The organism is Ruegeria sp. BHSC029 (assembly GCF_059613085.1).
Genome location: NZ_JBXWRU010000003.1, coordinates 561,706 through 613,499, shown reverse-complemented (window position 1 = coordinate 613,499; position 51,794 = coordinate 561,706). Strand labels below are relative to the sequence as shown.

The 51,794-nt window shown below is 59.9% G+C and carries 54 protein-coding genes, 1 tRNA gene and 1 pseudogene (1 of these 56 running past the window's edge); 17 read left to right on the top strand and 39 right to left on the bottom strand.

Annotated features, from left to right (window positions below):
* Positions 1–123: pseudogene (locus tag AC2FML_RS10080) on the bottom strand (IS6 family transposase); the annotation flags it as partial.
* A 96-nt stretch (positions 124–219) separates the two neighbouring features.
* On the opposite strand from AC2FML_RS10080, the gene AC2FML_RS10075 reads away from it, so the two are divergent.
* Positions 220–486, top strand: coding sequence for a helix-turn-helix domain-containing protein (locus AC2FML_RS10075; RefSeq protein ID WP_496782976.1), 267 nt, complete (start codon positions 220–222; stop codon positions 484–486).
* Between the two features lie 577 nt (positions 487–1,063).
* Positions 1,064–2,101 carry an AraC family transcriptional regulator gene (locus AC2FML_RS10070; RefSeq protein WP_496782974.1) on the top strand — a complete coding sequence of 346 codons (1,038 nt, stop codon included), beginning with the start codon at positions 1,064–1,066 and terminating at the stop codon, positions 2,099–2,101.
* A 189-nt stretch (positions 2,102–2,290) separates the two neighbouring features.
* Here the strand turns inward: AC2FML_RS10070 and AC2FML_RS10065 are convergent, their stop codons facing one another.
* The 7 genes from AC2FML_RS10065 to AC2FML_RS10035 all read right to left on the bottom strand — a co-directional run bounded on the left by AC2FML_RS10065 (position 2,291) and on the right by AC2FML_RS10035 (position 9,769).
* Positions 2,291–2,566, bottom strand: a complete 276-nt coding sequence (locus tag AC2FML_RS10065; protein ID WP_480635416.1) for a hypothetical protein — start codon at positions 2,564–2,566, stop codon at positions 2,291–2,293.
* 285 nt (positions 2,567–2,851) lie between these two features.
* On the bottom strand, positions 2,852–4,150 hold the full coding sequence (locus AC2FML_RS10060; protein ID WP_496782972.1) for a carbohydrate porin: 1,299 nt from the start codon (positions 4,148–4,150) through the stop codon (positions 2,852–2,854).
* Entirely contained in the window at positions 4,147–4,512 is a 366-nt protein-coding gene (locus AC2FML_RS10055; RefSeq protein ID WP_170342826.1) for a DoxX family protein, read from the bottom strand. Before AC2FML_RS10055 ends, AC2FML_RS10060 begins: the two co-directional genes overlap by 4 nt.
* A 78-nt stretch (positions 4,513–4,590) precedes the next feature.
* Positions 4,591–4,920 carry a hypothetical protein gene (locus AC2FML_RS10050; protein ID WP_170357382.1) on the bottom strand — a complete coding sequence of 110 codons (330 nt, stop codon included), beginning with the start codon at positions 4,918–4,920 and terminating at the stop codon, positions 4,591–4,593.
* A gap of 140 nt (positions 4,921–5,060) precedes the next feature.
* On the bottom strand, positions 5,061–6,740 hold the full coding sequence (locus tag AC2FML_RS10045) for an amidohydrolase family protein (protein ID WP_170392031.1): 1,680 nt from the start codon (positions 6,738–6,740) through the stop codon (positions 5,061–5,063).
* 74 nt (positions 6,741–6,814) lie between these two features.
* Complete coding sequence (locus tag AC2FML_RS10040; protein WP_171208892.1) at positions 6,815–8,200, bottom strand: metal-dependent hydrolase family protein; 1,386 nt, start codon at positions 8,198–8,200, stop codon at positions 6,815–6,817.
* A gap of 51 nt (positions 8,201–8,251) precedes the next feature.
* The gene (locus AC2FML_RS10035) at positions 8,252–9,769 is read right to left on the bottom strand and encodes a metal-dependent hydrolase family protein (RefSeq protein ID WP_170343540.1); all 1,518 of its coding nucleotides are present in this window, start codon (positions 9,767–9,769) and stop codon (positions 8,252–8,254) included.
* 191 nt (positions 9,770–9,960) lie between these two features.
* On the opposite strand from AC2FML_RS10035, the gene AC2FML_RS10030 reads away from it, so the two are divergent.
* Positions 9,961–11,004: a helix-turn-helix domain-containing protein gene (locus AC2FML_RS10030; RefSeq protein WP_170357385.1), complete on the top strand. Its 1,044-nt coding sequence runs from the start codon at positions 9,961–9,963 to the stop codon at positions 11,002–11,004.
* A gap of 340 nt (positions 11,005–11,344) precedes the next feature.
* Here the strand turns inward: AC2FML_RS10030 and terL are convergent, their stop codons facing one another.
* The 3 genes from terL to AC2FML_RS10015 are packed head-to-tail and all read right to left on the bottom strand — an operon-like array spanning position 11,345 to position 14,628.
* Positions 11,345–12,823 carry a phage terminase large subunit gene (gene terL, locus AC2FML_RS10025; RefSeq protein WP_170434768.1) on the bottom strand — a complete coding sequence of 493 codons (1,479 nt, stop codon included), beginning with the start codon at positions 12,821–12,823 and terminating at the stop codon, positions 11,345–11,347.
* Positions 12,810–13,241, bottom strand: a complete 432-nt coding sequence (locus tag AC2FML_RS10020) for a DUF5681 domain-containing protein (protein ID WP_093964947.1) — start codon at positions 13,239–13,241, stop codon at positions 12,810–12,812. Before AC2FML_RS10020 ends, terL begins: the two co-directional genes overlap by 14 nt.
* Entirely contained in the window at positions 13,234–14,628 is a 1,395-nt protein-coding gene (locus AC2FML_RS10015) for a site-specific DNA-methyltransferase (RefSeq protein ID WP_496782969.1), read from the bottom strand. Before AC2FML_RS10015 ends, AC2FML_RS10020 begins: the two co-directional genes overlap by 8 nt.
* A gap of 448 nt (positions 14,629–15,076) precedes the next feature.
* Between AC2FML_RS10015 and AC2FML_RS10010 the strand changes: the two genes are divergently transcribed.
* The 3 genes from AC2FML_RS10010 to AC2FML_RS10000 are packed head-to-tail and all read left to right on the top strand — an operon-like array spanning position 15,077 to position 17,396.
* The gene (locus AC2FML_RS10010; protein ID WP_093964945.1) at positions 15,077–15,307 is read left to right on the top strand and encodes a DUF3489 domain-containing protein; all 231 of its coding nucleotides are present in this window, start codon (positions 15,077–15,079) and stop codon (positions 15,305–15,307) included.
* Positions 15,304–15,720, top strand: a complete 417-nt coding sequence (locus AC2FML_RS10005; RefSeq protein WP_093964944.1) for a DUF2924 domain-containing protein — start codon at positions 15,304–15,306, stop codon at positions 15,718–15,720. Before AC2FML_RS10010 ends, AC2FML_RS10005 begins: the two co-directional genes overlap by 4 nt.
* Positions 15,717–17,396 (top strand): recombinase family protein, encoded by a 1,680-nt coding sequence (locus AC2FML_RS10000; RefSeq protein ID WP_093964943.1) that lies wholly within the window; start codon positions 15,717–15,719, stop codon positions 17,394–17,396. Before AC2FML_RS10005 ends, AC2FML_RS10000 begins: the two co-directional genes overlap by 4 nt.
* Positions 17,397–17,771: 375 nt before the next feature.
* On the opposite strand, the gene AC2FML_RS09995 is transcribed toward AC2FML_RS10000, so the two are convergent.
* Positions 17,772–17,861: transfer RNA gene (locus AC2FML_RS09995), tRNA-Ser, on the bottom strand.
* Positions 17,862–18,066: 205 nt separating this feature from the next.
* Here AC2FML_RS09995 and AC2FML_RS09990 point away from each other — a divergent pair.
* From AC2FML_RS09990 to AC2FML_RS09955, 8 genes are all read left to right on the top strand, one after another.
* Positions 18,067–19,230 (top strand): SPOR domain-containing protein, encoded by a 1,164-nt coding sequence (locus AC2FML_RS09990; RefSeq protein ID WP_496782967.1) that lies wholly within the window; start codon positions 18,067–18,069, stop codon positions 19,228–19,230.
* A 13-nt stretch (positions 19,231–19,243) separates the two neighbouring features.
* A complete protein-coding gene (locus tag AC2FML_RS09985) occupies positions 19,244–20,410 on the top strand; it encodes a D-alanyl-D-alanine carboxypeptidase family protein (protein WP_170368193.1) in 1,167 nt (388 codons plus the stop codon).
* Positions 20,407–21,033, top strand: a complete 627-nt coding sequence (tmk, locus tag AC2FML_RS09980; protein ID WP_170341058.1) for a dTMP kinase — start codon at positions 20,407–20,409, stop codon at positions 21,031–21,033. Before AC2FML_RS09985 ends, tmk begins: the two co-directional genes overlap by 4 nt.
* Positions 21,034–21,040: 7 nt before the next feature.
* Positions 21,041–22,162 carry a DNA polymerase III subunit delta' gene (locus tag AC2FML_RS09975; RefSeq protein ID WP_496782964.1) on the top strand — a complete coding sequence of 374 codons (1,122 nt, stop codon included), beginning with the start codon at positions 21,041–21,043 and terminating at the stop codon, positions 22,160–22,162.
* Positions 22,159–22,974, top strand: a complete 816-nt coding sequence (locus AC2FML_RS09970) for a TatD family hydrolase (protein ID WP_170368190.1) — start codon at positions 22,159–22,161, stop codon at positions 22,972–22,974. Before AC2FML_RS09975 ends, AC2FML_RS09970 begins: the two co-directional genes overlap by 4 nt.
* Positions 22,971–23,768, top strand: a complete 798-nt coding sequence (locus tag AC2FML_RS09965) for an MBL fold metallo-hydrolase (RefSeq protein WP_496782962.1) — start codon at positions 22,971–22,973, stop codon at positions 23,766–23,768. Before AC2FML_RS09970 ends, AC2FML_RS09965 begins: the two co-directional genes overlap by 4 nt.
* Positions 23,769–23,829: 61 nt before the next feature.
* Complete coding sequence (locus AC2FML_RS09960; RefSeq protein WP_170404291.1) at positions 23,830–24,762, top strand: AEC family transporter; 933 nt, start codon at positions 23,830–23,832, stop codon at positions 24,760–24,762.
* A gap of 63 nt (positions 24,763–24,825) precedes the next feature.
* Positions 24,826–25,521, top strand: a complete 696-nt coding sequence (locus tag AC2FML_RS09955; RefSeq protein WP_170440877.1) for a CbiX/SirB N-terminal domain-containing protein — start codon at positions 24,826–24,828, stop codon at positions 25,519–25,521.
* A gap of 29 nt (positions 25,522–25,550) precedes the next feature.
* Here AC2FML_RS09955 and AC2FML_RS09950 read toward each other — a convergent pair whose 3' ends face one another.
* The 5 genes from AC2FML_RS09950 to AC2FML_RS09930 form a co-directional block, all read right to left on the bottom strand.
* Positions 25,551–26,543 carry a GGDEF domain-containing protein gene (locus AC2FML_RS09950; protein WP_170357358.1) on the bottom strand — a complete coding sequence of 331 codons (993 nt, stop codon included), beginning with the start codon at positions 26,541–26,543 and terminating at the stop codon, positions 25,551–25,553.
* The gene (locus tag AC2FML_RS09945; protein WP_170357357.1) at positions 26,543–27,127 is read right to left on the bottom strand and encodes a heme NO-binding domain-containing protein; all 585 of its coding nucleotides are present in this window, start codon (positions 27,125–27,127) and stop codon (positions 26,543–26,545) included. The genes AC2FML_RS09950 and AC2FML_RS09945 overlap by 1 nt, the downstream gene beginning before the upstream one ends.
* 144 nt (positions 27,128–27,271) lie before the next feature.
* On the bottom strand, positions 27,272–28,831 hold the full coding sequence (locus tag AC2FML_RS09940) for a trimethylamine methyltransferase family protein (RefSeq protein WP_496782960.1): 1,560 nt from the start codon (positions 28,829–28,831) through the stop codon (positions 27,272–27,274).
* Positions 28,832–28,950: 119 nt separating this feature from the next.
* Complete coding sequence (locus AC2FML_RS09935) at positions 28,951–29,643, bottom strand: HAD family hydrolase (RefSeq protein WP_496782959.1); 693 nt, start codon at positions 29,641–29,643, stop codon at positions 28,951–28,953.
* Positions 29,644–29,669: 26 nt separating this feature from the next.
* The gene (locus tag AC2FML_RS09930; RefSeq protein ID WP_093964931.1) at positions 29,670–29,954 is read right to left on the bottom strand and encodes a DUF3572 domain-containing protein; all 285 of its coding nucleotides are present in this window, start codon (positions 29,952–29,954) and stop codon (positions 29,670–29,672) included.
* Positions 29,955–30,042: 88 nt separating this feature from the next.
* Between AC2FML_RS09930 and AC2FML_RS09925 the strand changes: the two genes are divergently transcribed.
* Positions 30,043–31,443 (top strand): diguanylate cyclase, encoded by a 1,401-nt coding sequence (locus AC2FML_RS09925; protein WP_496782957.1) that lies wholly within the window; start codon positions 30,043–30,045, stop codon positions 31,441–31,443.
* A 5-nt stretch (positions 31,444–31,448) separates the two neighbouring features.
* On the opposite strand, the gene AC2FML_RS09920 is transcribed toward AC2FML_RS09925, so the two are convergent.
* From AC2FML_RS09920 to AC2FML_RS09905, 4 genes are read right to left on the bottom strand one after another with little or no spacing between them, the layout of a single operon-like run.
* Positions 31,449–31,919, bottom strand: coding sequence for a periplasmic heavy metal sensor (locus tag AC2FML_RS09920; RefSeq protein ID WP_496782955.1), 471 nt, complete (start codon positions 31,917–31,919; stop codon positions 31,449–31,451).
* Entirely contained in the window at positions 31,916–32,269 is a 354-nt protein-coding gene (locus AC2FML_RS09915; RefSeq protein WP_254437052.1) for a hypothetical protein, read from the bottom strand. Before AC2FML_RS09915 ends, AC2FML_RS09920 begins: the two co-directional genes overlap by 4 nt.
* A complete protein-coding gene (locus tag AC2FML_RS09910; RefSeq protein WP_496782953.1) occupies positions 32,262–32,876 on the bottom strand; it encodes an RNA polymerase sigma factor in 615 nt (204 codons plus the stop codon). The genes AC2FML_RS09915 and AC2FML_RS09910 overlap by 8 nt, the downstream gene beginning before the upstream one ends.
* 6 nt (positions 32,877–32,882) lie before the next feature.
* Positions 32,883–33,350, bottom strand: coding sequence for an EF-hand domain-containing protein (locus tag AC2FML_RS09905; RefSeq protein ID WP_170340413.1), 468 nt, complete (start codon positions 33,348–33,350; stop codon positions 32,883–32,885).
* Positions 33,351–33,568: 218 nt separating this feature from the next.
* Here AC2FML_RS09905 and AC2FML_RS09900 point away from each other — a divergent pair, with 218 nt between their 5' ends.
* Both AC2FML_RS09900 and AC2FML_RS09895 read left to right on the top strand, forming a co-directional pair.
* Positions 33,569–33,967: a DUF983 domain-containing protein gene (locus AC2FML_RS09900; RefSeq protein WP_496782951.1), complete on the top strand. Its 399-nt coding sequence runs from the start codon at positions 33,569–33,571 to the stop codon at positions 33,965–33,967.
* A gap of 24 nt (positions 33,968–33,991) precedes the next feature.
* Entirely contained in the window at positions 33,992–34,693 is a 702-nt protein-coding gene (locus tag AC2FML_RS09895; RefSeq protein WP_170581368.1) for an NUDIX hydrolase, read from the top strand.
* A gap of 6 nt (positions 34,694–34,699) precedes the next feature.
* On the opposite strand, the gene AC2FML_RS09890 is transcribed toward AC2FML_RS09895, so the two are convergent.
* The 18 genes from AC2FML_RS09890 to AC2FML_RS09805 form a co-directional block, all read right to left on the bottom strand.
* Complete coding sequence (locus tag AC2FML_RS09890; RefSeq protein ID WP_496734569.1) at positions 34,700–36,367, bottom strand: ribonuclease J; 1,668 nt, start codon at positions 36,365–36,367, stop codon at positions 34,700–34,702.
* On the bottom strand, positions 36,364–37,143 hold the full coding sequence (locus AC2FML_RS09885) for a type III pantothenate kinase (RefSeq protein ID WP_093964922.1): 780 nt from the start codon (positions 37,141–37,143) through the stop codon (positions 36,364–36,366). The genes AC2FML_RS09890 and AC2FML_RS09885 overlap by 4 nt, the downstream gene beginning before the upstream one ends.
* 11 nt (positions 37,144–37,154) lie before the next feature.
* A complete protein-coding gene (locus tag AC2FML_RS09880; RefSeq protein WP_170369290.1) occupies positions 37,155–37,904 on the bottom strand; it encodes a biotin--[acetyl-CoA-carboxylase] ligase in 750 nt (249 codons plus the stop codon).
* Positions 37,905–37,958: 54 nt separating this feature from the next.
* Positions 37,959–39,401 (bottom strand): NADH-quinone oxidoreductase subunit NuoN, encoded by a 1,443-nt coding sequence (gene nuoN / locus AC2FML_RS09875; RefSeq protein WP_496782948.1) that lies wholly within the window; start codon positions 39,399–39,401, stop codon positions 37,959–37,961.
* A 15-nt stretch (positions 39,402–39,416) separates the two neighbouring features.
* Positions 39,417–40,958: an NADH-quinone oxidoreductase subunit M gene (locus tag AC2FML_RS09870; protein ID WP_170340407.1), complete on the bottom strand. Its 1,542-nt coding sequence runs from the start codon at positions 40,956–40,958 to the stop codon at positions 39,417–39,419.
* Positions 40,958–43,084 (bottom strand): NADH-quinone oxidoreductase subunit L, encoded by a 2,127-nt coding sequence (nuoL, locus tag AC2FML_RS09865; RefSeq protein WP_496782947.1) that lies wholly within the window; start codon positions 43,082–43,084, stop codon positions 40,958–40,960. The genes AC2FML_RS09870 and nuoL overlap by 1 nt, the downstream gene beginning before the upstream one ends.
* A 6-nt stretch (positions 43,085–43,090) precedes the next feature.
* Positions 43,091–43,396, bottom strand: a complete 306-nt coding sequence (nuoK, locus tag AC2FML_RS09860) for an NADH-quinone oxidoreductase subunit NuoK (protein WP_005984024.1) — start codon at positions 43,394–43,396, stop codon at positions 43,091–43,093.
* 4 nt (positions 43,397–43,400) lie between these two features.
* Positions 43,401–44,003 (bottom strand): NADH-quinone oxidoreductase subunit J, encoded by a 603-nt coding sequence (locus tag AC2FML_RS09855; RefSeq protein WP_170340404.1) that lies wholly within the window; start codon positions 44,001–44,003, stop codon positions 43,401–43,403.
* Positions 44,000–44,422: a carboxymuconolactone decarboxylase family protein gene (locus tag AC2FML_RS09850; RefSeq protein ID WP_170341019.1), complete on the bottom strand. Its 423-nt coding sequence runs from the start codon at positions 44,420–44,422 to the stop codon at positions 44,000–44,002. The genes AC2FML_RS09855 and AC2FML_RS09850 overlap by 4 nt, the downstream gene beginning before the upstream one ends.
* Positions 44,419–44,913 (bottom strand): NADH-quinone oxidoreductase subunit NuoI, encoded by a 495-nt coding sequence (gene nuoI / locus AC2FML_RS09845; RefSeq protein ID WP_170357347.1) that lies wholly within the window; start codon positions 44,911–44,913, stop codon positions 44,419–44,421. Before nuoI ends, AC2FML_RS09850 begins: the two co-directional genes overlap by 4 nt.
* A 2-nt stretch (positions 44,914–44,915) precedes the next feature.
* Entirely contained in the window at positions 44,916–45,953 is a 1,038-nt protein-coding gene (nuoH, locus tag AC2FML_RS09840; RefSeq protein WP_170340401.1) for an NADH-quinone oxidoreductase subunit NuoH, read from the bottom strand.
* Between the two features lie 240 nt (positions 45,954–46,193).
* Positions 46,194–48,179 carry an NADH-quinone oxidoreductase subunit NuoG gene (gene nuoG / locus AC2FML_RS09835; RefSeq protein ID WP_496782945.1) on the bottom strand — a complete coding sequence of 662 codons (1,986 nt, stop codon included), beginning with the start codon at positions 48,177–48,179 and terminating at the stop codon, positions 46,194–46,196.
* A gap of 3 nt (positions 48,180–48,182) precedes the next feature.
* Entirely contained in the window at positions 48,183–48,587 is a 405-nt protein-coding gene (locus AC2FML_RS09830) for a DUF5333 domain-containing protein (RefSeq protein WP_170357345.1), read from the bottom strand.
* A gap of 98 nt (positions 48,588–48,685) precedes the next feature.
* Positions 48,686–49,063 (bottom strand): hypothetical protein, encoded by a 378-nt coding sequence (locus AC2FML_RS09825; RefSeq protein ID WP_170341011.1) that lies wholly within the window; start codon positions 49,061–49,063, stop codon positions 48,686–48,688.
* Positions 49,063–49,479 (bottom strand): MAPEG family protein, encoded by a 417-nt coding sequence (locus tag AC2FML_RS09820; protein WP_480636340.1) that lies wholly within the window; start codon positions 49,477–49,479, stop codon positions 49,063–49,065. Before AC2FML_RS09820 ends, AC2FML_RS09825 begins: the two co-directional genes overlap by 1 nt.
* Positions 49,480–49,484: 5 nt before the next feature.
* Entirely contained in the window at positions 49,485–50,783 is a 1,299-nt protein-coding gene (gene nuoF / locus AC2FML_RS09815; RefSeq protein WP_496782944.1) for an NADH-quinone oxidoreductase subunit NuoF, read from the bottom strand.
* Positions 50,784–50,795: 12 nt separating this feature from the next.
* Positions 50,796–51,017, bottom strand: a complete 222-nt coding sequence (locus AC2FML_RS09810; RefSeq protein WP_093964908.1) for a DUF5337 domain-containing protein — start codon at positions 51,015–51,017, stop codon at positions 50,796–50,798.
* Positions 51,018–51,049: 32 nt separating this feature from the next.
* Positions 51,050–51,794, bottom strand: the 3' portion of a protein-coding gene (locus tag AC2FML_RS09805; RefSeq protein WP_496782942.1) for an NADH-quinone oxidoreductase subunit E. 404 nt of this gene lie beyond the right edge of the window; the window shows 745 of its 1,149 coding nt (coding positions 405–1,149); its start codon lies off the right edge, out of view; it ends in the stop codon at positions 51,050–51,052.

The window sequence follows — 51,794 nt, the reverse complement described above, 5'->3', positions numbered from 1 at the left end:
TCGCTCGTGCAACAGATCTTCGACATTTCGAAGCGAGAGCGGGAAACGGATGTACAGCATCACCGCAAGGCGGATGACCTCGGGACTGGTTTTGAAGTACTTGAAAGAGGCAGGTTTGGTCATGGGCAAAAGCTACGCAACCGTCCTGCCTGCCTCAAGACAAGTTCTTCTGACAAGACCCTCCAATTCGCGCGAAAGAACAGATATGAAGATGTTAATTTGGCTACTCTGTGTGAAGGTGCCGGAGTAGGAAGAACCACCTTATATCAAGCGTTTGAAGGAGTTTATGGAATTACACCTATGCAGTTCATTTATAAGTTGCGACTGACTGGCGCTAAAGAGTGGCTGTCAGATCCTTCTGACCCACCTCAATCTGTCAAGCAGGCCGCACTGAAATACGGATTTGTAAGCTTTGGACGTTTCGCAAAGAATTATCGTGAATTGTTTGGTGAAAGCCCTTCTCAAACTCTTCTCAGGGCAAGATAACCGTTTGAACAATCGTCAGTATCAGCGCGACATCGAAATAGGAGAACACAACAGAGTTCTCCGCAGAATGGGCACTTGTTCAATACTGCGAAAACAGGCTTCTGTTGCGGCCCGTACCAAAGACTTTGCAAAGTCCGCATTCTGCGCATTGCCGTCATTGGGACATCGCGCAGCATCGGTCAAAATGGGCTCAAGGCAGACGTTCGCTCACCTACGCTCAATGGCTGCATTGCGGGACCTTCCAGACTTTCGATTAACTAACCTCAAGGAACGCAACCGGCCCAGAGCGGATTTTTAAGTAGCGCGCCGAGAATGGCGGCTTCGAAAGCCACAGCGAACAAGCAAGCTGCCCAACCCGGACGATGTGCGCCGCTACTCGGTGTGTCACACCGCACGGATCTCGAGTTACTCGCGACCGACGTCGCGCCTACCTTGGTGGCGAGTGTGTGAAAGGCACTGCGGGTATTGAACGAAACGGGCGTTGCGTTGTTCGAACGTTGGCTTTGGCAACTGGCAAGAAGGTCAGACGGGCCTTAACGTGGCGCAACACGTCAGACACCGAGACTACGGACCAGAAATGAAATCCGAGATTCCAAAACACAGCGCAATCTGGGGACAGATCATTGTCGGTGAGTTGAAGAAAACAGGCCTTTCCGAGCGGGATATCCGAAAGGAGTTCGGGATAACCAGATCTCAACTCGAAGACCCGGATGCTCGCTGGTCCTTCGACAAGACTGCCTGGTTGTTTGAAAAGGCGAGCGCTTTGACCAGGGACGACCTTGTCGGATACCGCCTGGCACAGTCGCCGGACCTGGTCAGGAAGGCCGGGTTGCTCGCCTATGTCGGCGTTTCGGCACCTACCGTTGGCGGTTACCTTCGAAACATCACCCGTTTTCAGCGCGTGATCGGTGACGCGAGCAAGACGGCCATGGAAGAAGGCCCGGAAACCACCCGGCTGACCTGGCACTACGATGTGCCAGCAAGCATTCCGACCGGGCAATATGCCGAGTTTGGAGCCGTTGGCACGGTCTTCGCCCTGCGGGACTACTCCAATCGGCAAATCCGTCCGACGCATGTTCGGTTCGCGCATCAGCGGCTGACCGGCACCGAGGCCCTCGACAGGTTCTTTGGCTGCAATGTCCTGTTTGGTGCCGCGGAGAACAGCATTGCCTTCAAGGCGGCTGATATGGATGTGCCGCTGTTGACGGCCGACGACAACTTGCAGCGGACGCTTTCGGTCATTTGCGAGAACACGCTGGCTCGGATGCCGCAGACACCCAACAGTGTGGCCCGGGTTGTTGAGAGGCAGATCACGGCGCGTCTTGCAGCCGGCACGGCCCAGCAGGACGCAATTGCGGCGGAACTTGGGATGAGCGCCCGAACGCTGGCCCGCCGACTGACCGACGAGGGCACGAGCTTCGCAGCGGTCGTCGCCAATCTGCGAAAGGCTCTGGCCCGGGACTATCTGCTCAACAGCACGCTTCCGCTCACCGAGATCGCCTATCTTCTCGGATATAGCGACGCCAGTACCTTCAGCACGGCATTCCGAAGATGGTACGGACAGCCCCCCAGCGACTTCTGGGAGCAGCCAGCAACAGAAGCGCCCCTGGCATAGGGCGAACGATCTGAGTAGAGGCCGGACTGCTCGGATCATAGGCCCGCACTTTCACGTTTCTCCGTCTTCCTGAACCACCCTGACGCAACAAACCCGGCAGGCATGAGGCCTAACGGGTTTGAAGCAGATGCCGGATCTCTCCAGCGTCGGTTGGAAGGGGTAAACCGTTCCGGTTGTCTCGTTGCGGGATCAGCGCTTGTGCTTGTTGCCACCCTTCTTGCGATCGTCCTTGCGATCTTGACGATCCCGGTCTTCGGCGATCTTGCCACCGAGCGCACCGGCGGCTGCGCCGAGGGCCAGGCGGTCCTTGGCGTCGCCGCCGGTGATTTCGGTCAGCACGGCGCCGGCCACAGCGCCCTTGAGGGCTTTCTCACCGATGTCACCGGCATTGGCGGCCATCGGGGCAGCGAGGGCGAGTGAGGCGGCAAGGGCGGCGAATACGGTGTTCTTGAGGGTGTTTGTCATCGGTTCCAACCTTTCTGACGGTGGCGACCTCCGTGGCCGCCTTCTGTGGAAAGATCTAAGCGAACCGCCATGCCCCCGCTTGAGAGCATCCGACAGCTTCATTGGAATGGCTGACATTGCAGAGCAACAAGCCAAATTCGACGGTTGTTCTGCCGTCAAGACTTTCGCCTGACGCAATGCCAATCATCCAAGGGGTCGCCTCCTTGGCCGCGATGGCTGCATGGGCCGTTCCGGCGCAGGCACGACACTCCCAACCAGACGGCATTCTATCCGCCGCTACTCAGGTCAAAGATTGATCCGCAGCCTCAAGCCGAAAACGGTCGTGTCCTGATCGTTGAAGCCCGGGTTGATCATGTGCTGGACGTCCGCCGTCAGGGCGACATTGTCCGACAGGTCCAACCGATAGAAGGCCTCCATTGTGGTCTGGGTGTCGAGCGTTTCATCTACCGGGTCCGCAACGGTCGCGCCAAACCCAAAGAGGTCGTCATAGAGGCCCGGCCGCCATAGAAGTCCAGCGTTGGCTGCGCGTCGGGCGATCGGCGCCTCACCCTCCGACCAGCCGAGGCGTCCGTAGATCATGAATTCCTCGTTGATCGTGTGGTTGGCAGACAGGATCGCCCCGTAGCTCTCCGGCACGCCTGCCTCGGTGCGTTCATCGACGTGAAATACCCCGAGGTGAACGTTGGTTAGAAAGCGCTTCGAGCGTTCGGGCGTCCATCCGATCTCGGCGTATTTGTAGAACTCGGGGCCACCGGGAAACCACTCGACATCGGTCAGCGAGCCGTTTGCATCCGACAGGACACCGAGGGCATAGATCTGGTCGGTCAGGAAACCGCCCCCCGCAATGCCGAAGCCGGGATCGGGGATCGGCAGGACCGGGCTGAACAGGATCGAGAAATTGGAGAAAGTCGTGCGTGGGTTCACGTAGCCGAGGATGTCCGAGTAGTCTCCCGGATCGATCCGGCCGGCCACGAAACCGGCCTTCCCGCCAGCGAGCGTCTGGGACCAGTAGGCGACGGAGAGGGTCGTGTCGGTGTCACTGAATGTCGTTGCGGTGACGCCCGCATAGCCGATTTCCCCGGCAAGCCCGCTTGGCGCGATGTCCGTGCCGAGCAGATGGCGGTTCTCCAATGTGAAGACCAATTGCCCGGGATTTTCGCCGCCGCGATTGAGCAGCGTCCACTGGCCCAGGCTGCGCGCCTGGCCCAAGGCGGCCTCGTCGATATCGGTCAGGCTCTCGGTCGCGGACTGGTAATAGGCCTGGTAGTCGAAGGAGAGGTTCAGGCCGGTGCGTTCGGCAAAGCGTTGCCGCGATGCCTCCAAGGGGTCCAATGCCGCATCCAGCCCCGGCCAGCGAGAGTCCTGCAACCGCCGCACTCGGTCTTGTTCCAGTTGGGCCTGCGTGGATGCCGGGCCACCGAGCGAGACCGCTGCGGCGGCCTCCAGGGCGGACGTTGGCCGGCTTTCCTGCGCCAAGGCTCCGGTTGATAACCAGAAGCCAGCGACGATGACCGTACCGAGAAGCCTTGCCTGTCCCATATGAGGTCTCTCTTGTTGCTCTTGATTCTTCTTCGGCCCGCTCATGCAAGTATCGCCAGTACGACATCCCGGCCCGTCCAGAGGACGAAGGCCGAAAGCGTAGCCGTGATCATGGCAGGCACACCGTCTTTCCAAGTGTCCCAGATCAGATGACAACCGATTGCGCCAAGCGACGTGCCCAGAAGGGCAGCGGCCCCGAGCGGCCCGAGCAAGCTGCCTTGAAACCAGATCGCCACCGCCCCGAAAAGCTCGACACCACCGACAAGCGCCATGATCTGACGGTTCAGCCCGTATTTGACGAACATCGCCAGTTGCGTTTCGAAGATGAGCTTCTGCCAGCCAAGGATCTTGATCGAACTGGCGAAGAGAAAGAAGGCGGACAGCAGGCCAATGGCAACTATTTGCATAATACGACTCCGCCGACACACACAGGGCTGAAGTTCATTTGATGTTCCCTTCTGGATCGTCCCGAGTGTGCAGTCCGGTTACTTGAGATCGTCCTGCGCCTTGATCTCCGGCACACGGGCGAGGGCTTCGGCCATGTCGGCGCTGCTCATCAACTCGATCATCTGGTAATCCTCCAGCAACCCGTCACCGAGACGGCTGACATAGAAGGCCTGGATGAAGGTGGGGTCGTCCGGCAGGGCGACGGTGATGTAGTTCTTCCCGTTCCCAAGCCCCCAATAGTAGCTCAAAAGCTCGCCGCCGAGCGCCTCGATCCCACCCTTCACCGAGGCCGCGCGGTCCCCGGGATTGGCGATCTGCATCTCCCAGGCGGCGCTGTTGGATGCGCCGATAAACAGGAAGGTGCGCATGTCTTTTGTGTCCTGCGCCGCTGCAACTGTCGCAGAGACGCAAAGGGCTGTCGAAAGAAGGATCCTGTTCATCTTGCCACCCGGAATTGCTTCGATGTTGTGGTCAGTACAGCATGGCTGCCCTGACCGTTCTTGTGGGTTCAATGCCCCGGAGCTCCGGGAATGGAGTGTTCCAGCTCGGCAGGGCGGAGCGGGAACTCGGAATGCTCATCCTCTGGCGTTTCGATGTCGGCGTGCCAGGTGAATTCCTTGTCCCCGAGGTCCAGATCGATCTCGCCCCCTTCGATGACCGGGTAACGGATCGGCTGCCCGGGCCGCAGGTCGATATTAGCGACACCGTCGTCGATAATGACCTGCCCGCTCACCAGAACGTAGGGGATTCCCTTGGTGAAGGAGCCGTTCATGCCCTTCTTCATCGATGATGTTTCGGTGATCGTGTCGGGGTCGAAGATCGTGATATCCGCGATCATGCCTTCCTGCATCCGGCCGCGTTCCTGCATCGCCTTCAGGCCCACCTTGGAAAAGTACTTCGCGGGAATGTAGGAGGCGTTGTTCACCATCTCCATCAGCGCGATGCCCTGTTCACGGGCCTCGCGGAACACGATGCCATAGGTGCCGGCATTGCGCGGGTGCCCCCCGTACTCCGTGAAATCGGCCTCGATCGGCAGCGGTTCGCCATCGACGGTGAAGCCGACGATGTCGTTGGCGATCGCAATATCCTTCATGTGGATCCAGCGCTCCAGGTCTGCTTCGGGGCGGACTGTGATGAAAATCGGCTTGCTCGGATCCTCCTTCTGCTGCCGGAAGAACTCCTCGTCGGACTCGTAGAGTTCGCCGGTGCTGGTATCGAAGATATCGCGGGTCGGAACGATATTGTTCGCCTCGATCTTGTCCGGCAGCAGTTGCGGTGTCGCGATGTTCGGATTGCCGGTGATGGCCGGGTAGTATTCCGCGAAGATGGTCATTCCGCGCATTTGCAGGCGGCGCGCAAGCTCGTAGATTTCTTCCCACCCCTGGTTCTGGATGTGGGAAAGGATCAGGGCCCCGTCGAGCGCAACGGCGTTTGCGATCACCTCGTTTGCGCCCAGGGAATAGTAGAGCGGCAGGCTCTCGGTCGGACCGAAACGGGTATGGGCGCCAAAGAAGCGGTCATACTTCTTCGCCATTTTCTGAAGCGCGAAAATCTCCTTCGGATAGGTGTTGTATCCCATGTATCCCACCGTCGTGTTGACGGTGATCGCCCCGGCGCGAAGACCCTTTTCATACATGGTCATGACTTCGACGAGCTGATCCGCAGTCGGAATATCCAGCGCCCAGCTGGCATGTCCGTCTTCTTCCTCGGCTGCACCGCGTGACTTGAGGATGTAGGTCGGATCGGATGCCAGCTCGACTGAAACCCCATCCATCACGACACGCCGGATCTCCTCGTGCCCCATCCCGGAACCGAAGTTGAGAAAGGAATTGCCCTCGTACTTGTCGTAGAACAGGTCGGCATCCGCCACGCCGCTCTCGGTATCGAGGATCGTCGTCGTGCCATCATGGGCCATCATCTTCTGATCGAAGCCGCCAAAGGAATGCGAATGGGTGTTGATGAATCCCGGCGCGACTACATGCCCGGAAACGTCGATCTCGCGCTTGCCCGTCAAGGCATCTTCGGTGATCGCGGTGATCCTGTCGCCGGTCACGCAGACATTGCGCACGGCATCAAGATTGGTTTCCGGGTCCATGACGCGGCCGTTGAGAAGCGCGACGTCGCACTCCTGAGCAACCGCCATCGAACTGCAGAGGGCCATGAGAGTGGCAAGAGTGAGGTGTTTCACGGTCAGTCCTTCCGGGATGGTTGCGTCGGGCAAAAAAACGCGGGGCGGACGAGGGAGACCGCCCCGCGCTCTCCTCAGTCCAGCGTGTTCTTGTAGATCACGCCGTCCTTCATGATGAGCTTCAGGTTGGGATCAGGATCGGCCAGAAGAAGGATGTCTTCGAGCGGGTTGCCATCGACCAGCAGGAGATCCGCGTAAGCGCCTTCCTCGACCACGCCGAGCGGGCCGTCTTGATACGGATTGTTCAAGCCCGTAAGCCGGTTCATGCGGGCGCCGTTCGATGTGGCCATGCGCAGAATGTCGAAGGGTTTGAACTTGGCCTCGTGCAGGTATTTGAACTCGTCGTTCATCTTCTTGTCCTGCTCAAGCGTCTGGTCCCAGTTGTTGATGAGATCGGTGCCCAGAGTGTAGAGGTCGATCATGCCCGGTGTCGTCTGGATCACCTCGATCATGTTGGCGGCGGCGTCACGGACACTCTTCCATTTGGCGAACGAGGCTGGCGTGTAGAAGGCTTCCGCCTGTTCGGTCGTCACCGAGTAGACCGGGGCTACCGCCGTCGCGAACATGATCTGCTTTTCGACCATGATCTCGGCGGCCTCCTTGGTCAGGAACGGGATGTGCTCAACGGTCTTTGCACCGTTGTCGATACAGTTGCGGATCGCCTGCTCGGTGAACACGTGGCAGGTGACGTAGGTGCCCCATTGCTCGGCGGTCTTGACCGCCATCTGGATCTCGTCCGCCTGGTACTGAAGCGAATGCAGCGGGTCGAACTCGGACGTGACCCCACCGCTGACCATGACCTTGATCTGGGTTGCCCCGCGCCGCAGGTTCTCGCGCACCGCCATGCGGATCTGCTCCGGGCCATCCGCGATGAAGCTCATGTCCGTGTCGACCCAATGCGATGGGCCTTGCCCCGACAGGGTTGGATGCCGGTCGTTCAGCTTGCGGAAATCGGCATGGCCCGATGTCTGCGTGATGAAGGCCTCCGAGGAATAGATCCTCGGGCCGGGGAACATACCGGTATCGATGATCCGCGCGATGGACTTTGCCGGTCCGCCGAGGTCACGAACCGTCGTGAACCCGTTCATCAGGATGCGCTCGGACCGGATCGTTGCAACGCCACCAAGATGGAAGGGCGTGATGTTCTGGCGCAACCCGTCACTGAGCGGGTTGAACACCAGCAAATGCACGTGCTGGTCATGCATCCCCGGCATGAGCGTGCGCCCGCCGCCGTCAATCATGGTTGCGTTGGGCGCTTCGATCCCGTCCGTCGAAATTTCCTTGATCAGGTTGCCTTCGACCAGAACGCTGGCGTTTTCGATCCGCGCCTCGTTCACGCCGTCAAAAACATGGACATTGGTGAACAGGGTCTGCGGCAGCGCTTCGTCCTGCGCAGAGGACATGCCGGCAGCGAGCGACACCACGCCCGCCAGTAATGTGGACTTGAAAAGATGCTTCATAAGTTTGCCCTTCCGCAATGTTGACGGCGGGGCCAGCGCCCCGCCGAAAGTTCAGTTCAACGTGTTCTTGTAGAACTTGCCGTCCTTCATGATGACGCGAATGCTCGGCACGTCCTGCCCGCGTGGCTCGGCATCGAACCATGTATCGACAGCGCCGATGGCAGTGATGTCTTCGAGCGGGTTTCCGTCAACGATGAGGATATCGGCATAGGCACCTTCCTCGATCACGCCGAGCTTGCCTTCGGGATAGGGGTTTCCGCGTCCCGTCAGTGCGGCCAGTTCGCCGCCATTCGAGGTCATCATCTGCAAGGCCCAGAGGTTGCCGAACTCACGCGCCATGAAAGCCTTGGTGAAGTCCATCGACTGCCGGTACGGCACACCGGTCAGCAGCACGTAGTCGGAATCGAACACCATCTTCGGCTTGTACTTCCGCACCAGATCAAACAACTGCTCGCTGTTTTTCCGCAACCAGAGGAACTTCGCCGTCGGCGGGAAGGTCGGGTCCTGGTGCATCGGATGCTCAAGCGCCTCGGGCGCCAACGCGGTCAGGTTGGGCGAGAAGAACGCTTCCTTCTCTACCAGCTTCTGCATCGTCGGTTCCGTTATGGTCAGGCCGTGATCCACCACTTTGACCCCGAGATCGAGCGCGCGCGACAGGTCGCTATCCATGAAGACATGCATGGCGACATAGGAATCCATGTCCCCGGCCACCTCGACGGCAGCGGCGATTTCTTCGTCTGTAAAGGCGGACTGGTAGATCGGGTCCTTGATGGAGGTCACACCACCACTGACCATGATCTTGAGGTAGTTGGCCCCAAGCGCAAAGTTCCGCCGCGCGCCGTGGAGCACTTCGGCAGGGCCGTCGACAAGCCGCGTGATCTCCAGCCGTTCAAGATTGCTTTCGTTCTTGCGTTGCCCGGCGATCCCCCAGTCGCCATGACCACCGGTCTGGCTGAGGCAGGCGCCGGACGAGTATATCCGCGGGCCCGGAAGCGAACCCTCGTCGATTACCGCACGAAGTCCACCATGTGCACCGCACATGTCGCGCACGGTTGTGAAGCCCATCGCCAGCATTTCCTGCGCAAAGGCCGCAGAACGTGCGCCGATCTCCTCCCATGTCGTGTCCTGAAGGCCCGGGATCGTGCCATCCTTGTACATATTCACATGCACATGGCTGTCGATCAGTCCCGGCATCAAGGTGCGTCCGCCGCCGTCGATCACATTGACCTCGACCTCTTTGGTCTCGATACCGCGTTCGGTCTGGATGGTGAAAGAATAGCCGTCGATACCGCCAACAGGATCGGGCAGGCGCTTGCTTCCGCCCGTTCGAACTTCGACTTCCCACGTGCCGGATTCGGGAATGTCCTCTGCAATCTTGTGAATCTTGTTCTTGACGACGAGCACGTCGACATCTTTCAAGCCGTCATTCACCCCGTCGAAGACCATCACGTTCTTGAACAGCGTGACCTCCGAGGGAATGTTGGGGATATCCTGCGCAATGGCAGGCGTCGTGAGCGCAATTGCCATTGACATGGCCGGCAGCAACGCCTTCAGGTTGAGTGTTGTCATTCGGTGTCCTCCCAGGGGTCGGTCTTCCTGCGGACCGATCCTCCCACTATGCACATGTGCCCCGAGATTCTTTTGACCCGCTGATCCCGTGGTGCATTTTTCTGACCCGATCCGGTCAATTTCAGCCAATTTCTGCTTGGCCGTCAGGCGCCCGCGCCCGTAGCGTGTCGGAGAGCGAAAGGGTGATGTGGATGCCGCAAGGAGAACAAAAGGACGGTTTGTCCCTCGTACGTGCTACGGTCCTCGGCCCCGTCGTAGCGATGATGCGGCGGCTCGATGCGGATCCGGCCTTTGCGCTCGGGCTGCATGGATTGAGCGAGGAACAGGTCCTGAACCCGGCCGAGTTCATCCCGCATGACACGGTCTATGCGGCGCTGGCCTCCATCGCCGACATCACCCGGCCGGATATCTGCGCCTTGGCGGGACAACAGACAGACCTGTTGAAGTTCCTGCCGCGTGGGGCGCTCCTCGGCCAGTCGGTGACCCTTGGCGATTTCTTCACCCGGTTCACCCAGATCGTCTCGAAGGAAAGCAACGCGGTGTCCTTCCGGCTCCTGATCGAGGAGGAACACGCCTACTTCACCACCAGTCGCAATTTCGAACCCGAGGTGTCGCCGGGCCATTCGGACGCCTTTCTCGTCGGGATCTGGATCTCCCTGCTGCACCGTGTTCTCGATTTCCGATGGGATCCAACCCAGGTTGTTCTGCGCCTCTGCGATCCGACCCTGCTGCCGGAGCAGTTTCATGGCGTGCGAGGCATCAAGTGCAACAACAGGGGATTCTCCATCCGCTTTCCGGCGGCCTGGCTGTCGCTTCCAATCAACCCCGAACTCCTCGTGAACCACGACAATGATATCGAAGAACCGGTTCAGGTCGATGTGCCCCTGGACTACCTCGAAGGCTTCGAAATTCTCGTGCGATCAAGGCTGTCCGATCCGGCGCTGACGGTGAGCGAGGCCGCCCGGATGTGCAGCATCACCACCAAGGTGCTGAACAAGCGCTTGTCCTCCTACGGAACAACGGCGTCCAAGGTGATCAACCGGCTGCGGATGGAAAAGGCCTCCGAACTGCTCACCACATCTGATCATTCGATCAAGGAGATCGCCCAATTGGTCGGCTTGTCCGAAACATCGGCACTCACCCGAGCCTTCACGCGGAACTTCGGCATATCCCCGAAAGATTGGCGCAATAAGGAGGCACAAGAGGCCCAAATTGCCGGAGCGCCTGCAGATTAGCCTGACCCCGCTGCGACTTCTCGACTACCGCAATCTCTTGGAACCTCGGTCGCCAATGGTAATGCCGAAGAGATGCATGAACCGGCGAGCCCTTCGCGGGGAGCAATCGATGGGAAAGGAGACCTCCATGCTATCCGCAGCGAACTCCCGCTTGCCGCCCATCGCGACAGTTTCTGCGGAACTTGCCAATGGGTAATCTGGGCTCAAAGCCGTCATCCGACGGCATTAGCGATTAGACCGGTTTGTGGTTGCGAGCGGTCATTGGGGCCGCTCTCAGGATTGGTCCGACATCGGCCCTCCCAGTACTATTCAACGAGTTTTCAAGCTCAACTCCGAGATCCTACCGTCGCCTGACCCTCTCTCGATTACGCTCCCGACGTTCGATGTTGATCCGGTGGTCGCGGCCCAATGCCCGGTAGAAGCCCGGTCCCTTGGACCAGTTCAGAAAGTGGGCAAAGCTGTCGACCTGATCGTCGTTGCGTCCGCGTGGAAAGGACTGAAGCTCCCGTTTGAATACCGGCAGCCAGGGTGCATCTGCAGGCAGATAAACCTTGCCCTCTTCGACAGGACCGCAAGCGGACTGGAACCGGGTTTCCTTGTCCTTGTCGGGTTTAATGCGTTCGTAGCGCCGACGGTCATCACGAAACAATTCGTCCAAAAGAGGTTTGCCGGAGGCCGCATCTTCGATCAGGACACGATCGGGATCCCAACGGCCGACAAGTTGCAGTGCCTTGGCTTTCAGGTCTGGGTAGTCTACCTGCCCGCGCCAGACGTCGATAAGATGCCACGCATTTTCGCGGAACCCCCAGGTTGTACAGACAGAGAAATCAGACCGGGGGTCTGCCGACATGCCCGTATCCCAGCTCTGAACCACCAGTTGGAACCAGCGGCGATCTTCGATGGTCTCGTAGGTGCCAAACCACTCCCAGCGCAAGGGCGACCCGTCGGGAGCAATGGGGTTCTGCTGATACTGGCAATTGAACACGGCCGCGCCCATTTCGCGACGCTTGGTATCCAGCGTTTGCTGATCCAAACGGGACGGGCACAGGAGATCACCCGGTTTGCGGCGCATGACCCTTCCACGCCCAAGAGGAACCACCTCATAGCCTTCTGCGATGGCAGGCAGATTCAGATGCCGGTAGGTCCCGCGTTCGAGCAGATAACCCGGCGGATCCATCTCGTGCAACCGTTGCGCAACCATAACCACACGCCCTTCGGCCGGATTGTCGAAGCGCGACAACAAGGTCCCCTCAATGAACTCCTGCGCCTTGACCAGCTCGGCTTCGGAGCCGGCATCTCCGGCTTTCAGCAGGTCATCGATGATGATGTAATCGGCGCCATGACCGGTGACAGAACTTCCAATGGAGACAGCCTTACGGCTGCCTCCCTTTGTGGTGCGGATTTCTTCTGAGGTGTTGCCCTTTTTAGCCAAGACCGTTTCAGGGAACATTTCCCGGTACCAGCGCGCAGACATGATCCGACGACAATCTTCGGAATGTTTGCGCGCCAGATCCAACCCATAGCTGGCAACGATGATCTTGGCGCTGGGGTTATGACCGAGAAGATAAGCGACATATGCAACGGCCACGGTGACCGATTTCAGGCAACGTGGCGGGATGTTGATGATCAGTCGCTTGTTTTCGCCTCGACGGACATTGTCCAACTCATGGCACATGGCCCGCACATGCCAGGCCGGATCAAAGCTGCGGTCAGTTCCCTGGTGCAGCGTGCCAAACACACGCCAAACGAAGGGAAAGAAATTGTCCCGGCAAACCTCGCGAGCGGCTTGCACGACGATTTTTGGATCAGGAGTCGTCATCTTCCGCCTCCTCGTTTTCCAGATCACCGTCACCGTCCAGTTGGCTGGAAAAGAAATCCCGGAGGATGTCGTAGTCGACAGCGTCGGGCTCAACCGTACGGACGCTTTCTTGCGCGTCCAATTCACTTGCGTTGAACAGATCTGTGTCCAGCTTAAGCAGCGCCATCAACAATTTCGTGTCGCCCTTCAACGCGCCTGCCGTGAACCGCTTGGCAATTGCCTCAGCCTTGGAAATCCGGATTTCGTGGCTGCCTTCGCGAACCGTAATCTTGGTTTCCAATTCACGTTTCAAGCTGGCATTCACCCCCTTGGCACCTTTCGGACGTCCTTTCGGATTGCCGGATCGGCCTTTTTTGAATTGGGTCGCTTTGGGCGGTTTGCCGTAGCCGACCTCATACTCTTTCGTATCGTCAGACATGACCCACCTCCTGTTCTGAAGTGGTATCGTTGGCCGCAAAACGCGCATCGAACGTCTGGCCTGTTACCGCGTGCACGGCGCTATCACCGGTCATCTCCTGCCAACGGCGGATGGCCACATCGACATAAGCCGGGTCGAGCTCAATAAGCCGCGCTTGGCGCCCGGTTTTCTCAGCTGCCAGCAGAGTCGCGCCGGACCCGCCAAAGGCGTCCAGCACGACATCGCCGCGGTGGCTCACATCCATGATGGCATCTGCAACCAGAGCTGTCGGCTTCACCGTGGGATGATCCGCGAGATCCGCCTCGCGCCCTGCCCCAAAGCTGTTCACACCGGCGTAATCCCAGACGTTGGTCCGGTTGCGCCCGTGTTTGCCCAGCTCGACGTTGTTGATGTGCGGCGCACCAGGCTTCTTGAAAATGCAAATCAGCTCATGCTTTGAGCGATAAAGGCTGCCCATGCCTCCGTTCGTCTTGTTCCAGACGCAGAGATTGATGAGGTCCAATCCAGCTGCTTTGCCCGCCGTAATCAGTTCTTCGATATGACGCCAGTCCATGCAGATCATCGCGATGCCTCCGTTCGGCAGGCAGTCAAACAACTGCGTGATCGCGCCTGAAAGAAAGCCGCGGAACTCGCTATCCGTCATTTCTCCCGACGCCATGGCAAACTCGCGGTGTTCGGCGCTATTGCCGGACCGCACATGCCCATTGACAGGCACGTTGTAAGGCGGATCGGTGAAGACTATCTGCGGGGTCTCGCCTTCCAGCAAGGTGTCGTAGCTCTGGGCTTGAAGGGCGTCCCCGCAGAAAATGCGATGATCTCCGAGAACCCAGAGGTCGCCCGGCTCCGTGACTACGGGTGCCGCAGGGTCCGGCGTCTCAACAGTTTCCGCTACAGATACCGTCACCTCACCGACGCTGTCGATAATGATGTCGATCTCCGGTGTTTCGAACCCTGTGATGTCCAGATCAAAGTTCAACTCGCCATCAAGGCTGAGGTCCATCAGCTCGGCAAATTCGATCTGCAACGCCGCTTCATTCCAGTCCGACAATTCCGCCAGCTTATTGTCCGCAATGCGCAGAGCGCGCACTTCCGCTTCTGAAAAATGATCCGCGACAACAGTCGGTACGGAATTCAACCCCAGGGCCTTAGCGGCCTCATAGCGGCCATGACCCGCGATGATTGTGCCCGAACCATCCAACAGGATCGGAGTGACAAAGCCAAACTGGGCCACCGATGCTTTCAGTTTGTCGACATTCTTGGCCGCGTGCACGCGGTTGTTGTTGGCGTAGGGCTTGATCTGGCTGATCTGGGATTGGATAACTTTTTCGGCCATCCAGATAGGCGTATTGGACGCCCGAACGTCGCTGTGTGTGTTTTTGGCAGGCATAACCGCCTCCTTTTGCGTGACGCCGCGCGGACGTCGAGATGGAGGGATCGCGCTGGAAAATCGGAGAGAGCACAAATCGCAACTCCCCGGACCAATCGATCCGAGACGTTGCTCCTTTGAATGCTCTCTGCGGAAACCTGTGTTTCCAATGAGTGCTGCCTGCGGGAGCAGTTTCCCGCCCTGATAGTCCGGGCGATTAGGTCGAATGTAGGTGCCATCAATACGAGACGCAACCCCCCAAACTAAAAGTAACCAATTAAGATTGTTGACGAATAATCGGGGGTACGCCAGCAACGCCCTTCAAAACACACGCCTCAAGTAATCGCTTCAGAAAGAGCTGGACTGTTGCCGTCAACCACGCATCACTGAACCCACGCCCGAGCCATTCGGGCGCTCCTCGGTACCGGGGTTCGGCATCTAGCCAGCCCCAAATCAGAGGAGACAATACATGTCCAAGCGGAAGCAAACCAAAATTGACAAAGTGCAACACTTGTTGCGCCGCCCGAGCGGCGCCAGCCTTGAGGCGCTCTGCAAAGCAACGGGATGGCAGCCTCATTCGGTCCGAGCAGCTCTAAGCGGTCTGCGGAAAAAAGGCGTCACAATTGAACGGCGGACATCCGACAAACCAAATGGACCATCCACATATCATCTGGCGGCGGGAACTGGAGAAGCGTCATGACCAAGACGAGCGATGTCGCCGATCTCGCCGCCATGGGTCGATCGGATCTGGTCACGCTTTGGCAGCAACTGTTTGATCAACCCGCCCCCGCCATGCTCAGCCAACCCTTTCTGCGCCGCTTTATCGCCTTTGAGATGCAGTCCCGCCGTCATGGCAGGCTACCCCGCCAGGTCAAAGCCACGCTGGAAAAGGGCTCTGGGAAGAAACCCCGGCCTACATGCCCTGCCCTAAAACCCGGCGGGCGCCTGCTACGCGAGTGGAATAGTGTGACCCATGTAGTCGACGTTACAGAAGACGGCTTCACTTGGAACGGTCGGTCCTATCGCTCACTCTCGGCCATCGCCCGAGAGATTACCGGCGCGCATTGGTCAGGGCCGCGTTTCTTTGGGCTCACCGGCAAGGCGGCCAAATGAGCCCGCGCCGTAAAATCCGATGCGCCATCTACACGCGCAAGTCCTCAGAAGATGGTCTGGATCAGGACTTCAATTCGCTGGATGCGCAATATGAGGCCTGCGCGGCCTATGTCGCAAGCCAGCGACATGAAGGCTGGACCCTGTTGTCCGGGCGCTACGATGACGGTGGCCTGTCGGGCGGCACCCTAGAGCGACCCGCCCTTCAGCGCCTTCTTGAAGAGATCGATGCCGGGCGTATTGACATGGTGGTGGTCTACAAGATTGACCGGCTGACCCGGTCGCTTGCCGACTTCTCTAAGCTGGTCGACCGGCTGGAACAGGCAAACTGTTCTTTTGTGTCCGTCACGCAGGCCTTCAATACCTCATCTTCCATGGGCCGGTTAACGCTGAATGTGCTGTTGTCCTTTGCTCAGTTTGAACGGGAAGTCACCGCCGAACGTATTCGCGACAAGATTGCAGCGTCGAAGAAGAAGGGGCTTTGGATGGGTGGCAACCTGCCTCTGGGCTATGATCGCCACCCCGATCCGAAGGCAAGAACGCTGGTGGTGAATGAAGAGGAGGCCAGAACGGTCCGGCATCTCTTTGGGCTTTATGACGAGCTTGGTTGCCTGCGCAAAGTAGAAGAACGGGCAACGGCAGAAGACCTGCGGTCAAAACGGGTTGTTCGGACAGATGGCAGTGTGAAGGGGGATTGTCCGCTGTCACGGGGTCAAATCTATTACCTGCTGCGCAATCCGGTCTATCTCGGAAAAATCCGCCACAAGGATAAGATCTGGGACGGACAACATCCGGCGATCATCGATCAGGACATCTGGGACCGGGTGCAGGAAAAAATGCGACAGGCCTCCAACCGCTCGCGGGCACGCGGCGACTCCGATGCGCGCCAACACTCCACTGACCCCGGGGCCTGGCTCACCGGTCTGCTGTATGACGAAACTGGTGATCGGTTGACGCCGACCCACACCACGCGCAAAGGCCGACGGTTGCGCTACTATATCTCCAATCGACTGATCTCAGGCGGCAAGGATATCTCTGGCTGGCGACTGCCCGGCCCAGCGCTGGAAAACGCGGTCATTGATGTCATCGTCAGACATTTGCAAGACGCCGCCGCGGCGCACCAAGTACTGGCGCAGCCGGAGGCCGGGTCAGCCGAGGCAGTTCAGACTTCAGTTGCGGATTTAGTAACCCGGCTTCTAGGCCATGGCTGTCAGATCGGCGCTGCTCTTCTGGCCAAAGGCAAACTTGCACGAGGACAGATCGACCTCGAATTTAACCCCAAAACTCTGGCAAGCGCACTTGGCATCGCGGCCGATCATCTGCACCCGGATCTCACCCACGTCACCGCATCTTTCGATCTGTGCCGCCGCGGCGTCGAGGCCAAGGTCATCGCCGGAGACATGGCACCCCAACCTGATCCCCACCTCCGGTCCATGCTGATCCGCGCCCATGGCTGGGCCCGTGATCTGAAGGCCGGAGTTCAACTGATGGAGATTGCCCGCCGCGAAAGCGTCCCTGACGCCTTCATCCGCACCCGTGCTCAGCTCGCCTTTCTCTCACCAAAGATTCAAACGGCGATTCTCGACGGGAGCCAGCCGCCCGAACTCACACTCAAGCGTCTGGTCAGCGTGACCCACCCACTTGAATGGTCCGAACAGGAACGCCTGTTCGGCTTCTGACATCTCCAGCTCCTGCGTCCCTGATACAGACTTCGCCCTCCCTGATCCGGCGGAACAATTCCCTGTTCGCACGAGTAAATTCCCTGTTCCACCTTTTAGGGAATTTGCAACATAAACCTCTGAGAAACATACAGTTCTGATAGAAGAAATGACGGAAGTCAGTCCCGGTTTGCGAATATTCCCTGTAAATTGCAGGTTATCAGGGAAATCCAGCCCAAAGCGACCCCGCTAAAATGCGACACTGAGACTCGCGCCTGAATTGTCCTCTGAATGTACGGTTTGCTTCGTCTCTGATTGAAAGCGCATGCGCCAACGCGCGGGAATTGCGTAACAATTCCGGATCAGAAAATACAACTGAAGTGAGACAGGTATGAGTGGCGGGGAGACAGGGATTCGAACCCTGGGGACGCTCTCACGCCCAACGGTTTTCAAGACCGCCGCATTCGACCACTCTGCCACCTCCCCGGCGCAGGCAGCGGTCTAGGACGAACATCGGTTGGTGGCAAGTCCAAAAGAGGGATTTCTTGCCGAAGCCGGACCCACGGTCTTTCCTTGAAACAACCCGCAGGTTATGATTTGCGCGATGACTGCAGGAGGCCGGCAAAAGAACCGGTCGAACCGCGGTTGGGGCCGGCCACGCAAAGGCCCTACAGGCAAGGGATAACACAATATGAAGCGAGCGACAGAGACACGCTTTGGACCGCGGCCGTTGGCGGTGCTGGTTGTTGCAATGACTGCGCTGACGGGATGTGACGAAGCTTTGAACGCAGGCAAGTCTTCCTCGGAGGCCGCCAGTGACGATGGGCAGACCCAAAGCAACACCACGGAACTGTTCCCCGAAGTCGCCAGCGGCTCTCAGCGCGATGTTGAAGCGCCGGACGTCTTTGAAGTGACCGAGGCCGGGCTCTGGGATGGGCGTCCCTCGTTGGGTGGCATCTGGGTCGCGCACCCCAGCGCGTCTCAGCCCGAGCGGGTCGCCATCAAGAACACAAGCAACAACAAGACCGTGACGGGCGCCTTGTTCCGCCGGGAACGAAACCTGCCCGGGCCGGCCCTTCAGGTGTCCTCGGCAGCGGCTGAAAAACTGGGAATGCTTGCCGGCGCTCCTGCCCGTCTGCAGGTGGTTGCACTCCGCCGCGAAACGATCGAGCCGGAGCCTGCGCCGGAACCCGAAGCAGCCCCGACCGAAGAAACTGCAAGCGCCGCCGAAGCAACCGCAGCCGAAGAAGCCACAGCGGCCGGACCCGACGAAAGTGCCGAAGAAAAGCCGGCCAAGCGGAAATGGTGGCAGAAAAAGACACCTGAAAACACCGGTGCCGTGGTCGCCGGTGCTGCCGCGGCCGGAGCGGCCGCAAGCGCCGCCGCCGAAGAAACTGCGCCCGCGATTGAGGAAGCGGCAGATGCGTCCGCGACCGCTGCATTGACGGATCCGGTCGTCGCACCGCCACCCGCCCAGAAAAAACGCAAGTGGTGGCAGAAGAAAGATCCCAATGAAATTACCGAGACGCCGCTGGACCCGATCGCAGGTGCTGCCGCCGCCATAGACGCATCCGAGCCGACGCCGGCTGCGGCGGCCAGTGCCACAGCCGCATCGTCGAACCTGACCAAACCCTATGTTCAGATCGGAACGTTCGGAGTTGAAGCGAACGCGAAAGCCGCCGCCGAAAAGGTCCGCACGAACGGATTGGCGGCCGAAGTTCTGGAGCTGGAGTCGGCAGGCAAGTCGGTCTGGCGTGTACTGGTCGGCCCTGCCACAACGCGCGCCGAACGCAAAGCGATCCTCGGAGATATGAAAGACCTGGGCTTTACCGATGCCTTTATCGTGAAGAACTGAACAGGAGGGTCCAATGCTGACCTCACTCAAATCGGCTGTTCTGGCCGCGGGCCTTGCCCTGCTGGCCCTGCCGGTTCACGCCTTCGACACGTCCGCGCGCGCGGCCTATGTGATCGATCAGACGACAGGCACTGTGTTGTTGTCGAAAAATGCCGATGAACCGCTTCCACCAGCATCGATGTCCAAGCTGATGACGCTCTACGTTGCCTTCGAAGCTCTGCGCGACGGTCGATTGACGCTGGATGAAACGCTTCCAGTTTCGGAACATGCCATGAGCTATGGCGGCTCGACCATGTTCCTGAACACGCAGGACCGGGTCCGGGTCGAGGACCTGCTGCGGGGCATCATCGTCCTGTCTGGCAATGACGCCTGTGTCGTGATCGCCGAAGCGCTAAGCCCGGACGGTACCGAGGCCGGCTTTGCGCGTTACATGACCCAACGCGCCAGGCAGATGGGCATGAACCACTCGAACTTCACCAACTCGAACGGCTGGCCTGCTGCAGGTCACATGATGTCGGTTCATGATCTGGCCGTGCTGGCCGACAGGCTGATCACCGATTTTCCCGAATACTATCCGCTGTTTGCCGAGGAAACATTCGAATTTGACGGCCGCGCCCCGTCGAACGTGAACAACCGCAACCCGTTGCTGAAACTGGATATCGGTGCCGATGGCCTGAAGACCGGCCACACGCAAGAGGCGGGCTATGGCCTTGTCGGATCGGCCAAGCAAGGCGATCGCCGGGTGGTCTTCGTTCTTTCCGGGCTCGACAGCATCTCTCGCCGGGCAGAGGAGGCTGAGGCCGTGGTTAACTGGTCGTTTCGAAATTTTATCGAGAGGACAGTTGCCAACGCCGAGACGCCGATAGCACAGGCCAAAGTGTGGATGGGCGCGCAAAAGACGGTTGGGCTTGTGCCCGACGGTGACCTCACCCTTCTGTTCCCCGTTCTGGGCGATCAGAACGTGCAGGCCGAAGTCGTGTATCAAGGCCCGATCAACGCTCCGATCGCCAAGGGCCAACAACTGGCCGAACTTGTGATCCAGCCCGAAGGTCTGCCGGAAATCCGGCGCCCCCTGGTCGCGGCCGAGGATGTGGCGATGGGCGGGTTCCTGGTGCGGCTGATGACCGTGGGTGGCATCGTCCTGAAAGACATGATCAACACTCCACTGGAGTCGATGTGAGTCCGCGCGGTCTGTTCCTGACATTCGAGGGGATCGACGGTTCGGGCAAGTCCACCCAGGCCCGCAGGCTGGCAGAAAGCCTCGAGGCGGCCGGACATGACGTTGTTCTGACGCGTGAGCCGGGCGGTTCGCCCGGGGCCGAGGAAATTCGCCGGTTGGTCCTCGAAGGCGACCCCGACAGGTGGTCGGCGGAAACCGAAATTCTTCTGTTCACGGCCGCACGACGCGATCATTTGGAGCGCACGATCGAGCCGGCCTTGAATGCGGGTAAGATCGTGATTTGCGACAGGTTCGCCGACAGCACCCGAATGTATCAGGGCCTGTCGCGCGGAGATCTGCGCGCGTTGGTGGACCAACTCCACGGCCTGATGATCGGCCGCGAGCCTGATCTGACCTTGCTGATCGATATGGATCCGGAAATCGGCCTCTCCCGCGCCAAGGGCCGGCAAGGCACCGAAGAACGGTTCGAGGATTTTGGCCCGGCCCTTCAAAAACGCATGCGCTCGGGTTTCCTTGCGCTGGCGGACGAGTTCAAGGACCGGTTCCGTGTGATCGATGGCAATCGCGACGTGGACAGCGTGGCCGTGGATGTGAGAGAAACCGTCCTGAAGGTTCTGCGGTAATTCACGAATGAGCGACGACACTCCCACACCGGACCAGGCGCCCGGCGCGCTTCACCCGCGCGAGACACGCAGGCTGTTTGGACAGGATGCGGCCGAGCAAGCCTTCCTGACCGCCTTTGCGTCTGACCGGCTGCATCACGCGTGGCTTCTGACCGGCCCTCGTGGCGTGGGCAAAGCGACCCTGGCATGGCGCATCGCGCGGTTTCTGCTGGCCACGCCGCCGCAACAGGATGACGGGCTGTTCGGCGCGCCCGAGGCTCCGACGACACTCGACATCGCGCCGGACCACCCGGTTGCAGCGCGGATGCTGGCGGGGGCCGAACCCGGTCTGGCCGCGATCACCAGATCCCTGAATGATCAGGGCCGCCTGCGTAACGAAATCGTTGTCGATGACATCCGAAAATTGGGGCGCTTCTTCGGCCTCAGTTCAGCGGACGGCGGGCGCCGCGTGGTTATCGTGGATGCGGCGGACGAAATGAATGTCAGCGCCGCAAACGCGTTGTTGAAAATGCTCGAAGAGCCCCCTGCCCGCACGACACTGCTGCTGGTTTCGCATCAGCCGTCACGGCTGTTGCCGACGATCCGCTCGCGGTGCCGTACCCTGCGCCTGTCACCGCTGTCGCCGGAGGACATGAAATCGGCGCTGGCACAGACCGGGGCCGAATTGCCTCCGCAATCCGATCACCTCGCGGCATTGGCCGCCGGTTCCGTAGGCGACGCGGTACGGCTGATCAATCTGGGCGGGATGGAGATCTATGCCGAGCTGATCCAGATACTTGGCACCCTGCCCCGCCTCGACCGCCAGCGCGCGCTGGCTTTGGCCGAAGCGGCCGCGCAGCGCGGAGCAGCCGAGCGCTATGACCTGCTTTTGAATCTGATTGACATCGCCCTTTCTCGCCTTGCTCTGACAGGTGCGACCGGCGCGCCTCCGCAGCCCGAAGCTGCGCCAAACGAAGCCGAAGTTCTGTTGCGCCTGTCATCCTCGCGCCCACAAGCCTTGGGCTGGGCCGAGGCCGCATCCATCATCACGGCCCGTGCGCGGCACGGGAAGGCGGTGAACCTTGACCCTGTCGCCGTCGTCCTAGATACGGTGTTCAAGATTCAGGAAACCGCCGGTCCGAGCAGATGAGCGACACGCCCCAACCTCCCGCAATCACTGACAGCCATTGCCATCTGGATTTCCCGGATTTCGAGGGCCAGTTGGACGCAATCATCGCTCGTGCGGTCGAAGCGGGCGTGACACGCATGGTGACGATCTGCACACGTCTGCGCAATGAGCCGACCGTGCGCGCGATCGCCGAAACACATGCCCCGGTTTTCTACGCTGCGGGCACCCATCCCATGAGCGCGTCCGAAGAGCCACTGGCGAGCGTCGACGAACTCGTCGCATTGTCCCGACATCCGAAATTTGTCGGCATCGGCGAAACCGGGCTGGACTATCACTACACCGCCGACAGCGCCGAAATACAAAAACGCTCGTTGAGGGTTCACATTCAGGCCGCCCAAAGTACAGGCCTGCCGCTGATCATTCACGCCCGTGCAGCCGACGAGGACATGGCGGCGATCCTGCAGGACGAGTTTCGGAACGCACCTTACTCCTGTGTGATGCATTGCTTCTCGTCTTCGGCCGAACTGGCACGGGCAGCGTTGGATTTGGGGTTCTACCTCTCCATGTCCGGCATCGCGGCCTTTCCAAAAAGCCAAGAGCTGAGGGATATCTTTGCGGCAGCGCCTGTCGATCGAATTCTGATAGAGACCGACGCACCATACCTGGCCCCGCCGCCGCACCGGGGCAAGCGGAACGAGCCCGGCTATACCGCTTTCACCGCCCGGGTCGGCGCCGAACTGTTTGGCATGGACTACCCGGATTTCGCCGCGCAGACCCAAGCGAATTTTGATCGACTGTTTGCGAAGGCGGCCGCCTACCCGGTTGCCGCATGAGCATGCTGCGGTTCACGATCCTGGGCTGTGGCTCCTCTGGCGGTGTCCCCCGGTTGGGTGGGCATTGGGGAGATTGTGACCCGCAAAATTCGCGCAATATTCGCCGCCGATGCTCGATGCTGGTTGAACGGGACGGGCCGGACGGTACGACCTCAGTTCTGATCGACACGACCCCGGACATGCGCAGCCAACTGCTGGACACCGGAACCGGACGCCTCGACGCCGTTGTCTACACACACTCGCATGCCGATCATGTCCACGGCATCGACGACCTGCGCATGATCGTTTTCAACATGCGCGCGCGGGTGCCCGTTTGGGCGGATGGCGACACGCAAAACGCATTACTGGGGCGGTTCGGCTACGCGTTCATTCAACCCGAAGGCTCACCCTATCCACCGATCCTCGATCTGAAGACTATTGACGGCCCGTTCGAGATCGACGGTCCGGGAGGATCAATCCCGTTTCGCCCGTTCAAGGTGAACCACGGATCGATCGATGCGCTTGGTTTTCGTATGAACAACCTGGCCTATCTGCCTGATGTTGCGGAAATCTACGATGATGCCTGGCCCGAGCTTCAGGGATTGGACTGCCTCGTGATCGACGCGCTGCGCCGGAACCCACATCCGACCCATGCCCACCTGGAAAAGACCCTTGGCTGGATCGAACAGCTAAAGCCGGCTCGGGCGGTTCTGACCAATATGCACATCGATCTGGACTATGCAGCCGTCGATGCCGAGACCCCTGACCATGTCGAGCCTGCCTATGACGGCATGGTGATCCGGCAGCCATTGTAGGACATCGGATTGCACGCGCTTCCCCCAGCTCTGACCGAACAGCCTGGATTGAGGTCGTGAGATGTTGCAAAGCCTGATCGACGTCATCCTTCCGGTCTTTCTTGTGATTGGGGCTGGTTATGTCTCGACGCTGACGGGCTATTTCAAAGAAGTTCATATTGACGGGTTGATGAAGTTCACGCAGGGGTTCGCAATCCCCTGCCTGCTGTTTCTGGCCATCGCCCATCTGGACCTGAGCGCCAGCTTTGACCCGCGCCTTCTGGGCAGTTTCTATACTGCCGCAGCTCTGTGTTTCCTTGCGGGGGTATTTGGCGCTCGCCTGATATTCAAGCGCGAATGGGAAGACTGCGTTGCGATCGGGTTCTGCTGCCTGTTTTCGAACTCGGTCCTGCTGGGCCTGCCGATCACCGAACGCGCCTATGGGCCCGACAACCTGACCGGAAACTATGCGATCATCGCGTTCCACTCGCCGTTCTGCTACTGCGTTGGCATTACCGTGATGGAGGTCATCCGCAACCGAGGCAATGGCGGTATGCGCATGGCCCGATCGGTGCTTTCGGCAATGTTCAAGAACGCGCTGATCCTGGGCATCGCTCTGGGCTTCATCGTCAATCTCACGGGCATCGGAATTCCGGCTGTGGCAGACGAGGCCCTGAGCCTGGTGACACGCGCAGCACTGCCCGGCGCCCTATTCGCTCTGGGCGGAGTTCTGGTCAAGTACAAGCCCGAAGGTGACCTGCGGACAATCGGCTATGTTTGCTGCGTTTCACTTGTTCTGCATCCAAGCCTGGTTTGGTTGTTCGGTACAGCGACGGCCCTGCCCCAAGATCTTTTCCGCTCGGGCGTTCTGAACGCTGCGATGGCGCCCGGTTTCAACGCCTACATCTTCGCCAACATGTATGGCCGGGCCAAACGAGTTGCCGCCTCTTCGGTGTTGATTGGCACAGGCGTGTCCATTCTTACGGTATGGATGTGGTTGACGTTGCTCGGATAAAGACGAATTGACTTTGCGGGAGGGCGCCACACCTATCCCGAAACAGAACAAGGAAGCCCCAGCATGCCGACTGCCGTCATCGTAGCGCATGGCCAACCGTCCGACCCAGACCCGGCCGAGGCATCTCTGGCCAGACTGGCCGCTCGGATCGATCAACTGACGGATAGAGTCACAGTCAGATCGGCGACCCTCGCCGCGCCAGGGGCGCTGGAAAAGGTCCTTGATGAGATTCCGGACGGCAGCGCGATTTTTCCATTGTTCATGGCGAAAGGGTGGTTCGTGACTTCTGCGCTTCCCAAACGCCTTGAAGGGCGCGCAGTTCGGCAACTCGACCCGCTGGGCGTTGACCCGCAGCTACCCAACCTGGTGGCGCGCGCCCTGCAACCCTTGATCGACGAGCAAGGTTGGAGCACCACGTCCACGGATCTGCTTATTGCCGCACACGGCTCAGGCCGCAGCCGCAACCCGGCAGCCGTCACCCACGAATTCGCTGACCGTTTGGCCGGGTTGATATCACTGAAATCAATCCGCTGTGGATTTGTCGAAGAACCCCCATCGATCAGTGACGCCGCCCAAATGACCGGGGATCATGCGATCTGCCTGCCGTTCTTTGCCTGCACCGGGGGCCACGTGTTGGATGATATTCCCGCCGAGCTGGGCAAGGCCGCATTTCGTGGCCCGGTGCTGCCTGTGGTCGGCGAGTTGGATGAAATCCAGTCGCACATCGCGCGGACATTGGACGGGGCTTTCGCTGAGTAGTCAAGCAACCAGCCTACCGACGCACCGGGCTACTCCGGTGCCCGCGCCTCTTCGGAATAGAAGCGATGGCACGACCGACCGTTTCGCTTGGCCTCGTAAAGGGCCAAATCCGCCGCGTGCAGAATCTCAGCCGGTTTCGGGGACAGAAACTGTGACGTAAGTGCGGTCCCGATGCTCGCCGAAATCGCGCAGGTCTCGCCCTCGAAAACCATCGGTTTCTGAAGGCGGCCAATCAGGCGATTGGCGATCCGTTCAAGCTGAGCCCTGCTCGACAGGCTTTTGAATATCAGAACAAATTCATCGCCGCCGATCCGGGCGACCGTGTCGTCGCTGCGGGTTTCTTCCAGCATGATCCGGGCGGCCTGGGACAGCACATAGTCGCCCGCGGCATGCCCCAATTCGTCGTTCACGGCTTTGAAGAAATCCAGGTCCAGATGCATCAACGCAAAAGTGGATTTCGTTGAAACCAAATGCTCGAGAATGTGGTCCATCGCGCGCCGGTTCTTGAGGCCGGTCAGAGTATCCGTATAGGCCTGTTCCTCGGCCGCAAGCATTGCCCCCTGAAGCCGCAGGTTCAACGACCTCGAAGCCTCCATCGCCGCAGACTTGGCTTCGACCAGGTAGAGCAATTCAATTGCGAGGTCGGTTCCCGAGAAATCCGCACTTGTCAGTGCATAATCCCGTACAGCGTCCAGGATCGAGATCCCGAAGGACAGGTTGATAACCGCGCCTGCATCGTCAGGCAGCGGCGCCACCAAACCCTTCAAGGCTGTGCGCGGTTCATCGTGAAGCTTGAGATGAAGCTTGGTACCTGCCGTCGCCATCAACGCCGGCATAGTCGTCACGGTTCTGGGCCTTACCAGTTCAAATATTTCCAGAAATTCGCTGCCAACCAACGGCTGGTCGGGGCGCAGTTTTTGCAGTGTCGGCCCGACCTGAAGGATACGCCCATCCTGATCCACCAAGGTGAACATCGGGCACAACGTCTCCAACATCCTGCCCAGTTGATCCAGATCCATCATCAGTTCCGCGCCCCCAGATCAAAGTGACGACCCTCGGCAAAGGCGCTTTCGACCAGAACCATCGAGATGACGTCCACCCCGCCCCTCTGCCCGGCATGCGTCAGAATCACGAGCGCGCCATAGTCGTCCGCCATTGCTCGCAAGATCCCGATCATGACATTGGCATACCCATCCAGCCCGGGATGGCAGCGCAGTTCGAATTCTGTGGGCGAACGCTCCAGCAGTTCCAGGGCAGGCAATTCAAGGTCAGAGACCGCAAGTTTGACCCGGTCGGCCAGATCATCCAAAGACTGCAGAAACTCGACATAGGTAACGCCGCCAAAGCGCAGAAGGCGCCGCAATCCTTCCATGTTCGGGTGTGAGACCAGATAGGTTCCGAGATCTTCCAGAAACTCGTCCCGCGAACGGTTCAATTGATCGCAGACCACGTCCAGCAGGCGATATGACTTTTCCCGGTCGTAGACGAGCATCGCTTCGAACTCGGCGAACCCAAGTTCAGCGGCCTCGGTCGCCCGAAGCCAGCGCTCACGCCCATAGGTCGCGCATACAAACGATTGAACTGCCCTGTTGATCAATCCGTGCATGAATGCCCTCAAAAAGGTTTCATGCCGATCCCACCTCAAAGATCTTAACAAAGGCCAAATGCGGCAGTTCAAGATGCGGAAAATTCACGGAAATCTCAGGATGAGATATCCTGCCGTTCCAGCTGCCTGCCCGATGATGCGCTATCAGAAATCGGTCGGCGCGCCCCCTTCGGCTTTGCGACGTGCGACGAAGTCAGCCAGTTCCTCTCGGATCGCCTCATCCATGGGCGGAGCCTCAAAGCTGTTGATGATCTCCTTGAACATCAGATGCGCCCGTTCGGCTGTCCAGATCCCGCCTGCGACTTCCCAACCCTCGTAGTTTTTCCAATCGCTCAGGAAGGGTTGATAGAACGCGGTGGTATAGCGATCCTGGGTGTGTTGGATGCCAAAGAAGTGCCCATCGTTCCCGACCGCTCGGATGGCTTCCAGTGCGATTTCGTCTGGGCCTGTGGCGCAGATCTCAGGCTGCATATACCTTTGGATTTGCTGCAATATCTCGCAGTCCATGATGAACTTCTCCGGGCTCGCGATCAGGCCGCCCTCCAGCCATCCGGCCGCGTGATAGACCATGTTGGTCCCCGACTGCACCGCCGCCCAGAGTGAATTCGACGTCTCCCAGACAGCTTGGCCGTCCGGCACATTGGCCGCGCAGACACCGGACGAGCGCAAGGGCAGCCCATAGAACCGCGCCATCTGGCCGGTCATCTGGGTCGACCGGATGTATTCAGGCGTGCCAAACGCGGGCGCACCGGACTTCATGTCGACATTCGAGGTGAACGTCCCGATGACACATGGGATGCCGGGCCGGACGTACTGGAACAAGGCAATCGCACACAGCGCCTCGGCCAGCGACTGCGCAACGGCACCGGCCATGGTTACCGGGGCCATCGCCCCCGCCAAAGTGAATGGCGTGACGACAATGGCCTGCCCCCGCCGGGCCAGCCGCAGGCACCCGTCGATCATCGGGTGGTCATGTTTCAGAGGCGAGGTCGAGTTAATGTTGGTGTACATGCGCGGTGACGCCTCGAATTCCTCGTGGCTGAGACCGCCTGCGATGCGCACCATTTCCATGACATCTTCGACGCGCTCTTTGCCCAACGAATAGGCATGCATCGCCTTGTCCGTCAGCGTCAGCTTGTCATAAAGGACATCCAGGTGCCGGACGCTGGCGTGCAGGTCAACCGGCTCGACCGGGTAGCCTCCGGCAAAGTGGATGCAGTTGAAATACTGCGTCAACTTCAACAGGTTCTGGCACATTTCGCGGTTGCCGGGAACCTTCTTGCCGATCTCCATGTCCCAGTAGTTCGGCGGTGACGAGACATTTCCGAACAACATCGTCTTGCCGCCGATCTCGATCGTGTGGTTCGGGTTGCGCGGCGTGATGGTAAAGGTCGACGGCGCCTTGGCGACCATTTCCATAACGAAGTCACGACCCATGCGCACGTTGTCGCCGTTGACGATGCATCCAGCTTCACGCAGGATCTCCAAGGCTTCCTGATTGTAGAACTCGATGCCGATTTCCTCGAGAATACGCATGGCGCCGTCATGGATGGCTTCGGCGCCCTCGGGGCCCAACGGTTCGGTTGGCCGGTCGATGTTGATCGGCGGGTTCCATGGCATCTGGTCGATGACTGCCGCACCGCGGCGCGCTGCAGCGCCTGCGCGTCCACCACCCCTGCGCTTGCGAGTATTCGTGTCGGCCATCTGTTCCTCCGGCGATTGTTACTCTCAAACAAGACCCGAAGTCCGGTCTCTGGCCGCTCTGTCTGCGACAGCCAAGGTCGGTTTCAACTCATGAACCGCCGATTTTCAGGCAAGGCGCTTTAACGAAGGTTCAGCCAGCCGGGGATGTGGCTGATATCGGGAAGAACGACATCAGCCATCGGTGCAAGATCCTCAACCTTTGCCAATCCAGTCAGAACACCGATCGTGGTCATGCCGGCGGCGCGACCGGCCTCCAGATCGTGCAGACTGTCGCCGACCATGGCGATCCGGTCCGGTGGGACGCCAACATGTTGGGCAAAAGCCAACAACTGGCCGGGCCCAGGCTTGAACCCGTGGCCACTGTCATACCCCGCAATGAAATCGAAATAGGTCTCGATTCCGACCGAGGCCAGGTGCCGTTTCGCCGGCATCTCGCCGTCATTGGTCGCAACACCCAGCTTCTTGCCGGCGTCTTTCAGGAATTGCAGAAAAGGTGCAAGCGCAACGGCCTCGACCTGAGGCGCATGGGCAGAAGCCGCATTCAAGGTCTGAACCAGATCCTCGCGGGACCAGCCGTCAAGTTCTGGGAGCAAGGCGTCTGCGACCTCGTCGACGGTGCCAGCGATCACGATACTGTCCTCGGAATAGGTCTCTGTCGCGAAGTCAAAGCCAATGCTCTTTCCAAGCACGGACGCACGCGCATTGTCGCCCTCGCTCAGACGCAGCAGCACCGCCTTGCCGAACGCCCCCCACGTGGCGGCGAAATCAAACAGGGTTCCGTCCTTGTCAAAAACCAGCGCATCAATCGACATGCATTCTTGCTCCTGCGCGGACCCGTTCAGGTCCAATGAACATCCGCGCCGCCTGACAGGACGCTTCGGGCCTGGGCCGGTTGATCGTAGGGGACAGCGTTTGCGTCACAAAAGGCCAACACCCACGAATCGTCAAGCATCAGAAATTCCAGCACCGAAGCAAGAAACTCGGGCTCTGTGGCGCGGTCCCTCAGGTCATCCGTCGAGGCGCCGGTCGAACCAAGGAAAACAGGCAACAATTCATCGTTCCCAACAAGCCACCCAAGCGCTTTCAAGGCCAGAGTTTCGGCGAATTCGGCAGAGATCGGCATGATCAGGCCCCGGTTCGAAGATTTGGAAAGGGTTTGTTAACCAGACTCATAAACACTTTGGCAAGGCATGCAATCTACGGTGAAAACAATGTCCGTGCAGGGAACCATCCTTGTCCTCGACGGGGTCTCGACCAATCGCATCATGCTGAAGGTGCAGCTGACGGCGGCGTGGTATCATGTCGTGCAGGGCGAGAAGCTGGCTGGTCTTGGGGCGTTGCTGCGGCGGACCCGGCCGGATCTGGTGCTGACGGCCCAGACACTACCCGACGGAGACGCGGGCGACGTCAAAAGACTGATGCTGTCCGTTCCGGCCCTGCAGGATGTCCCTGTGGTCTCGATTGCGCCTCAGAACGATCGGACCGCCCGGCTGCGGAACCTGTCCGAGGGGCTGGATGACGTTCTGGCCTATCCGTTCAAAGATACGCTGTTGCTGGCGCGTGTGCGAAGCCTGCTGCGCGCCCGTGCGGAAACTCAGGATCTGAAGAACAGTGGCAACCCTCAATCCGTGGGATTTGCCGAAGCCCCCGCAGCAATGATCACGCCCGCGCGGCATGGTCAGATCGCCGTCTTGGCCCACACCGGACGTACTCGCACGCTGTGGCACAAGGCCCTGAACGGACGAACGCAGCATTCGGTGTGCAGCCATACCCTGCCCAACCTTAGCGGCGTCTTGTCTGGCACCATACCTGACGCGATAGTTGTCGAACTGAACAGCGATCCATCCGGCCTGAACATGTTGGCCGACCTCAAATCCCGCACCGGCACCCGGCGGACCGCTCTGATCGGAATCATTCCCGATGACAACGCCACTCTTGCCGCCGAGGCCTTGGATCGCGGCGCCGATGCAATTTGCCTCGGAGGGTTCTGCCCTGACGAAGTATCGCTTCGGGTCGAGGCGTTGATTGCACGCAAGGCGCATGACGAGCAAATGCGCGACTCGTTGCGCCGTGGGCTTGAGGAATCGTGGATCGACACGCTGACCGGCCTGAACAACCGTCGTTTCGCACAGACCGCGATGGACCAATTGCTGCACAGTTCGGTGCACAAACAGCGGGGTTTTGCGATCATGCTGGCCGACCTGGACCATTTCAAATCCATCAATGACCGTTACGGCCACAGTGCCGGTGACAGGGTTTTGGTCGAGGCCGGAAAACGGATGAAGCGCGCTTTCGGACCTGACGGCTTCCTCGCCCGCATCGGAGGAGAGGAATTCCTGTTCGGACTGCCAAACGCGACCCGCGAAAAGGCGCTCAGGAAGGCGGCCGATATCTGCAGCGGCGTCAGCAGCGTACCGGTCGTCCTGCCGGACATTCCTGCCCGCCTTCCGGTGACGGTCAGCATCGGGCTGAAGGTGTGCGAGCCACCCTTCTCCCCACCTCCGGACGGCTCACTGTCGGCCGAAAGCCTGATCAAATGCGCGGACAAGGCGCTTTATGCGGCCAAACAGGCCGGCCGGAACCAAGTGTGGATGAAACAGAACGCGGCCTAAGCAGGTCAGTCCTTGCGTCTCTTGGGATCCGGGCGCCGCTTCAACACGTCTTCCAAGCGGTCGGCATAAGCTTTTCGTTCTTCGTCGGACATGGCCGAAACCCGAGCCAGCCATTGCTCTTGCAGAGCCGCCTGGATTTCGTCATTCGCCCGGGCTTGTTCTTCCAGCAAGTTGTGGACTTCATCTCGGTCGAACGGAACGGCCCGCAGCGCTTTGCCAAGCGCCTTGAAATCACGAGACCTTTTCTCGGCCCCGCGCCGATGCTTGTCGGCCAGATCGCCTCTCAACGCCTTGCGTTCCGGATCAGGAAGAGCGCGGTACAGGGCAGGTCCAAATCCGGGAGGAACATCGTCCCGCACACCGTGAAACCGCAGCGCAGTCCCGATGATCACCCCGGCGACCAGCAGGTTCAGGCCAAGGGATACCACCAATAGCACAGGCACCCAGCGCCTTGGGGGTTTAACGTCTTCATTCATTCCGCTTCCTCCAGAAACGCGGCCTCGAGACCGAGATTGGCGACCATGTAGGATGCATCCTGGGTCATTATGTAATTCGCCGGGTCCGGCAGAAAGGACGGCGCTGCAAAGCCGACCCATGCGCCAACCACGCTGGCCGCCGCAAGCCCACTGAGCGCCTGCCACCCCCCGAGACCGGCAATAAGACTGCCCAGAAATCCTTGTGACTTGGGTTTTGCTGTTTTTGTCGCCGCAAGCCGGATGGCCTCGGCATCCGTCAGGATACGAACGGCCAAATCGTCGGGCAGATCAACATGCGCCTGCCGTGCCTCGGCAAACAAAAGATCCAGTTCTGTATCTTGGTCAGACATGGTCATACCCCAACTCTTCCTGACGGCCTGACAATATGGCCGTCAACGACCGCTTTCCGCGGGCAACAAGACTTTCTACCGCTTCTACGGAAATCTTCATGATTCCCGCGATTTCCGGATTGGACAACTCCTCGATGTGCCTGAGAATGACAGCTTCGCGCTGCCGTTCGGGCAATTGTGCCAAGGCCGCTTGCAACGCATCCACGCGGGCGTTTTGCTGCATTCGGTCCACGACACTGGGCTGGTCGTCCTCAGGCTCTGGGACATCGTCCAATGTGCCTGCCGTTTTCTTCCGCCGCAGATCGACACACAGGTTCAAGACCACGCGGTACAACCAGGTCGAGATCTTGGCCTGCCCCGGAACCCAGTCCGCCGCCACTTTCCACAGCCGAAGCATCGCTTCCTGGGTTACGTCTTCGGCCTCTGCCCTGTTGTTCAACATACGCAGAGCAACCGAATAGCACCGCGGCCCCAACCGATCGGTCAGCAGGCGTGCTGCCTGGGCGTCGCCTTCGGCAAACCGCTTCAGCAACACGTCGTCGCTGCAGGCATCCGCGGCGACCGTGTCGCCGCGGACAGTATGCGCAGAGGACGGCACGTCCTTCATCCTGCGTCAGTTGTTGTCTGGGTCCGGGCGGCCACCCTTCTTGTGGTGCCGACCCATTCCATCCCGTGCATTGGCGAACTCCTGCTCGGACAGAGATCCGTTTCCATCCGCATCAAGGCGGTCAAACATCTTGTCAGCCCGGCGCGGTTTCGGCAACTCGTCCGCAGTCAGAAAGCCGTCTTTGTCAGCATCATGACGCTCGAACATGTCGGAAACGCGGTCGTTTGCCTTTTTCTGAGCCTCGGCCTGCATTTCTTCGACGCTGATCTTTCCGTCACCGTCGGTATCGGCCGAGGTGAACTTCTGCAGGCGATGGGCCTCCATCTCGGCCTTGGTCACCTGGCCGTCACCGTTGGCATCCAGCTCCTGAAAGCTGACCGGTTCACGGTCGCGAGGTCCTTTGGCCAGCGCAGCCGTCCCGGTGACGGCAACTGCAGACAGAATGATGGCCGAGATAAATTTTGCGCTCTTCATTGCTCGTTTCCTTTGTTGTCGCGGCCCTGTGCCGCTGCTTACATTCATTCAAACGCAGCCCGGCAAAGTTTCCGTCGCTGTCCGCGAATTTTTTTCCGGCATTGAAACCTGCATTTCCGGTCAATATTTTCGAGAGGGTCGGTGCAAAGCGACGCACCCCCCTTTTCTGCGGGATGAAACAAGCGCAATATCCCCGAAATCCGAGCGCGAGTATCAAGATGACAGATCAAACCATCGACACCCTCTCTCAGGAGGAACGCCCCACATGGCCCGCCATCGTGAAAGGGTTCCGGTGCAAATGCCCCAATTGCGGCAAAGGCAAGCTGTTGCACAGCTACCTGAAGGTGAATGATACCTGCGCAGACTGCGGTCAGGAATTGTTTCACCACAGGGCAGATGACGGGCCGGCTTACTTGACCATTCTGCTGGTCGGACACCTTTTGGCTCCGGCGCTGCATGTCACTTACGTCGGCCTGCGCCCGTCTCCGTGGGCCATGGCAATCGGCTTTTCGATAGCTTGCGTTGCACTGTCGCTGTTCCTTCTTCCCAGGCTCAAAGGAGCGGTCGTCGGCTTTCAATGGGCCCGGAAGATGCACGGGTTCGACGACAACAAGTGACCCGTCAATGCAACTGAGCTTCTCATGACCGTGGACAAATCCGCAATTCGCGACGCCGCGACGATCATCGTTTTGCGCGACCGTTTTCGAACCCCGTCGATTCTGATGGGCCAACGTGGTGCCGCGGCGGCCTTCATGCCGAACAAGTTCGTATTTCCGGGGGGTGCCGTGGATGCTGAGGACGCGCAAGTTCCGCTGGCCACTCCGGTTCCCGAGATTTGCCAACAAAGGCTGAGCGATCAGGCTCCTGCCGGACTGCATGTGCCACTGGCGGCAGCGGCAATTCGCGAGTTGTGGGAGGAGACCGGCTTTATCCTCGGTGTCCGCGACACCTGGCCGGGTCCGGTTCCACAAGCCTGGACCGGCTTCGCGGAAAGAGGCTACATTCCGTCGGCCGAAGCGCTGCAGTTCGTGTTCCGCGCGGTTACCCCGCCCGGACGCCCACGCCGGTTCGACGCCCGATTTTTTCTTTTGGACGCAGATGCCATCGCCGGTGATCTGGACGATTTCAGCCAGGCCTCGGATGAACTGTCACATCTACAGTGGATTCCGCTGGAACAGGCGCGGGAGTTCGACTTGCCCTTCATCACCGAGGTTGTTCTGTCGGAAGTCGAGGCGCGCGTATCAGATACAACGCCCCCCGACTCCGTGCCGTTCTTTCTGAACAACGAAGAAGCCAGTCTGTTCCAGCGTCTCAAGGGCCACCCGATGCCCGAAACAGACTGAGCCGCCTTATTTCATTCGGCTTATTACAACTGTGACTTCGGGCTTTTTGCCGATTTCGATCTGTGCACTTTGTCGAACGATGCGACGCATGGCTTCTTCCAGCTTGTCATCGTCCCGCAGCGTTTTGACCTCAGCCCGCATCAGGAACTGGTTCAGGTCCTCTTCCAGCACCTCGATCAATCCGGCCCGCGACACGCCGGTTTCCGGCAGCCCCATGGTATCGCACCAAGGTTCGCCCAGTGGCTCATCGTCTTCGTCCAGGATGACAGTTACGGTCACGTGCCCGTTCAGAGCCATGCGGATACGGTCCCGCACCACACCGTCCAGCGCGCCAATCTTGACGGAACCGTCCAGGTAGGTCCGGCCGGTCTCGACATAATCCACGACCTCGGGCGCGTTCCCCGACAGATCCAGCATCGTGCCATTGACCGCCAGGACACCGGCACGACCTGCGGCCTCGGCCAGCTTGGCGTGTTCCCGCAGATGCCTGTGTTCACCGTGCATTGGAACGACGATCTGAGGATCGACCAAGGCATGCATCTGCTCAAGATCAGGGCGGTTGGCGTGGCCGGAAACGTGGTACAAGCCAGCGCTGTCATCGACCACGTCGACGCCTTTTTCGCTCAGTTGGTTCATGATGCGGATCACACCGCGTTCATTCCCCGGAATGGTCTTCGAGGAGAAAAGGAACAGGTCGCCATCCTTCAGCTCGATCCCCCGGTATTTGCCGCGCGCCAACTGCGCGCTGGCCGCGCGGCGCTCACCCTGGCTGCCGGTGACGATCAGCATCAGGTTCTGGCGGGGCAGATCCAAGGCTTCCTCAGCGCTGATCACGCGCGGAAAATCAGACAGGATACCGGTTTCAGTCGCAGCCTCGATCATGCGGCGCATGGCCCGGCCCAACAGAACCACCGAACGACCCGCCCGATGCCCGGCCTCGGCCAGCGTTTTGACCCGCGCGACATTCGACGCAAAGGTCGTTGCAACCACCATACCAGTCGCGTCCTCGACCAATTGGGTGATGGCCGGCCCAACCTCCGACTCCGAGCGACCGGGATGCGAGGAAAACACGTTGGTGCTGTCACAAACCAACGCCTTGACCCCAGGCTTGGCCACTTCGGCCCAAAGATCGGGATCAAACGGTTCGCCCACAACCGGATTGGTGTCCAGTTTGAAATCACCGGTATGCACGACACGGCCAGCCTGCGTGTCGATCACCAGCGCCGCACTCTCGGGGATCGAATGCGAAACGGGCAGGAATCCGACCGTAAACGGACCTGCCTTGATTTGCTCGGGCCAGGCGGACACGGTGCGCACGGCTTCGGGCGGATGTCCGGCATCTTCCATTTTGCGGCGGGCGATATTTGCGGTGAAAGCACGCGCGTAGACCGGCGCGCCAAGGGCCTCATGACAATGGGCCACGGCGCCGACGTGATCCTCGTGCGCATGGGTGACGAAGATCGCCTCAAGCCGATCCGCACGTTCCTTCAACCACGAAATGTCGGCGTAGATCAGATCGACGCCCGGCGTTGTATCCATGTCGGGAAAGGTCACGCCCAGATCGACCAGGATCAGACGTTCCTGACCGGGTTTGCCATAGCCGTAGACATAGGCGTTCATACCGATTTCGCCCGCGCCGCCGAGCGGCAAGTAGATCAGTCTTTCGCTGCTCATGCCGAGCCAGTATCCTTGTTGTAGCGATGGATCACGGTAAGCCCGTGCATCGTCAGATCGTCTTCAATTGCATCAAAGCCCACATCGGCCTGATCGAACAACGGTGCAAGACCGCCCGTCCCTATGACCTTCATGGGCATTCCGTATTCCGCCTTGATCCTGTCGATCAAACCTTCGATGAGGCCGGAATACCCCCAATACACACCTGACTGGATACATCCAACCGTGTTTGTGCCGATGACTTTCTCGGGACGCGTCACGTCGATATGCGGCAGAGCTGCAGCGCCCTGGTGCAAGGCCTCGAGACTGAGGTTCACGCCGGGGGCGATCACTCCTCCGACATAGGCGCCATCAGCGGCGACCACATCGAAATTCGTGGCGGTCCCGAAATCCACCACCACGACATTCCCGCCGTGCCGATCAAAGGCACCGGCCGCATTCGCCAGACGGTCCGGACCGGGAATCGTCCCTTCATCAACGCGCGGCGCTACCGGCAACTCGCAATCGGGCTTGCCCACCACCAACGGCCGGCATCCAAAGAACCGGTCGGCAAAGACGCGCAGGTTGAACACCACCCGCGGCACCGTCGAGGCAATGATGACGTCGGTGATGTCAGCCTCGATCCCGTAATGTTTCACCAGGGTCGAGTACCAGGTGAAATAGGCATCGGCCGTGCGGGCATGGTGGGTTGAGGTGCGCAGCGTGCACAGGAATTTCTCGCCATCCCAGATCGAGAAAACGGTGTTCGTGTTGCCGCAGTCAATGGCCAGAAGCATATGCGCCCCTTTCAGAAATAAACGTCTGCCGCCGGAATGCTGACGCGGCCCTTGGCGGTGTTTAGGACAAGGTTGCCGCCCGCGTCCACCGTTTCAAAGGTCCCGACGGTTTCCGAAGCACCTGTGCGCGCGGTAATCACCTCGCCCAGCTTCGCGGCCCGGTCCAGCCAAGCTTTGCGGATCGGTTCAAACCCGTAGGTAACAAACTGCAGTTCGAGCTTTGCGTAGGCATCGGCGAGCTCAGTCAGAAAATCCTCGGCGGACACCTGAGCCCCGGTTTCCGACAACAACGAAACGGGCCGCAGAGCTCCCTGCTCAACTGTCTCAGGATCAGGCGCGTCTGCGAGGTTCACCCCGATGCCGATCGCAAGGTGGGATACGTCGCGCCCCTGCCCCGTGCTTTCCAACAGGATGCCGGCCAGTTTCCCGCCGTTCAACAACACGTCATTCGGCCATTTCAATGCGAACCCCTGTGCGCGACCGGTGACCGAAACACAGGCATCAAAAAGCGCCAGCGCGGCAACAAAGCTGCGAAGGGCTGCCTGCTCTGGATTGCCCTCGGGCCGCAGCAACAAGGTTGCTGCCAGGTTGCCCTGGGGGTTGGACCACGCCCGGCCGCGCCTGCCACGCGCGGCGGTTTGATGATGCGCCATGATCCAGACCGGACCTGTTGCAGTGGGTGCGATCCGCGCGGCCTCATTCAGGGTGCTGTCAACTTCCTGCAGGATATGCAGACCGTATCCTTGGGGCCAGGTGCTCATGCCAAAAAGGCCCGGCCTGATGGCCGAGCCCCTTTCCAGATTTTGTTGAAACGGTCAGTTGACAAGCGTCGTCGCCGCGGCTGACGCTGCGCCCTCGATCCCGAACTGGTAGACCACACCGATCAACATCAATGCGGCCGACCCCATCAGAGCAACCCACAATACCGGGGTCGAGCGGGTTTCGATCGGATCTTCGTTTTCGTCGCCGAAATACATGTAGAAGACGATCCGCAGGTAGTAGAAGGCACCGATCACCGAGGCGATTGCCGATGCAATAACCAACCCAATCAGGTCAGCTTGCACACCGGCCTGCCAGACGCCGAACTTGGCGAAGAACCCCAGCATTGGCGGTACGCCGGCAAGGCTGAACATCAGGATCAGCACGGCCAGCGCCTTGCCCGGGTCCCGCTTGGAATACTGGCGCAGGGCGTCGATGTCTGTCACCGGCTTGCCGTCGCGCTCCATCATCAGGATGAAGGCGAAGGTGCCGATATTCATGGTCACATAGATCGCCAGATACATCAGCATCGCTTTGACACCCAATTCGGTGCCTGCGGCCAGACCGATCAGCGCGTACCCCATATGTGCAATTGACGAATAGGCCATCAGCCGTTTGATGTCGCGCTGCCCGATGGCAGCCACGGCCCCCAGCAACATCGACAGGACCGAAAGCAGCACGATCACCTGCTGCCAGTCCGCGATGGCACCGCCGAACGCATCATGCAGAACGCGCGCGAACAAGGCCATCGCTGCAACTTTGGGTGCGGTTGCAAAGAAAGCCGTCACCGGAGTGGGCGAGCCCTCGTAAACGTCCGGTGTCCACATGTGGAACGGAACCGCCGAAATCTTGAATGCCAGACCCGAGATCAGCAGAACAAGGCCAAACAGAAGCCCAACCGAGACATCGCCGTGATGCACCGTGTTGATGATGCCCGAGAACAGCGTCGTACCGGTGAACCCATAGACCAGAGATGCGCCGAACAGCAGCAATCCCGAACTGAGCGCACCCAAAACGAAATACTTCAGCCCCGCCTCGGTCGATTTGGCGCTGTCACGGCGCAGGGCCGCCACGACATACAGAGACAGCGACTGCAGCTCGAGACCCATATAGAGCGACATCAGATCGCCGGCGCTGACCATCATCATCATGCCGACCGCTGCCAAAGCCACCAGCAACGGATACTCGAAACGCAGCAGGTTCCGGCGCGCCATGTACTCCTGGCTCATAACCAGAACCGCGGCGGCCGATAGCAGAATCGCGACCTTTGCAAATCGGGCGAACCCGTCGTCGATGAACATGCCGTTGAAGGCCACGTTGGTCCCCGAGCCGTTCGACGCGATCCAGAACGACAGCGCCGCCATCAGTCCGGCCGTCGTCCAGACCAGAACCGGAGCCAGCGCATCCTTGCTGGTGTAGACAGCTCCGATCAGCGCCGCCATCGCATAGATCGCCAGAATGATTTCCGGCAGAATTACAGTGAGATCAGCCTGGATCATGTCTCCAAAGCTCCCTTAGTGCGAAGCGACCTGGGTCGCGGCCTCGGCCGCGGCCAGAGCCGTGTCATAGTTCGAAATCAGCGCGGCGGTCGAATTGCCGATCACGTCGGTGACCAGCGACGGATAGACGCCCAGCAGGATGGTCATGACGATCAGCGGCGCAAAGATCAGACGCTCGCGTGTGCTCATGTCGGTGATCGACTTGAGGCTTTCCTTGATCAGGTCGCCAAAGACCACGCGGCGATACAACCAAAGCGCATAAGCCGCCGAGAAGATCACACCGCTGGCCGCCACTGCGGTCACCCAGGTGTTGACCTGGAAGGTGCCCATAAGCGTCAGGAATTCGCCGATGAACCCGCTGGTGCCCGGCAGGCCCACATTGGCCATGGTGAACAGCATGAACACCAACGCATAGGCCGGCATCCGGATCACCAGGCCGCCATAGGCCTCGATGTCGCGGGTGTGCATCCGGTCGTAGATCACGCCAACACAAAGGAACAGCGCGGCCGAGATGAACCCGTGGCTGAGCATCTGGAAAATCGCCCCGTCGATGCCCTGCTGGTTGGCGGCAAAGATGCCCATGGTCACAAAACCCATATGCGCGACCGAAGAATAGGCGATCAGCTTTTTCATGTCCTCCTGCACCAGCGCCACCAACGAGGTATAGACCACGGCGATTGCCGACAGCCACAGCACCAGATCGGTCATCACGGCCGACCCGACAGGGAACATGGGCAAGCTGAAACGCAGGAAACCATAGCCACCCATCTTCAGCAGAATTGCCGCCAGCACGACCGAGCCCGCCGTCGGTGCCTGAACGTGCGCGTCTGGCAACCAGGTGTGCACGGGCCACATCGGCATCTTCACCGCGAAGGACGCAAAGAACGCGAGGAACATCAGCGTCTGCATACCGCCGACAATGTGGACACCCAGCACGCTGAAGCTCTCGGACGAGAACTGGTGCGTCATGAGTGCGGCAATGTCCGTGGTGCCTGCATCCGCATACATCGCCACCATCGCCACCAGCATCAGAACCGAGCCGAGGAAGGTGTAGAGGAAGAACTTGAAGCTGGCATAGATCCGGTCCTTGCCGCCCCAGATGCCGATGATCAGGAACATCGGGATCAGCCCGGCTTCGAAGAACAGGTAGAACAGCACCAGGTCCAGCGCCATGAACACGCCGAGCATCAGCGTTTCCAGAAGCAGGAAGGCGATCATGTATTCCTTGACCCGGTCGGTCACGTTCCAGCTGGCCAGAATGGTCAGCGGCATGATGAAGGTGGTCAGCAGCACGAACAGAACGCTGATGCCATCCACGCCCATCTTGTACTTCAGGCCCAGCAGCCACTGACCCTCTTCCACCATCTGAAAGCCAGTGTTCGATGGGTCGAACTCGGTGTAAATCCCGATCGAAACAAGGAAGGTCACGGTGGTCGCAACCAGCGCGATCCACTTGGCATTGCGCTGTGCGGCCACATCGTTCCCGTGCAGGAACAGCGCCATCAGACCGGCGGAAATGGCCGGAATGAACGTTACAATGGATAGGATATTGTCCATCAGTTTGCGCCTCCGCCGATCGACATCCAGGTGACCAGGGCGGCGATCCCCAGAACCATCCAGAAGGCGTAAGTGAAGATGTAGCCCGTCTGCGCCTTGCCTGCGAGGCGGGTGAAGAAGGGAACGACGCCCATTGCTACTCCGTTCAGGAAACCGTCGATCGTCTTGCCGTCACCGCCCTTCCACAGGAACCGGCCCAAGGCCACGGTCGGTTTTACAAGGATCGCGTCGTAGATTTCGTCAAAGTACCACTTGTTCTTGAGGAACAGGTACAGCGGGCGCTGGTTCTCGGCCAAGCGACCCGGCAGCGCCGGGTTCACGATGTAGAACAGGTAGGCCAGCCCAAAGCCCAGAAGCATCGCGACGAACGGCGAGAATTTGACCCATTTCGGCGCCGCATGCGCATCGTCCAGAACATGATTGTCCGGCGCGATGTACAGCGCGCCCTCGCCCGGCTTGCCGACAAAGGCATAGTGGTGATCTCCGCCCTTCGCCTTGTCATCATGCGCAGCCTCGTCGCCATGGGATTCGGTGGCATGCGTGTCGTCGCCATGTTCATCGGCCTTGGCATGGTCACCGGCGTCGGCATGCGCCTCGGCAACCGGAATGCCGTAGAACTTGCCCACCTGATCGGCGTGACCGAAGAAGTTGTTGTACCAGATCATACCCGCGAACACGGCGCCCAGCGACAGAACACCCAGCGGCACCAGCATGACCATCGGGCTTTCATGCGCGTGCTTATGCGTGTGCTTGTCGCCCCGCTCCTCGCCATAGAAGGTCAGGAAGATCAGGCGCCAGCTGTAGAACGAGGTCATCGCGGCCGCGATCACCAGCGCCCAGAACCCGAAGGCCGATCCGCCGGCATAGGCGCTTTCGATGATGGCATCCTTGGACAAGAAGCCAGCAAAGCCGATCGTGGTCAGCGGGATGCCGACACCGGTGATGGCCAGGGTACCGATCATCATCGCCCAGAAGGTATAGGGGATCTTCTTGCGCAGGTTGCCATAGTTCATCATGTCCTGTTCGTGGTGCATGGCGTGGATCACCGAACCCGCCCCCAGGAACAAGAGCGCCTTGAAGAAGGCATGCGTGAACAGGTGGAACATCGCCGCCGAATACATGCCCACGCCCGCGGCCACGAACATGTAGCCCAGCTGTGAGCAGGTCGAATAGGCGATCACGCGTTTGATGTCCGTCTGCACCAAGCCCACGGTCGCGGCAAAGAAAGCGGTGGCAGCCCCGAGCACGGTGACGAACCCGGTTGCTCCTGGCGCGAACTCCATCAGCGGCGACATGCGGCAAACGAGGAACACACCGGCCGTCACCATGGTGGCCGCGTGGATCAGCGCCGACACGGGCGTCGGGCCCTCCATCGCGTCCGGCAACCAGGTGTGCAGGATCAACTGCGCCGACTTGCCCATCGCACCGATGAACAGTAGCACGCAGATGACCTCGATCGCGGTCCATTCGCCCCACAGGAAGGTCAGTTGCGTTTCTGCCAGCTGGGGTGCAGCGGCAAAGATATCCGAGAAGTTGATGCTGTCGGTCAGAAAGAACAGCGCAAATATCCCAAGCGCGAAGCCGAAGTCGCCCACACGGTTGACGATGAACGCTTTCATCGCCGCCGCATTGGCCGAGGGTTTGCGATAGTAAAAACCGATCAGCAGGTACGACGCGACGCCCACGCCTTCCCAGCCGAAGAACATCTGTACGAGGTTGTCGGCCGTCACCAGCATCAGCATGGCGAAGGTGAAGAAGGACAGATATGCAAAGAAGCGCGGCTTGTAGCTTTCGCCCTCGCGCCACTGCGGGTCGTGATCCATATAGCCGAACGAATAAAGGTGCACGAGCGCCGAAACGGTGGTGACGACGATCAACATGATGGCGGTCAGCCGGTCCAGACGAACGGCCCACGAGGTCGACAGCGAGCCGCTCTCGATCCAGCGCATGATCTCGATCTGCTGGGTCTGCCCGTCAAAGCTGAAGAAAACGATCCACGACAGCAGACAGGCCAGAAACAGCAGGCCCGTTGCCGTCCACAGCGCGGCCTTTTCGCCGATGAACTTCCAGCCAAAGCCGCAGATCAGCGCGCCCACCAGCGGGGCAAAGAGGATTGTGGTTTCCATGATCCCTTACCCCTTCATCATGTTGACGTCTTCAACCGCGATAGTGCCGCGGTTGCGGAAGAAGCAGACCAGAATGGCCAGCCCGATCGCAGCCTCGGCCGCGGCCACGGTCAGCACGAACAGCGTAAACACCTGCCCGACCAGATCGCCGAGAAAGCTGGAAAACGCCACGAGGTTGATGTTCACCGCCAACAGCATCAGTTCGATGCTCATCAGCAGGATGATGACGTTCTTGCGGTTCAGGAAGAGACCGAAGATGCCGATGACGAACAGAGTCGCCGCGACGGTAAGATAGTGTTCAAGTCCGATCATCGTCTCAAAGTCCCTGCCCCGGTTTCACGTCCTTCAACTCCATCGCCTTGGCCGGGTCGCGCATCATCTGGCCGACGATGTCCTGACGCTTGATGTCCTTGCGGTGGCGCAGCGTCAGCACGATGGCGCCGATCATGGCCACCAGCAGGATGAGGCCCGCCAGTTGGAACAGAAGGAAGTATTGATCGTAAAGGATGACACCCAGTGCCTCGGTGTTGTGGCGATCGGCCGGGATGGGCTGGGCCAAGTTGGCCGCCGCGCCTTGTGCGCTGTCCCAAGCGCCAAAGGCCATGACGAACTGCATCAGGATGACCAGACCGATCAGCAGGGCCAAAGGCATGTAGCGCGCCATCTCGGCCTTGAGCTCGGCAAAGTCCACGTCCAGCATCATCACCACGAACAGGAACAGCACCGCCACCGCGCCGACATAGACGATGATCAGCAGCATGGCGACGAATTCCGCCCCCAGCAGCACGAACAGTCCCGCCGACGAAAGGAAGGCCAGGATCAGCCACAGCACCGAATGCACCGGCTGCCGGCTGATCACGGTGAACAGCCCGCCGGTGATGGCGCTGATGGCAAAGAGGTAAAAGGCAAATACGCTCATTGGTCATCTTCCTCGTTTTCGCCCATGGCCTCCTGCGCCAGTTCCAGCGCCCGGGTCATGGCCGGGATGCCGGCAAAGACCGACATCTGACCGATCGTTTCCACGATCTCTTGTTTCTTGGCCCCTGCCTCGATGGCATGGCGTACCGTCTGGCGCAGGGCCGTGTCGGCCTGTGCGCCCTGACAGGTCAGCCCGGCCAGCGTCAGCAACAGGCGGGTCTTGGCATCCAGTCCGCCCGGATTGACGGTGTTGCCGAACATCATCTCCATGACCTCTTTGGGCATGGTCGGCCACAACGCCTCGAAGCCGCGCATCGCGTCGACGGGCGAATAGCTCTCCAGCGCCGGGTTGAACGCCTTGGCCATGTCATGCGCCTGTCTGAGCATCTGCTCGAATGGGTTTTTCGTCGGATCGCTCATCGGTAGGGCGCGTCCAGTTCCAGATTGCGGGCGATCTCGGCTTCCCAGCGTTCACCGTTGTCCAGCAGCTTCTGCTTGTCATAGAACAGCTCTTCGCGGGTTTCCGTGGCGAATTCGAAATTAGGTCCTTCGACGATGGCATCGACCGGGCAGGCCTCTTGGCAGAAGCCGCAGTAGATGCACTTGGTCATGTCGATGTCATATCGCGTGGTACGGCGGCTGCCGTCCTGGCGCGGTTCGGCGTCGATTGTGATGGCCTGCGCGGGGCACACAGCTTCGCACAATTTGCAGGCGATGCAGCGCTCCTCGCCGTTGGGGTAACGGCGCAGGGCGTGTTCACCGCGGAACCGTGGCGACAGCGGGCCCTTTTCGTGCGGGTAGTTCACGGTGGCCTTGGGCGCGAAGAAATACTTCAGCCCCAGCTTCATTCCGACCCAGAAATCCTGCAGAAGGAAGTATTTGGCCGCGCGGGTATAGTCGATATGTGCCATTGTCAGCCTCCTACGCTCCAACGGGCGAATGCACCCCAGAACCAGTCGAATTTCGCCGCAAAGGCCACGAAGACAACCCACACCAGGCTGAACGGCAGGAACACTTTCCAGCCCAGCCGCATCAGCTGGTCATAGCGGTAGCGGGGCGTGATCGCCTTGACCATCGCGAAGAGGAAGAAGAAGAACGCCATCTTGGCGACCATCCACAGCACGCCATCGGGCAGGCCGGGGATCGGCGACAGCCAGCCGCCGAAGAACAGCAGCGTGGTCAGCGCGCACATCAGGAAGATGGCGATGTATTCGCCCGCCATGAACAGCAGGAAGGGCGTTGCCGAGTATTCGACCTGATAGCCTGCGACCAGTTCCGATTCAGCTTCGGGCAGGTCGAACGGCGGGCGGTTGGTCTCGGCAAGGGCCGAGATGAAGAACAGGAAGACCATCGGGAAATGCGGCAGCCAGTACCAGCTGAAGAACCCGAACGAGCCATCCTGCGCCCGCACGATGTCACCAAAATTCATCGACCCGGTCGAAATGATCACCCCGATGATGATCAGGCCGATCGAAACCTCATACGAAATCATCTGCGCGGCCGAGCGCAACGAGCCCAGGAACGGGTATTTCGAGTTCGACGCCCATCCGCCCATGATCACGCCGTACACCTCGAGCGAGGACACCGCGAACACATAGAGGATAGCCACGTTGATGTCGGACAGGACCCAGCCGTCATTGAACGGAATGACCGCCCAGGCGATCATGGCCAGCACGAAGGACGTCAGCGGCGCCAGGATGAACACAGTCCGGTCCGCGCCGGCAGGGATCACCACCTCTTTGACGACGTATTTCAGCGCGTCCGCCACCGACTGCAGCAGGCCGTAAACGCCAACCACGTTGGGGCCGCGACGCATCTGGACCGCGGCCCAGATCTTGCGGTCGCCATAGACCAGAAACAGCAGCGAGATCATCACGAAGGCCACGACGGCCAGCACCTGCGCCAATATGATCAGGGCTATTCCGCCTGGGGTGTCAAAGAATTCAGCCATTGGTCCTCACACCGTGGGTATTCCGTTTTCCGCTGCCATCGCGCGACCCGACCGGCCGGTCGGAGACTCGCGTCGCCTGCGATTGGTTTGGCGAGTTGGTGTAAACAGCATCCGCTGCCTGCACGCCACCTTTTTCCTTCATTTCATTCGGCAAAACACACGACCACGCCCCTCGCATCTCCTCTCGGAAAAACGAGCTCGGGCTTCCGCCCGCTTTGCGGTTTATGGTCGTTGCAAGCCTCATTCCGCGGCAATCTTTTGGTCACCGCGCGCCTTGGCCAGCGCCGAAAGCTCGGCCATCAACTGCGAGGCTCGTGCAATCGGGTTGGTCAGATAGAAATCCTTGATCACGGTCCGGAAATCGGCCTGTCCCAAAGGTCCGGCCTCGATTGCCTGTTCTTCGTTCTCGGGCACTTGGTCGATCCCGGCCAGATGCGGCACTGCTTCGATCAGCTTTTGCCGCAGCTGGGCCAACGTGTCATAAGGAAGTTTCTCGCCCAACTCCGCCGAAAGCGCCCGCAGGATCGCCCAGTTTTCCTTGGCTTCGCCCGGCGCAAATCCGGCCCTCATCGCCAATTGAGGGCGACCCTCAGTGTTGACGAAAAGACCGTTTTCCTCGGTATAAGCCGCGCCTGGCAGGATGACGTCGGCGCGGTGTGCACCGCGGTCACCGTGGCTGCCCTGGTAAATGACGAATGGACCCGCATCGATATCGACCTCGTCCGCGCCCAGGTTGAAGATCACCTCGGCGCCGTCGATTGCAGCCTCAAGGCCACCCTCCGTCGCGGCACCCACATCCATCGCACCAACGCGGGCCGCTGCAGTGTGCAGAACAAGCATCCGACCCGACAGCGCGCGCGCGGCGGCCAAAACGGACTGACCGTCTGCCTCGGACACGGCGCCCTGTCCGACGATCACAACGGCTTCGTTGCTTGCCTTGGCCTTGGCCAGCGCATCGCGGTCGGTGCCAAGATGTTCGTAGTCATAAGTCAGATCAACGGCCGGGCCGATCAATTTGACATCGGCGCCCGCCAGCCACGCCTTGCGGATGCGCGCATTCAGCACCGGAGCCTCGTCGCGCGGGTTGGTGCCGATCAGAATGATCTCTTTCGCCGTGTCGATCTCCTCGATCGTCACATTGCCGACATAGCCCGAACGGTTACCGATAGGCAGGCGGGCATTGTCGGTTCGGCATTCGACCTTGCCACCCAGCCCCTCAATCATCTGCTTCAACGCAAAGGCGGCTTCGACAGGAACCAGATCGCCGATCAGACCGGCAACCTTCTTGCCCTTCATCGCCGCTGCGGCGGTGGCCAAAGCCTCGGGCCAGCTGGCGGCACGCAGGCGACCGTTTTCGCGGATATAGGGCGTGTCCAGACGTTGACGGCGCAAACCGTCCCAGACAAAACGCGTCTTGTCCGAGATCCACTCTTCGTTCACGCCATCATGGTTGCGCGGCAGAATGCGCATCACTTCGCGGCCCTTGGTATCGACACGAATGTTCGATCCCAGCGCATCCATCACGTCGATGGTTTCGGTCTTTGTCAGTTCCCACGGGCGTGCGGTAAAGGCATAAGGCTTGGAAGTCAGCGCCCCCACCGGGCACAGGTCAATGATGTTGCCCTGCAGGTTCGAATCCAGCGTCTGGTTCAGGTACGAGGTAATTTCCGCATCCTCGCCCCGGCCCGTCTGGCCCATCTGGTCGATACCCGCGATCTCGGTCGTGAAACGCACACAGCGGGTACAGCTGATGCAGCGGGTCATGGCCGTACCAACCAGCGGACCCAGATCCAGATCATCGACGGCCCGCTTGGCTTCTTTGAACCGGCTGGCCGACATACCGTAGGCCATTGCCTGGTCCTGCAGATCGCATTCACCGCCCTGGTCACAGATCGGGCAATCCAAGGGGTGGTTGATCAGCAGAAACTCCATGACGCCTTCCCGGGCCTTCTTGACCATGGGAGAGTTGGTCTTGACCACCGGCGGTTGACCTTCCGGCCCTGGGCGCAGATCGCGCACCTGCATCGCGCACGAGGCGGCGGGCTTGGGCGGCCCGCCCACGACCTCGACCAGGCACATGCGGCAGTTACCGGCAATCGACAGGCGCTCATGATAGCAGAACCGCGGCACCTCGACCCCGGCCTGTTCGCAGGCCTGGATCAGGGTCATCGCGCCATCGACTTCGATTTCTTTGTCGTCGATTACGATCTTGCGGAGGTCAGACATGGTCTAGTTCGCCCTCAAATACACGCCAATGGCGCTGTTTCGTTCGATTTCCTTGCGCCCCAGGGCACAGAATGTTTCAGCTTTTCCGTAGCTCACGCCGTTCTGCGCGAGGTATTTCTCGCCTTTGGCCCGCATCCGCGCCTTTTCGGAATCCGACTCGACATAGGCCCGGATCTCGCCGTCCGAATAACCCAGGCTGTTGGCCTTGGACCGTAGGCTCCACATCACGCCGATTGCCTTCATACGCCGCCCACTGATCGACGGGCAGTATTCCGAGATCTCATTTGCGATGGCGATGTAGTAGAGCTCGTTGTCGATTTCCTTGACTTCGCGCAAGGGCGGTTTGGCGTCCGCTGAGACGGGCAACGCCATCGCACAGGCAAATGCGGCAAGTTTCACAAGTTTCATGACATATCCTTTCGTCTTGGGTTCCCCAAGACGTTCCGCGGCACGGCTGTTATGCAATAACGACCGTCCGATCAGCGCAGGATATGCAATAGCGAAGCTCATGGTCGTTGACAGGCTCCGGCAAATGTCAGGCTGTCATTTTCGACGCGCAGGTTCTGCGGTTCGGTGTCAGGACCAACCTTCCACGCAATGCGGGAGGAACCGAAATTCTGAATGCAGAACCGGGTGCCCTCGTAACGACCAGCCTCGCGCGCGCCGTCCAGCGAAGCCGACACGCCTTTGATCGTCACGGTGAAATCCGCAGGCGACCGTTTCTTGTCGACCGGCTTTGCTTTGGCCCGAAACGACTTGCCGTCAAACAGGATCCGGTCGCTTGTTGGCGCTGTCCCGCAGGCCGAAAGCAGCGTCAGCAGAACAAGCACACCGACAGCCGGGCGACGCAGGTTCGCGGTGATATCAACAAGTGTGACGGCCATCAGAACGCAGCCACCAATGCAAGGATCCCAATCACGAACATGCAGGCCCACGCCACCACATACAGGACAGAACGAATACCGCTATGCGGTTTGCCGACGCCTTGAATGTGTACGACAAGCATCAGCAGTCGCGCGACCAAGGCAATCGCGGCCAGCCAGTTCACCCAGAACGGGCTGGCGCCCAATAGAATGGCTGCCACAGTAACGGCCAGAAACGCGGGCAAAGTCTCGGTGCCGTTCAGGTAGGAACGGTTCAGGCGATAGGCCTTGTCGGCGTAGTCCTGGTCGGGGGTCGCGCCAGGAGCCAGCCCCTTGCCCTGTTTCGCCAGTGCCGAAAACGGCGACAGGAACAAAACGACCAGTGTGAAAATCACCAAAGACGCAATCGCGTGGGAATACTCTGCATAGGCTTCCATCGTTGTCACTCCGCCGCCATCGCACCCATACGGCCCGATTTCTGAGCCTTGATGCGGTCTTCGATTTCTTCGCGGAAGTTGCGGATCAGGCCCTGGATCGGCCATGCGGCCGCGTCACCCAGCGCACAGATCGTATGGCCTTCGACCTGCTTGGTCACCTCGAACAGCATGTCGATCTCTTCCAGTTCGGCCTCGCCGCGTACCAGGCGATCCATCACCCGCATCATCCAGCCCGTACCTTCGCGGCAGGGCGTACACTGGCCGCAGCTTTCGTGTTTGTAGAATTTCGACAGGCGCCAGATCGCCTTGATGATGTCGGTGGACTTGTCCATCACGATCACCGCCGCCGTTCCAAGCCCCGAGCCCAGATCGTTGCGCAGATAATCGAAATCCATGATCGCGTCGCGCATGTTCTCGCCGCGCACGCAGGGCACGGACGAGCCACCGGGGATCACGGCCAACAGGTTGTCCCACCCGCCGCGGATTCCACCGCAATGGGTCTCGATCAATTCTTCAAAGCTGATCGACATCGCCTCTTCGACCACGCAGGGATTGTTGACGTGACCCGAGACGGCAAACAGCTTGGTACCCGCATTGTTCTGGCGACCAAAACCGGCGAACCAGTCGGCACCGCGGCGCAGGATCGTGGGCACAACGGCGATGGACTCCACGTTGTTCACCGTGGTCGGGCAGCCATACAGACCCGCCCCGGCCGGGAACGGCGGCTTCATGCGCGGCATGCCTTTCTTGCCTTCCAGGCTTTCGATCAGCGCGGTTTCCTCGCCACAGATATAGGCGCCTGCCCCGTGATGCAGGAACAGGTCGAAATCCCATCCCGATCCGGCGGCGTTCTTGCCCAGCAAGCCCGCGTCATAGGCCTCGTCGATTGCAGCCTGCAGTGCCTCGCGCTCACGAATGTACTCGCCGCGCAGGTAGATGTAGCAGGTGTGCGCATTCATCGCGAAAGACGCAATCAGGCAGCCTTCGATCAGCGTGTGCGGATCGTGGCGCATGATCTCGCGGTCCTTGCAGGTGCCCGGTTCGGATTCGTCTGCGTTTACGACCAGATAGGACGGGCGGCCATCGCTTTCCTTCGGCATGAACGACCATTTCAGGCCGGTCGGGAAGCCCGCACCGCCGCGCCCGCGCAACCCTGAGTCTTTCATCGTCTGGATGATCCAGTCGCGACCCTTCTCCATCAGGCCAGCAGTGCCGTCCCAATGCCCCCGGGCCTGGGCGCCCTTCAAGGTGCGCTCGTGCATCCCGTAGATGTTGGTAAAGATCCGGTCCTGATCCTTCAGCATCGCGTGTTACCTTCAGCTGTCCTGACGCATGCGCCAGAGTTGAAATATGTTGACGCCCGCATAGATGAACGCCGCGATCGCGGCGAAATCAAACAGCAGCGCAAAGCGTCCCGGCAGCTCCAGCGCCGGGCCGATGAACAGGGTCATGGCAAGCCACAACAGCATGGTCACCGCGATGACCACGCCGATATGTCGGCCCTTGCGGGCGATGGCCTGTTCCTTGTCCTTGTCCATCACACTCCGATGCCCGTATCGGGCACCGTCTCTCAGTCTTCGTAGGTGCCGTCTTGCTTGGCACGTTTGGCAAATTCGGTTTCCTCGCCAGCAGCCAGCTTGGCCGCCTGCTCGATCCAACCGTCGCGTTCGATCCGGCCCTTGAACTTCAGCCGGGCATCAACCCAGGCCACATGTTCTGGCGTCCAAGCTGCGATCTGATCGAAGTGGTAGAACCCGAGCTCGTTCAGCGTCTGCTCGAGCTTCGGCCCCACACCTTTCAGCAGCTTGAGGTCGTCGGGCTTGCCCTCACGCGCACCGCTCAGCGTTTCGGGCTGAGCCTCAGTCGCTTCTGGCTTGGCCGCAGCACCCTCGGGCGAAGATGGCTCGGCCTTGGCGGATTTCTTGGGCGCGGCCTGACGGGCGGCTGGTTTGCCCTGCTCTGGCACCTTCGGCGGCTTGGGTGCGGCTTTCGCTCCGGCGGCCTTGCCATCCTTGCCCAACCATGGCGTCAGGATCGGAACCTCGGTTCCGTCGATGCGCTTGACGGTATCGCCCAATTCCGTGGCCAGTTGTACACTGGCATTGTGCTTTGCCTTGCTACCTTGATAATCCTTCAGGCTGGTCACCCCGCCCAGAGGCTCGGCCGCAAAGCGACCATTCTGGGGACCGGGCACCGGAACCTTGCCAGCGGCCAGTTCATCAATGATCCGACCAAAACTCTCGGCGGTCAGGTCCTCGTAATAGTCTTTACCGATCTGTGCCATCGGCGCGTTGGTGCAGGAACCCAGGCATTCA

What these genes read in the sequence shown, in the direction of transcription:
- AC2FML_RS10070 (WP_496782974.1), top strand. Translation starts at nt 1,064, where the DNA reads ATGAAATCCGAGATTCCAAAACACAGCGCAATCTGGGGACAGATCATT.
- AC2FML_RS10065 (WP_480635416.1), bottom strand. Translation starts at nt 2,566, where the DNA reads ATGACAAACACCCTCAAGAACACCGTATTCGCCGCCCTTGCCGCCTCA.
- AC2FML_RS10060 (WP_496782972.1), bottom strand. Translation starts at nt 4,150, where the DNA reads ATGAGCGGGCCGAAGAAGAATCAAGAGCAACAAGAGAGACCTCATATG.
- AC2FML_RS10055 (WP_170342826.1), bottom strand. Translation starts at nt 4,512, where the DNA reads ATGCAAATAGTTGCCATTGGCCTGCTGTCCGCCTTCTTTCTCTTCGCC.
- AC2FML_RS10050 (WP_170357382.1), bottom strand. Translation starts at nt 4,920, where the DNA reads ATGCGCACCTTCCTGTTTATCGGCGCATCCAACAGCGCCGCCTGGGAG.
- AC2FML_RS10040 (WP_171208892.1), bottom strand. Translation starts at nt 8,200, where the DNA reads ATGAAGCATCTTTTCAAGTCCACATTACTGGCGGGCGTGGTGTCGCTC.
- AC2FML_RS10035 (WP_170343540.1), bottom strand. Translation starts at nt 9,769, where the DNA reads ATGACAACACTCAACCTGAAGGCGTTGCTGCCGGCCATGTCAATGGCA.
- AC2FML_RS10030 (WP_170357385.1), top strand. Translation starts at nt 9,961, where the DNA reads ATGCCGCAAGGAGAACAAAAGGACGGTTTGTCCCTCGTACGTGCTACG.
- terL (WP_170434768.1), bottom strand. Translation starts at nt 12,823, where the DNA reads ATGACGACTCCTGATCCAAAAATCGTCGTGCAAGCCGCTCGCGAGGTT.
- AC2FML_RS10020 (WP_093964947.1), bottom strand. Translation starts at nt 13,241, where the DNA reads ATGTCTGACGATACGAAAGAGTATGAGGTCGGCTACGGCAAACCGCCC.
- AC2FML_RS10015 (WP_496782969.1), bottom strand. Translation starts at nt 14,628, where the DNA reads ATGCCTGCCAAAAACACACACAGCGACGTTCGGGCGTCCAATACGCCT.
- AC2FML_RS10010 (WP_093964945.1), top strand. Translation starts at nt 15,077, where the DNA reads ATGTCCAAGCGGAAGCAAACCAAAATTGACAAAGTGCAACACTTGTTG.
- AC2FML_RS10005 (WP_093964944.1), top strand. Translation starts at nt 15,304, where the DNA reads ATGACCAAGACGAGCGATGTCGCCGATCTCGCCGCCATGGGTCGATCG.
- AC2FML_RS10000 (WP_093964943.1), top strand. Translation starts at nt 15,717, where the DNA reads ATGAGCCCGCGCCGTAAAATCCGATGCGCCATCTACACGCGCAAGTCC.
- AC2FML_RS09990 (WP_496782967.1), top strand. Translation starts at nt 18,067, where the DNA reads ATGAAGCGAGCGACAGAGACACGCTTTGGACCGCGGCCGTTGGCGGTG.
- AC2FML_RS09985 (WP_170368193.1), top strand. Translation starts at nt 19,244, where the DNA reads ATGCTGACCTCACTCAAATCGGCTGTTCTGGCCGCGGGCCTTGCCCTG.
- AC2FML_RS09975 (WP_496782964.1), top strand. Translation starts at nt 21,041, where the DNA reads ATGAGCGACGACACTCCCACACCGGACCAGGCGCCCGGCGCGCTTCAC.
- AC2FML_RS09970 (WP_170368190.1), top strand. Translation starts at nt 22,159, where the DNA reads ATGAGCGACACGCCCCAACCTCCCGCAATCACTGACAGCCATTGCCAT.
- AC2FML_RS09965 (WP_496782962.1), top strand. Translation starts at nt 22,971, where the DNA reads ATGAGCATGCTGCGGTTCACGATCCTGGGCTGTGGCTCCTCTGGCGGT.
- AC2FML_RS09960 (WP_170404291.1), top strand. Translation starts at nt 23,830, where the DNA reads ATGTTGCAAAGCCTGATCGACGTCATCCTTCCGGTCTTTCTTGTGATT.
- AC2FML_RS09955 (WP_170440877.1), top strand. Translation starts at nt 24,826, where the DNA reads ATGCCGACTGCCGTCATCGTAGCGCATGGCCAACCGTCCGACCCAGAC.
- AC2FML_RS09950 (WP_170357358.1), bottom strand. Translation starts at nt 26,543, where the DNA reads ATGATGGATCTGGATCAACTGGGCAGGATGTTGGAGACGTTGTGCCCG.
- AC2FML_RS09945 (WP_170357357.1), bottom strand. Translation starts at nt 27,127, where the DNA reads ATGCACGGATTGATCAACAGGGCAGTTCAATCGTTTGTATGCGCGACC.
- AC2FML_RS09940 (WP_496782960.1), bottom strand. Translation starts at nt 28,831, where the DNA reads ATGGCCGACACGAATACTCGCAAGCGCAGGGGTGGTGGACGCGCAGGC.
- AC2FML_RS09935 (WP_496782959.1), bottom strand. Translation starts at nt 29,643, where the DNA reads ATGTCGATTGATGCGCTGGTTTTTGACAAGGACGGAACCCTGTTTGAT.
- AC2FML_RS09930 (WP_093964931.1), bottom strand. Translation starts at nt 29,954, where the DNA reads ATGCCGATCTCTGCCGAATTCGCCGAAACTCTGGCCTTGAAAGCGCTT.
- AC2FML_RS09925 (WP_496782957.1), top strand. Translation starts at nt 30,043, where the DNA reads ATGTCCGTGCAGGGAACCATCCTTGTCCTCGACGGGGTCTCGACCAAT.
- AC2FML_RS09920 (WP_496782955.1), bottom strand. Translation starts at nt 31,919, where the DNA reads ATGAATGAAGACGTTAAACCCCCAAGGCGCTGGGTGCCTGTGCTATTG.
- AC2FML_RS09915 (WP_254437052.1), bottom strand. Translation starts at nt 32,269, where the DNA reads ATGTCTGACCAAGATACAGAACTGGATCTTTTGTTTGCCGAGGCACGG.
- AC2FML_RS09910 (WP_496782953.1), bottom strand. Translation starts at nt 32,876, where the DNA reads ATGAAGGACGTGCCGTCCTCTGCGCATACTGTCCGCGGCGACACGGTC.
- AC2FML_RS09905 (WP_170340413.1), bottom strand. Translation starts at nt 33,350, where the DNA reads ATGAAGAGCGCAAAATTTATCTCGGCCATCATTCTGTCTGCAGTTGCC.
- AC2FML_RS09900 (WP_496782951.1), top strand. Translation starts at nt 33,569, where the DNA reads ATGACAGATCAAACCATCGACACCCTCTCTCAGGAGGAACGCCCCACA.
- AC2FML_RS09895 (WP_170581368.1), top strand. Translation starts at nt 33,992, where the DNA reads ATGACCGTGGACAAATCCGCAATTCGCGACGCCGCGACGATCATCGTT.
- AC2FML_RS09890 (WP_496734569.1), bottom strand. Translation starts at nt 36,367, where the DNA reads ATGAGCAGCGAAAGACTGATCTACTTGCCGCTCGGCGGCGCGGGCGAA.
- AC2FML_RS09885 (WP_093964922.1), bottom strand. Translation starts at nt 37,143, where the DNA reads ATGCTTCTGGCCATTGACTGCGGCAACACGAACACCGTTTTCTCGATC.
- AC2FML_RS09880 (WP_170369290.1), bottom strand. Translation starts at nt 37,904, where the DNA reads ATGAGCACCTGGCCCCAAGGATACGGTCTGCATATCCTGCAGGAAGTT.
- nuoN (WP_496782948.1), bottom strand. Translation starts at nt 39,401, where the DNA reads ATGATCCAGGCTGATCTCACTGTAATTCTGCCGGAAATCATTCTGGCG.
- AC2FML_RS09870 (WP_170340407.1), bottom strand. Translation starts at nt 40,958, where the DNA reads ATGGACAATATCCTATCCATTGTAACGTTCATTCCGGCCATTTCCGCC.
- nuoL (WP_496782947.1), bottom strand. Translation starts at nt 43,084, where the DNA reads ATGGAAACCACAATCCTCTTTGCCCCGCTGGTGGGCGCGCTGATCTGC.
- nuoK (WP_005984024.1), bottom strand. Translation starts at nt 43,396, where the DNA reads ATGATCGGACTTGAACACTATCTTACCGTCGCGGCGACTCTGTTCGTC.
- AC2FML_RS09855 (WP_170340404.1), bottom strand. Translation starts at nt 44,003, where the DNA reads ATGAGCGTATTTGCCTTTTACCTCTTTGCCATCAGCGCCATCACCGGC.
- AC2FML_RS09850 (WP_170341019.1), bottom strand. Translation starts at nt 44,422, where the DNA reads ATGAGCGATCCGACGAAAAACCCATTCGAGCAGATGCTCAGACAGGCG.
- nuoI (WP_170357347.1), bottom strand. Translation starts at nt 44,913, where the DNA reads ATGGCACATATCGACTATACCCGCGCGGCCAAATACTTCCTTCTGCAG.
- nuoH (WP_170340401.1), bottom strand. Translation starts at nt 45,953, where the DNA reads ATGGCTGAATTCTTTGACACCCCAGGCGGAATAGCCCTGATCATATTG.
- nuoG (WP_496782945.1), bottom strand. Translation starts at nt 48,179, where the DNA reads ATGTCTGACCTCCGCAAGATCGTAATCGACGACAAAGAAATCGAAGTC.
- AC2FML_RS09830 (WP_170357345.1), bottom strand. Translation starts at nt 48,587, where the DNA reads ATGAAACTTGTGAAACTTGCCGCATTTGCCTGTGCGATGGCGTTGCCC.
- AC2FML_RS09825 (WP_170341011.1), bottom strand. Translation starts at nt 49,063, where the DNA reads ATGGCCGTCACACTTGTTGATATCACCGCGAACCTGCGTCGCCCGGCT.
- AC2FML_RS09820 (WP_480636340.1), bottom strand. Translation starts at nt 49,479, where the DNA reads ATGGAAGCCTATGCAGAGTATTCCCACGCGATTGCGTCTTTGGTGATT.
- nuoF (WP_496782944.1), bottom strand. Translation starts at nt 50,783, where the DNA reads ATGCTGAAGGATCAGGACCGGATCTTTACCAACATCTACGGGATGCAC.
- AC2FML_RS09810 (WP_093964908.1), bottom strand. Translation starts at nt 51,017, where the DNA reads ATGGACAAGGACAAGGAACAGGCCATCGCCCGCAAGGGCCGACATATC.